Raw genomic sequence first — 57,671 nt, forward strand, 5'->3', positions numbered from 1 at the left:
CTTCCCATCCCGAACAGGACCGTGAAACGACTCCACGCCGATGATAGTGCGGATTGCCCGTGTGAAAGTAGGTCATCGTCAGGCTCCTCATGCTGTAACGACTGAACCCCGGTCTCTCGACACGAGAACCGGGGTTCTGGCGTTTACGCCCTCGTTTCGGGGTGTCGTCAGGCCCGCCTACGCGCCGGCGCCGGATCAGACGTGCCCGCAATAACGCGATCGAGCTGTTCGCTCGCCGCCGTGACAGCCCAAAGCGGCGCGCGATGCAGTTGCCGATCGTAATTCGTCGCGATCGACGCGAAAAGCGCGAATCCCGCTTCGTCCAGCTTCCATTCACCGCTTTCCTTGCCCCTATCGAATACCGCCGCCGCGATGCGATCCGCGGCGCAGAATTCTTCGCGGCTCATCGAACCGAAACCTGCTTCGGCCAGATAGCCGGCTAGCAGCATGATCTGCGTGAGCGTCTGCGCGTCGGTTTTGCTGCCGGCTCCGCGGCGCAACGCGTCGAGCGATAGATGCACCCGCAATGCGAGATCGTCGGCGATTTGACGGGGCATGGGCAACAGCATGGCTTTGGCATGCCGTGCCCGGGCGACGCCCGTGTTGCGGGACAAGGGAATGGGGTGTGCCATGAAGGTCCAATGGGTTTGCCTGAGGGTTTGCCTAAGCACACGCAATAACGGCACGCTCAGAAAAAGGTTGAGCCTTCACGCATGCTCATCAGCTGAGACGCCCGCAGGAAGGCATTTCTGCACCAAATCATCGCTGTCCGGCAGCGTAACCGTCAGATTCCCACCGTGTCATAGCCTTGATGCAACCCCGCGTTTAGAGCGATTCCAGCACCAGGCGGCTTACACGATCGCTTACTCGTCGAAAGGCGACGGCTCTTCCACGTCCCACGGCAACCACTCAACAGCCGGAGTTAAACCTATCTATCATGGTGAAAAGACCACGGCTGGCTTGAGGAAAAAAGCGACCAGCGGATCCATCCACGCTGTCTTCAACACGAGGAAGCATCGATGCAAGCTCATTCATCAACCCTTGTCGCGACGCTCGCCGATTGGCGGATCGGCGCGAGTGGTAAAGACGGCGCATGCCGTGTCGCGTTGACGGAACTGGATGACGAGACGCACGAGCCGTTCATCGCACGGGCGAAGGAGGCCGGCAACGTGCTGTCGCAAGTCACGCTGAACGCCGCGTCGAACGCGAGGAGCGCACGCGCATGAAAATCCTGATCGCGCGGATGAACCACGAGACCAACACGTTCTCGCCAGTGGCGACGCCGCTCGCCGCGTTCGGCCGCAGCGGCCCGAGCTATGGCCGCGATGCGTTCGACGAAAACAAGGGCATGCAGACCGCGATGGCCGCGTTCATCGATGCGGCCGAGCGCGCGCATGCCGAGATCGTGACGCCGGTGTCCGCATCGGCGAATCCGAGCGGGCCGGTCGAGGCTGCCGCTTACGATGCGATCTGCGACGCAATCATCGCGGCCGCACCGGGTTGCGACGCCGTCATGCTCGACCTGCACGGCGCGATGGTTGCCGAGAACTCGAACGACGGCGAAGGCGATCTGCTCGAGCGCGTGCGCGCATTGCTACCGGATGCGCCGATCGCGGTCGCGCTCGATCTGCATGGCAACGTCACGCAGAAAATGATCGACAACGCCAACGTGATCGTGAGCTTCAAGACCTATCCGCACGTCGACATGTACGAGACCGGCGCACACGCGGCGCGGCTGCTGTTCGACATGATCGAGGGCAAGGCGAAGCCGGTGATCGCATGGCGCCAGCCGCCGCTGCTCACGCACACGCTGCGCAGCGCGACCGGCGAAGGCGCGATGAAACGCGCGGTCGATGCCGCGCGCGCCGCTGAAGCCGGCGGCATGCTCGCGGTGTCGGTACTGGCGGGCTTCTCGCTTGCCGATATCGCCGCGCCGTGCATCAGCGTCGTGGTCGTAGCCGACGGCGAACGCGCGCACGCCGAAGCGGTCGCGGAACACATCGCGCGGCAGATCTGGCGCGAGCGTGATGACTTCGTTTATCGCAGCACACCGCTGGCCGAGTCGGTCGCGCAGGCGGCGTCACTCGCGCGCGGCGCCGACAAACCGGTCCTGTTGCTCGATCACGGCGACAACTGCATGTCGGGCGGCACGTGCGACACGATGGATCTGCTTGAAGAAGCATTGGCGCAGAATCTCGAAGGCATCGTCAGCGGACCGTTGTGCGATCCGCAGGCCGTCGCGGCGTTGATGGCAGCGGGCGTCGGCAGCACGGTCACGGTGACGATCGGCAACAAGCTCACGAGCGATGCGCTGCCGTCGCGCCCACCGCTTGCCGTGACCGGCGTCGTGCGTGCGCTGACCGATGGTGAATACGTGATCAGCGGCCCGACTTACACCGGGCAGCGCGCGTTCATGGGACGCGCCGCAGTGCTCGACACGGGCACCGTGAAGCTCGTCGTGACCGAGCATACACATGAACCATGGGATCTCGGCGTGTTCGAAAGCGTCGGTATCGATCCGCGTCGCGCGCGCTTTTTGCTGCTCAAATCGCGCATGTATTGCCGGCCGGTTTTCGTGCCGATTTCCGCGGCGTTGGTGGAATGCGATAGCCGTGGCGTCACGAGTTCTGACTACGGTCTCTTCAGGTTTGAACATGTGAAACGGCCCGTTTATCCGCTCGATACGCAGACCGGGTGGCCGCAACGAACTGACTGAAGCACGCACGTTGCGATAAATTGCGCAGAGGACTTGTGCGGCGCACATGGAGTCTCTATAATTCGCGCCTCTAAAGGCTCGTAGCTCAGTTGGTTAGAGCACCACCTTGACATGGTGGGGGTCGTTGGTTCGAATCCAATCGAGCCTACCAACGCATCTGTGACGTAGACGAAAGCGGCTGCGCTTTCGTCTACGGTCCTGCCAATTCAATTCAATTCAATTCAATTCAAGCGCCAGCAGTCCTGGCAGTTCCCTCGTAGTTTCTCGAATCAGCAGCACGTCCCCCGTTTTCTTTGCCTGTGGCTCGACGCTTGCGCGAGTACTTTGGTGCGCTCACACATACGGCTCACGGCATCGCATCGTCTTGCGCCAATGCGCGGTACAGTTAGGCTATCCGCTTTCGTCACTGACTAAACGGCCGTCGCGCGCTACGCGATACTGGCCGCCGCAAAGGGAGCTGACGCAATGAAGAAGCTCATCAATGATGTGTCCACCGTGGTCCCCGATATGCTCGACGGGCTCGTGGCGCTCAATCCTCATCTCGCGCTCCTGCATGGCGGCACGATCGTCGTGCGCGCCGATGCCGCAGCCGCAGCCGCACGCGGCGAAGTCGCGCTGATCTCGGGCGGCGGTTCGGGCCACGAGCCCGCGCATGGCGGCTACGTGGGCCACGGCATGCTGAGTGCAGCGGTGGCCGGTGAAGTCTTCACGTCACCTTCCACGGATGCCGTGCTCGACGCGATACGCGCGGTTGCCGGTCCCGCGGGCGTGTTGCTGATCGTGAAGAACTACACGGGCGACCGCTTCAATTTCGGCCTTGCCGCCGAGATCGCGCGTGCCGAGGGCATTCCCGTCGACATGGTGATCGTCGCTGACGACGTCGCGCTAAGCGCGAGCGGCGATCACGCTGGCCGTCGCGGACTCGCGGGTACGGTGCTGGTTCACAAGATCGCGGGCGCAGCGGCCGCAAGCGGCATGCCGCTCGCCGAGGTCGCGCGGATCGCACGCGAGACGGCCGCATCGCTCGGTACGATGGGCGTTGCGCTCACGCCGTGCACGGTGCCTGCGGCGGGCAAGCCGGGCTTCGAGCTGGCCGATGGCGAAATCGAATGGGGTCTCGGCATTCATGGCGAACCGGGCGTCGCGCGCGGCGCGCTGGAGCCAGCCGGTGTGATCGTGGGCAAGCTGCTCGCGAAGATCGTCGGCGATCTGGCTTTGCAGGCGGGTGAGCGCGTGGCGCTGCTCGTGAACAACCTTGGCGGCACGCCGTCGAGCGAATTGAACGTGGTGGCCGGGGCCGCGTTGCGCGAACTGGATACGCGTGGCATCGAGGTCGAGCGCGCATGGGCCGGCACGTTTCTGAGCGCGCTGGAGATGGCGGGTGTTTCGCTGACACTGCTGCGCGTGGACGATGAGCGGCTTGCCCTGCTCGATGCCGCCGCGCAAACGAGCGCATGGCCTGGGTTGAGCGGCCGCGTCGCGCAGGTGTCGGTGCGGTCCGCGCCTGCCGCGCCGCAACGCGCGAGCAGCGCGACGCTCGCGCGTGAAGCGACGCTGCGCCGCGTGATTGAAGCCGTTTGCGCGTGTCTGCTGGAAGCGGAGCCGGCGTTGACTGAAATGGACCAGCGTGTCGGCGACGGCGATCTCGGCATCAGCCTCGCGCGCGGCGCACGCGCCGTGCAACACGAACTCGATTCGTATGCGGCCGAGTCGTCCCCGGGGGCGGTGTTGCGCGGCATGTCCGCGACGCTGCGGCGCGTGGTCGGCGGCACCTCGGGCCCGTTGTACGCAGTGATGCTGCTGCGCGCGGCGGCCGCGCTCGAACAGTCGGGCGGGAGCACGGCGCAGCAGTGGGCTGCGGCGTTCAGCGCCGGTGTGGATGGATTGATGGAGTTGGGTGGTGCCAAGCCTGGCGACCGCACGATGGTCGATGCGCTCAAGCCCGCCGCCGACGCGCTGGAGAACGCGCTCGCGCAATCGGCGACACTCGCTGCGGCCTTGACCGCGGCCGTCGCTGCGGCCGTTGAAGGCACCTCACGTACTGCGTCGATGCATCCGCGCCGCGGGCGCTCGAGTTACGTGGGCGATCGCGCGCTCGGTCATGTGGATCCCGGCGCGCATGCAGTGGCGTTGTGGCTCGCGGCGATTCGCGAGGCGCTCGCGGCGGCGTAGGCGTAGGCGCGCCTCACGGCCGCAGCAGATCGAAGCCTGCAAGCGCTACGACGCCGCTCAAGGCGATCAGTGCCACCGAGTGCTGCCCGGCATACAACAACCCGGCTGCCGACCAGCAGGTCACGGCGAATGCGACGATACGTTTCATGTTTCTACAACCCGGAGCTGAATAGCGGCGCGGCTTCAGAAGCCCAGCGCAACCGCGAGCAAACCGCTCACGACACCGCATAGCGCGACCGCCAGCGCGACCACCGTCAGCACGCGCCTGGGAAACGAGCGCCAGAGCATCGCGAGCGACGGCACGCTGACGAGCGGCAGCGTCATCAACAGCGCGCCGGCGGGGCCCGCCGCCATGCCGAACGAGAGCATCGCCTGAATGATCGGCACTTCGCCCGCGGTCGGGATCACGAACAGCGTACCGGCAATCGACAGCGCGATGATCCACAGCAGGCTGTTGTCGATGTCCGGTCCGATGTGCGGAAACAGCCACGCGCGCGCCGCGCCGAGAATCAGCACGAGCGCGATGTATTCGGGCACGAGGCGCAGCGTCATCTGGCCGAGGATTTTTACCCAGCGCGTGAACGCGGTGCCCGGATCGTCGGTGCTGATCAGCTCGGCGACGGCCGCCTGCGACGCTTGCGCTTCCTTCGGCGTGACCATGCGGTTCACGACGTAGCCGAGGCCGAACACCATCACGATGCCGAGCGCGAGGCGCAGGCCCATCCACTGCCAGCCGAGCACGAAGCCCATGAAAATGAGCGTGGCCGGATTGAGCGCGGTGTTGCCGAGCCAGAACGCGACCGCCGCGCCCGGCGCCGCCTCGCGCGCACGCAGACCGGCGACGACCGGCGCCGCGCAGCAGGTGCACATCATGCCCGGCAACGACATCAGGCCGCCCTTCACGACGCTGCTGAAATCGGTGCGGCCGAGCGCCCGTGCGACCCACTGCGGCGGAATCAGCGCCTGCACCGCGGAGCCGAGCAGCAGGCCGAGCACCATCGCTTGCCAGATTGCCTTGCCGTACGCGAGCGCGTAGTCGATGGCGGCTTGCCAGGACGCCGCCGGCGCGTTCGCCGACGTGCCCATCAGGATCGACTTGCCGATCGAATGCTGGCTCGCGGCGACGAACGCGCGGTTGTAGTACGGGAACCACTTCACATAGAAGAGGCCGACGACGGCGATCAGCAAAAAGACGATCCAGCCGAGCGCGACGCGAGGTTGCCGAAGGGTAGATTGCATGTGGGTTTCCAGATTGTTGTTTTGAGTCAGCCGGCGACGAGCGTGCGACTTTCAAGCTGCGCAAGCAGCGCTTTCGCCTGCTCGACGACGTCGGCGTCGTTCGGCCGGAAATCGAGTTGCAGCGCGTTGGGCAACTGGTCGAAATGTTGATCGCTGCTGCGCGCATAAGCGGGGTCGTAATGCCGTTCGATCAGCTCTCCCGCGAGTTCGGCGCGCCGGTTTTCGTCGACCAGACCCAGCCAGCCCGTCACCCGCTCGCGGCTATGCAGCCCGATCAGCTTTTGCAGCTGTTCTTTCAGGTGCTCGGGATGGTCGAACAGGTGCGCGTAATCGTGCAGCAGGAACGTCGCGCGATCCTCGCGGCTCGAGCGCACCTCGACGCATGCGCCGCGATGGAACGTCTCGAGTAGCGCGAGCGGCAGCGTAATCGAGCCGATGCGCCGGCTTTCCGCTTCGACGAACACCGGCTGGCCCGGGTCGAAGCCGCGCAGCGCGCTGACGAGCAGCGTGTCGAAACGCTTCTGCGACGGCTGCGGCACGCCCGCCCACGCGCCGAGCAACGAGCCGCGATGCGATGCGAGCGCTTCGAGGTCGAGCGTCTGCGCGCCCGCCTGGTTCAGCGCCGACAGCAGACGCGTCTTGCCGCTGCCGGTTGGGCCGACGAGCGCGATGTAGGTGAAGGTTTTCGGCAGCGTGTCGAGCGTATCGAGCGTCGCGCGCCGGTAGCTTTTGTAGCCGCCGTCCAGTTGCCGCGCCTGCCAGCCGATCATGTTGAACAGCGTCGTGACCGAGCCCGAGCGCTTGCCGCCGCGCCAGCAGTAGATGAGCGGGCGCCAGTTGCGCGGCCGGTCGGCGAACGTCGTTTCCAGATGATGCGCGATGTTGCGCGCGACCAGCGCCGCGCCGAGCCGCGTACCCTCGAACGGCGACACCTGCTTGTAGGTCGTGCCGACCAGTACGCGCTCTTCGTTGCTCAGCACCGGCGCGTTGATCGCGCCCGGAATATGGTCTTCCGCAAACTCGAGCGGTGTGCGTACGTCGACGATTTCATCGAAATCACCGGCTTTGTCGAGGGTGACGAGAAGGCTTTTCAAGGGAGTAGGGACGAAACGGACCGCGGGAAGTATGAAATTATCGCATGGGCGGCCTGGTTGGGCCGATTGCGGGGCGCTTCAGCCTTCGCGCCGGTGCGCTGCCACAGCCTTTTCATGCCGGTCCGCGGCGCCGGCCTTCCTTTCCGTTCGTCGCCCGCTTTCGCTCGGGCCTTGCCCGCCTTGGCGTCAGACCACTTCGACCCGCGCTTGCCCGCTCACCATCTCGCCGATCACGCGCGCATCGCCAAAGCCATCGGCACGGAACAACGCGAGCACCTCGTCGACCGCGTCCGGCGCGCACGACACCAGCAGCCCGCCCGAAGTCTGCGGATCGGTCAGCAGTGCGCGAGCCGCCGGCGGCAGCGTCGCGGGCAGTACGACGTCGCGGCCATACGCGTCCCAGTTGCGTCCCGACGCGCCGGTGACGATGCCGGCTTCCGCGAGACTCTCGACGTTGGGCAGCCAGGGCAAATCCGCGTAACGCACGCGGGCGGTCAGCTTCGAGCCGCGCGCGAGTTCGAGCGTGTGGCCGAGCAGGCCGAAGCCGGTGATGTCGGTGAGCGCGTGCACGCCGTCGAGCCGCGCGAGTTCCGCGCCCGGACGGTTCAGCCTGGTGGTCGCGCCGATCATCGCCGCGTAGCCCGCCGCGTCGAGCCGGTCTTTCTTGAGCGCGGCCGAGAGAATGCCGACGCCGAGCGGCTTGCCGAGAATCAGCACGTCGCCGGCCTGGCCGCCCGCATTGCGCTTCACGCGCCTGGGATCGACGACGCCGAGTGCGACGAGCCCGTAGATCGGCTCGACCGAATCGATCGAATGGCCGCCCGCGAGCGGAATGCCGGCGTCGGCGCAGACCGATTCGCCGCCCTTGAGCACGGCGGCAATCACGTCGTGCGGCAACACGTTGATCGGCATGCCGACGATCGCGAGCGCCATGATCGGCTTGCCGCCCATCGCGTAGACGTCGGACAGCGCATTGGTCGCGGCGATGCGGCCGAAGTCGAACGGGTCGTCGACGATCGGCATGAAGAAGTCGGTGGTCGCGACGATCGCCTGCTCGTCGTTGAGCTTGTAGACGGCGGCGTCGTCGGCGGTATCGTTGCCGACCAGCAGGTCGGGGAAGAACGGCAGCGGCGCGCTGCGCTTGAGCAGGTCGGCGAGCAGGCCGGGAGCGATCTTGCAGCCGCAGCCGCCGCCGTGCGACAGGCTCGTGAGGCGGGGCGGCTGGCTGGCTTGGGCGTGGGTCATGAGGGCGGGAGGTCCGGTTCTTCGAATGACCGCATTATGAAGGCTGTTGATATCCCGTGCAGCGTTGAAGAACGTTTGCGTCGTGCTGCTGCGTCGCAAAAACTGCGCGCGTGGGAGGTGAGAGAGACGTAAAGAAGCGCGGAAAGAGACCAGAAAAGAGGCACGAGCAAAGCAATACATGGGAGCGAAATAACCCATCGATAAGATTGACTCATTGCCCGCATAGGCGGCAGAAATAATTTCCGGCTTCAGAAATAAACAGCCGTTCGAGTCGCCGCCTTTCATTGAATCGGCAATGGTATTTCATATTTGCCAGTTGAAAGATGCGTTGCGATCTCGCGGCATGTAGCGAAATCCGCACCTATAATTAATTTCGTCCCCAAAAGAGCCGAGGCCATGCAATGACTCAAATGTCCCGGCGACAATTCCTGAAGGTCTCCGCCTCCACGCTCGCCGGATCGAGTCTTGCCCTGATGGGCTTCTCACCGGCACCCGCGTTGGCGGAAGTCCGTCAGTACAAGTTGTCGCGCGCAACCGAAACCCGCAACACCTGCCCGTACTGCTCGGTGGGCTGCGGCGTCCTCATGTATGGGCTTGGCGACGGCGCCAAGAACGCGAAGACGAGCATCATCCACATCGAGGGCGACCCCGATCATCCGGTCAACCGCGGCACGCTGTGCCCGAAGGGCGCGAGCCTGATCGATTTCATTCATAGCGAGAGCCGCCTGAAGTACCCCGAGTACCGCGCGGCCGGGTCGAACGAATGGAAACGCATTTCGTGGGACGACGCGCTCGACCGCATCGCGAAGCTCATGAAGGAAGACCGCGACGCGAACTTCGTCGAGACGACCGAAGACGGCAAGAAGGTCAACCGCTGGCTGACCACCGGCATGCTCGCGGCATCTGCCGGTAGCAACGAAGTCGGTTATCTGACGCATAAGGCTGTCCGCAGCCTTGGGATGCTCGCATTCGACAATCAGGCGCGTGTCTGACATGGCCCGACGGTGGCAGGTCTTGCCCCGACGTTTGGCCGTGGAGCGATGACGAACCATTGGGTCGACATCAGAAACGCGGACGTGATTCTCGTGATGGGCGGCAATGCGGCCGAGGCGCACCCGTGCGGTTTCAAATGGGTCACTGAAGCCAAGGCGCACCGCAAGGCGCGCCTGATCGTGGTCGACCCGCGCTTCACGCGCACGGCCTCGGTCGCCGATTACTACGCGCAGATTCGCACCGGCTCGGACATTGCGTTCCTCGGCGGGGTCATCAATTACCTGCTCACGAACGACAAGATCCAGCACGAGTACGTGAAGAACTACACGGACATGTCGTTCATCGTCCGTGAAGACTTCGCGTTCAACGACGGCCTGTATTCCGGCTACAACGCCGGGAAGCGCAGCTACGACAAGACCTCGTGGGACTACGAGCGCGGCGACGACGGCTTCGCCAAGGTCGACCCGACGCTGCAGAACCCGCGCTGCGTCTATCAACTGCTCAAGCAGCACTACTCGCGCTATACGCCCGAGCAGGTCGAGAAAATCTGCGGCACGCCGAAGGAGAAATTCCTGCACGTGTGCGAGATGCTCGCGTCGACGGCGGTGCCGGGACGGGCGGGCACGATCATGTACGCGCTCGGCTGGACGCATCACTCGATCGGCTCGCAGATCATCCGCACCGGCGCGATGGTGCAATTGCTGCTCGGCAACATCGGCATCGCGGGCGGCGGCATGAACGCGCTGCGCGGTCACTCGAACATCCAGGGGCTGACGGACCTCGGCCTGATGTCGAACCTGCTGCCGGGCTACATGACGCTGCCGATGGAAGCGGAGCAGGACTTCGACGCCTACATCGCGAAGCGCGCCACGCAGCCGCTGCGGCCGAACCAGTTGAGCTACTGGCGCAACTACCGCGCGTTCCACGTGAGCTTCATGAAGTCGTGGTGGGGCGATAACGCGAATGCCGGGAACAACTTCGGTTTCGACTATCTGCCGAAGCTCGACAAGTCCTACGACATGCTGCAGGTCTTCGAGCTGATGAACCAGGGCAAGATGACCGGCTATATCGCGCAGGGCTTCAACCCGCTCGCCGCGGCGCCGTTCAAGGCGAAGATCGGCGCGAGCCTCGCCAAGCTGAAGTGGCTCGTCATCATGGATCCGCTCGCGACCGAAACGTCCGAGTTCTGGAAGAACCACGGCCCGTTCAACGACGTCGACGCGGCTTCGATCCAGACCGAGGTGTTCCGCCTGCCCACCACCTGCTTCGCGGAAGAGCGCGGCTCGCTCGTGAGTTCGAGCCGCGTGCTGCAGTGGCACTGGCAGGGCGCGGACGGCCCGGGCGAAGCGAAGAGCGACCTCGAGATCATGTCGGGGTTGTGGCTGCGCATCCGCGAGGCTTATCGCAAGGACGGCGGCAAGTATCCCGATCCGATCCTCAACATGAGCTGGCCGTATTCGAACCCGGAGAGCCCGACGCCCGAAGAACTCGCGATGGAGTTCAACGGTAAGGCGCTCGCCGACGTCACCGATCCCACCGACAAAACCAAAGTGCTCGCGAAGAAGGGCGAGCAACTCCCGGGCTTCGCGCTGCTACGCGACGACGGCAGCACCGCGAGCGGCTGCTGGATCTTCTGCGGAGCATGGACCCAGGCGGGCAACCAGATGGGCCGCCGCGACAACTCGGACCCGACAGGCATCGGCAACACGCTGAACTGGGCGTGGGCGTGGCCCGCGAACCGGCGGATTCTGTACAACCGCGCATCGTGCGACTTGAGCGGCAAGCCATTCGACCCGACCCGCAAGCTGATCGCGTGGAACGGTGCGACGTGGTCGGGCGCCGACGTGCCGGACTTCAAGATCGACGAGCCGCCGCAAAACGGCATGAATCCGTTCATCATGAATCCGGAAGGCGTCGCGCGTTTCTTCGCGCGCGACGGCCTCGTCGAGGGGCCGTTCCCCGAGCACTACGAGCCGTTCGAAACGCCGCTCGGCTACAACCCGCTGCATCCGGACAACAAGGCTGTCGTCAGCAACCCGGCGGCGCGCGTGTTCCCGGACGACCAGGCCGCGTTCGGCACGCACGAGAACTTCCCGCATACGGCGACCACCTATCGTCTGACCGAGCATTTCCACTACTGGACCAAGCATGCGCGCCTGAACGCGATCATCCAGCCGGAGCAGTTCGTGGAGATCGGCGAGGACCTCGCGAAGGAGATCGGCGTCGTGGCCGGCGAGCGCATCAAGGTGTCGTCGAACCGCGGGCATGTGATTGCCGTGGCGCTCGTGACCAAGCGGATCAAGCCACTGATGATCGAGGGGAAAAAGGTACAGACAGTCGGCCTGCCGCTGCATTGGGGCTTCAAGGGGCTCACGAGGCCGGGCTATCTCGTCAATACGCTGACGCCCTCCGTGGGCGACGGGAATTCGCAGACACCCGAATTCAAGTCGTTTCTCGTCAAGGTCGAAAAGGCATAAGGAAAAGAGATGGCACTGCAATCACTAGACATCAGACGCCTTTCGGCCACGACCGTGCCGCCGCCGCAGGTGCGCGAGCCGGCCACCGGCTCGGTCGCCAAGCTCATCGACGTATCGAAGTGCATCGGCTGCAAGGCGTGTCAGACGGCCTGCATGGAGTGGAACGATCTGCGCGACGAGATCGGCTACAACACCGGCGTCTACGACAATCCCGCCGATCTGACCGAGCATTCGTGGACTGTCATGCGGTTTTCGGAGTACGAGAATTCCGCCGGCGATCTCGAATGGCTGATCCGCAAGGACGGCTGCATGCATTGCGAGGATCCGGGCTGCCTGAAGGCCTGCCCGTCGCCCGGCGCGATCGTGCAGTACACGAACGGCATCGTCGATTTCCACGAGGAAAACTGCATCGGCTGCGGCTATTGCATCACCGGCTGCCCGTTCAACGTGCCGCGTCTGTCGAAGAAAGACCACCGCGTGTACAAGTGCACGCTGTGCTCGGATCGCGTGGCGGTCGGCCAGGAGCCCGCGTGCGTGAAGACCTGCCCGACCGGCGCGATCATGTTCGGCACCAAGGAGGACATGAAGCAGCAGGCCGAGGACCGCATCGTCGATCTGAAAGACCGCGGTTTCCAGAACGCCGGTCTCTACGACCCGGCAGGCGTCGGCGGCACGCACGTGATGTATGTGCTGCATCACGCCGACCGGCCGTCGCTGTATCACGGCCTGCCGGACAATCCACGCATCAGTCCGATGGTCGCGTTGTGGAAGGGCATTGCGAAGCCGCTCGCGCTGGCAGGCATGGCGCTCGCGGCCGTGGCCGGCTTCTTCCACTACACGCGCGTCGGTCCGAACGAGGTGAGCGAGGCAGACGAAGCCGCGGCTCTGCAGGAAGCCGATGAAGCACGCCGTTCGCGGGAGGACACCCAATGAAACACTCTGAGCAAACCGGGCTGACGGACGTGAAGGGCAACCGTCTGATCGTGCGCTACACGCCGAACGAGCGCACGAATCACTGGATCACCGCGATCTCGTTCGTGCTGCTCGCGCTGTCCGGCCTCGCGATGTTTCATCCGGCGATGGCCTTTCTCTACGCGGTTCTCGGCGGCGGGCAATGGACGCGGATTCTGCATCCGTTCATCGGCTGCGTGATGTTCATCTCGTTCCTGATACTTGCGCTGCGCTTCTGGCATCACAACTATCTCGACCGCGCCGACATCCAGTGGATGAAGCAGATCGACGACGTGCTGAACAATCGCGAGGAAAAGCTCCCCGCGATCGGCAAGTACAACGCCGGCCAGAAGCTGCTGTTCTTCACGATGGTGATCTGCCTCGTGCTGCTGCTGTTGAGCGGCATCGTGATCTGGCGGCGCTACTTCTCGTTCTATTTTCCGATCGAGATCATCCGGCTCGCGGTGGTTGTGCATGCGGCGGCGGCGTTCGTGCTGATCGTCGGTATCATCGTGCATATCTATGCGGCGCTGTGGGTCAAGGGCTCGATCGGCGCGATGACGCGCGGCACCGTTACCTACGGCTGGGCGAGGAAGCACCATCCGAACTGGTTCCGGGAGACCATCGGCAAATGAGTCGCAAATAAGCAGCCGATCAACACCCATCGGGGCGCGTTCCACTGCGCCGTTCGCAGCGCACCGGGCCGCCGCTCCTCGTCGATGACGGGCGGCGGCTCTTCAGTTTTCAGAGGTCGATACCTTGGTTCAACGCATTCTCGACGCCGGCGACATCGAATCGCTCGATCACACGGCGATTCCCCGCCTGCGCATGCCCGAGCGGCTCGCGGTATTCGCGCCGCGCGCCGCGCGCCTGCGGCAGCTCGCGTCGCTCAATAATCCGATCGCCGGCTATCTGCGCCTGATGGCGGTGCTCGCCGACGCGCAACAGGCGGTGATTGCGAACTTCAAGGCGCAGCCCCCGAGCGCCGAGCTGATCGCGAGCGCGCAGCAGCATTCGATGCCGCTGATTCCGGCGTTTTCCGGTGTGCGCGATCCCGCGTGGCAGGACGTGCTGCGTCAGTTGCTCGACAAGGTCGAAGCGGCGGGTCCGCTCACACCGCCGCTCGCCGCATTGATCGCGCGGCTGCGCTCGCTCGATGCCGCCGCGCTCGACGTCCAGGCCGACGCGCTCTTCGCGCAGCGTTTCGAGGAAATCGATCCGGCGAGCGCGCCGTTCATCATGGCCGCGCTGCAGGTCGTGTGGACCGACCTCGCCGCCGACATCGACAAGCGCGCGGTACCCTACGTCGACACGCCGGGCCTGTGCCCCGTGTGCGGGTCGCATCCGGTCGCGAGCACGGTGAGGGTGGGCGGCGCGTACGATAACTACCGTTATCTGCAATGCGGCCTGTGCGCGACCGAGTGGCACATGGTGCGCGTCAAATGCTCGAACTGCGATTCGACCAAGGGCATCGCGTATCACGTGGTCGGCTCGCCCGAGGCCGACGTGGCCGCGCGTGAAGCCGAATCGAAAAATGCCGCGCTGAAGGCGGAGTCGTGCGACGAATGCCATACTTACCGCAAGATCGGCTTTCTGGCGAAAGACTTCGACTTCGATCCGTTCGCGGACGATCTCGCAAGCCTCACGCTCGATCTGCTGATGGGCGCGGAAGGCTACCGGCGCGCGTCGCCGCATCCGTGGCTGTGGCCGGAGCAGGCAGCCGGCGCGGCGGAGCCGGACGGCGAATCCACCTAGCGGCGGCGGGATGCAAGGTCGAAGCGCAAAGTCAAAGCGGGTTCAAAACGACACAAGGATTGCCTCGTGAGCGATGTGAGCGGCTCGGAATTGCGTGCGCTGATGGCGCGCGTGCCGTCGGTGGAAAAGGTCATGGCGTCGGCGGAGTTCGCGCCGCTCGTGAGTGGCTATGGACGCACCCAGGTGCTGAACGCGCTGCGCGATGCGCTCGACGCGTGGCGGCTGCGCGCGCAATCGGCAGACGCTGAGGGTAACCCGCCGCTCGGCGCGCTCGATAGCGCGCAATTGCAGGCCACGGTCGAAGCGGCGCTGCGCGGGCGCAACGAATCGCGTCTGCGCAGCGTCTTCAATCTGACCGGCACGGTGCTGCACACGAACCTCGGCCGCGCGCTCTTGCCCGACGAATCGGTGCGGGCCGTGATGACCGCGCTCACGCAACCCGCGAACCTCGAATTCGATCTCGCCACCGGCAAGCGCGGCGACCGCGACGATCTGATCGACGAACTGATCTGCGAGCTGACCGGCGCCGAAGCCGCGACCGTGGTCAACAACAACGCGGCGGCGGTGCTGCTCACACTGTCGGCGCTGGCGGCGAAGAAGGAAGTCGTCGTGTCGCGCGGTGAACTCGTCGAAATTGGCGGCGCGTTTCGCATTCCTGACATCATGAGCCGCGCGGGCGCGAAGCTCCGCGAAGTCGGCACAACGAACCGCACGCATCTTAAGGACTACGACGAAGCGATCAATGCGCGTACCGCGCTGCTCATGAAAGTCCACGCGAGCAACTACGCGATCAGCGGATTCACGAAGGAAGCCGGCCTCGCCGAAATCGCGCCGCTCGCGCATGCGCGCGGCCTCGCGGTGGCCGTCGATCTCGGCAGCGGCACGCTCGTCGACCTGAGCGAATGGGGTTTGCCGCGCGAGCCGACCGTGCGCGAAACCGTCGAGGCCGGCGCCGATATCGTTACGTTCAGCGGCGACAAATTGCTCGGCGGCCCGCAGGCCGGGTTGATCGTCGGGCGGCGCGATCTGATCGCGAAGATCAAGAAGCATCCGTTGAAGCGCGCGCTGCGCGTCGGCAAGCTCACGCTCGCGGCGCTGGAGCCGGTGTTGCAGCTATATCGCGCGCCGGAGAAACTGGCCGAGAGGCTCACTACGCTGCGCCTGCTCACGCGTTCCGCCGACGAGATTCACAGTGCCGCGCAGCGCGTGCAGCTGGTGTTGCAGCAGGCGCTCGGCGCGCGCTACACGGTGGCCGCGGAGCCGATGTTCAGCCAGATCGGCAGCGGCGCGTTGCCGGTCGACGTGCTGCCGAGCCATGGCCTCGTCGTCAGGATGGCCGACGGCAAGCGGGGCGGCCGTCATCTGCTCGCGCTCGAAAAGCAGTTGCGCGAGATGGCGCGGCCCGTGATCGGGCGGATCGCGGACGACGCATTGCGCCTCGATCTGCGCTGCCTCGAAGCCGCCGATGAGGCGCAATTGATCGCGCAATTGACGGCGCAGTATCAGGGCAAATGAGGGGGCAACTGAACGAGTAAAGGAGTGAGTGGGCAGTTGAGCGGCAATCGAAGAGCAACCAATTGAGCAACTGAAGGGCAGGCACGCATGATCGTCGGCACGGCGGGGCATATCGACCACGGTAAAACGAGTCTCGTGAAGGCGTTGACGGGCGTCGATACGGACCGCCTCAAGGAAGAAAAAGCGCGCGGCATCTCGATCGAACTCGGCTACGCGTATGTGCCGCTCGCGAACGGCGACGTGCTCGGCCTGATCGACGTGCCGGGCCACGAAAAGCTCGTGCACACGATGACCGCCGGCGCGAGCGGCATCGACTTCGCACTCCTCGTCATCGCCGCCGACGACGGCGTGATGCCGCAAACGCGCGAGCATCTGGCGATCGTCGAGCTGCTCGGCATCCGACGCGGCGCGATTGCGCTCACGAAGGTGGATCGCGTGGACGCACAGCGTCTGCAGGACGTGCATGCGGAAGTGGCCGCGTTCGTCAACGGCAGCGTGCTGCACGATGCGCCCGTGTTCGACACCTGCGCGACGCGCGCGGATGACGCGGGCGTGGCCGCGCTGAACGCGCATCTGCGCGAGCAGGCTGCGGCATGGCGCATGAAGCGCGACGACGGCCTGTTTCGTCTCGCGGTCGACCGCGTTTTCACGCTCGCGGGGCAGGGCACGATCGTCACCGGGACCGTGGTCGCCGGCAGCGTGAGCACTGGCGACACGATGCTGCTCGCGCCGAAAAATCAGCCGGTGCGTGTGCGCAGCATCCATGCGCAGAATCGTCCCGCCGAAACCGGCCGCGCTGGCGAGCGCTGCGCGCTGAATCTGGCCGGCATCGAGAAGAGCGCGATCGATCGCGGCGACTGGATCGTCGATGCGCGTCTGTCGCAGGCGAGCGAGCGGATCGACGTCATGCTGACGCTGCTTGCCGACGCGCCGCACGCGCTCGAACATGGGGCGCCACTGCACGTGCATCTCGGCACGCAGCATCAGGTCGCGCAGGTCGCGTTGCTCGAAGGCGAAACGCTCGGTGCGGGGCAACGCGCGCGCGTGCAACTGGTGTTCGAGCGGCCGCTGTGCGCGGTGCCGGGTGACCGCTTCGTCGTGCGCAATGCGCAGGCCAACCGCACGGTGGGCGGCGGCCACGTGCTCGATCCGTTTGCGCCCGCGCGCAAGCGGCGCTCGCCCGAACGGCTCGCATGGCTCGAAGCGATAGAGACACTGCTCGACACCGGTTCGCTCGATGCGATGCTCGCGTGCGCGCCGTGCGGTCTGTCGCGTGCGTTGCTGGAGCGCTTGACGGGCAAGCCCGCGGCCGCGCTCGTGTTATCGCCCGACACGCGTACGATCGAACTGCCGGGCCACGATGCGCTGCTCGTTGCGGGCGCAACATGGCAGGCGCTCGCCGAACGGCTGACCGGCGCGCTCGCGCAATATCACGAGCGCTCACCGGATGAGCTCGGCCCGGACGTGTCGCGCTTGCGGCGCATTGCGGCGCCTCTCGTCGACGGCGCGCTGTGGAGTGCATTGGTCGCCGATGCGGCGGCGCGCGGCGAGATCGTCAAGCGCGGGCCGTGGCTGCATCTGCCCGGCCACACGGTGACGCTCGACGACGCCGAGCGTACACTCGCAGCCGCGCTGCTGCCCGCGATCGAGGCGGGGCGTTTCGATCCGCCGTGGGTGCGCGATCTCGCGAACGTCCATGGCGTGCCCGAGGAGCGCGTGCGTCAGTTGCTGCGCAAGCTCGCGCGGCAAGGCGAACTGTTCCAGGTCGTGCACGACCTCTTCTATCATCAGAACGTGATTCGCGAACTCGCTTCGCTCGCAGCGGCCGAAGCGCGGAAGAACGCGGGCACCGTGGCGGCCGCGCCGTTTCGCGACGTCACCGGGCTGGGCAGGAAACGCGCGATCCAGCTTTTGGAGTTCTTCGACCGGGTTGGGTATACTCGCTTCCACCGTGGCCTGCACCTGTTGCGCGCGGATAGCCGTTGGCTCGATGTGGCTTGAGCCGCGGCGTGCAGTTGAGCGGCCCGTCATCAACTCGTCGTTTATCAATCACCGAAGGAAGGCATTCGTATCCGGTGGTGCGGCTGGACTTCAAATCCAGTTGAGGGCGTCAGACGCTCTCAGGTCGGTTCGACTCCGGCTGCCTTCCGCCAGACGTTCCTGGAGTTTCCCGGGGCGTCTCTTCGGTTCCCACAATCCGCCGATTTAACGTGGTTTTGTGCGTATAGTGCGCTCGTTGCCTTCGGTCGTCCCGTGGAGTTTTTTGCGAAATATGGGTGGGAAGGCAAGCAGGCATGCCGGCACGACAACTGCGTCGGTTTTCAACTCGATAGTGAACGCTCGCTGAGGCAATGACAGCGTTGCTCAGTCGGCTGTCTTTGTCTCCGTGCTGCGGAGAGAATTGAGCTGGACTCATCTCAAGACCCTCCTGTATATCGACGATTCGCTCAAGCGGGACTTTTATCTCGAGTTGTGCCGACTCGAGCGCTGGTCGTCACGGCAGCTACAGAAACGAATCAACTCAATGCTGTTCGAGCACAGCGCAATTTCACGAAAACCGGCAGAAGCGGTATAGCACGATCTGGCGCAACTGCGGAACGGGCAGCACGTGTCGCCGGATGTATTGCTCAAGGATCCGTATGTGCTGGATTTCCTTGGGCTTAACGACCGCTACTTGGAGAAAGATCTCGAGGATGCCATCTTGCGCGAGATGGAGCAGTTCCTCCTCGAGCTCGGTGCCGGTTTCACCTTTGTGGCCCCCCAGAAGCGCGTGCAGATCGATCATGACGATTTCTATATCGACTTGCTGTTCTACAACCGCAAGCTCAAACGGCTTGTGGCTATCGAGTTGAAACTAGGCGCCTTCAAGGCCGAGTACAAGAGTCAGATGGAACTGTATCTGCGGTGGCTGGCGAAGTACGAACAAGAGCCCGGTGAGCAGCCGCCGCTTGGGATTATTCTGTGTGCTGGCAAGAAGCAGGAACAGATTGAATTGCTCGAACTCGACAAAAGTGGTATCCACGTTGCCGAATACCTCACCGTGTTACCGCCGCGTGAAGCGTTGCAGGCGAAGCTGCAACAATCGATCGTGTCGGCTAGAGCGCGGCTGCAGGATCAGCAAAAAATTTAAAGCGTTTGGGCGGCAGCATTCTACTTGACGGCGGCTGGCCAGTTTTTGTTATTTGCAGACGAGGTCCGTGAGGCATCCCGTCGTCGCGTTCGTTTTTTAGTAGTGGGTGCTCGCAAGCCAAGCGCGTTCGTCGTGTAATCGGCCATTGCTGACGGTCGCCGATCAACGCCTGTGCGGCGGCTGAAGATCGCTTCACGGACATTCGCAAACTCGTGCCGGCGAATGTCTCCTCTCTCGATTGACGAATGAGTCTTCAGGGTCAACCTTGAGCGATCTCCGATTCGTTCGGCTCGCGCGTTGAACGTCCGCTCTGGATATCGAGGATAGACCGCCTCACGCCCCGAGTCGGTCCGTCAAGCTCTTGGAGAAGGGCACGCGGGAACGGGAGCAGTCTTGGCAGACACGCGGATTGAACACCTTCGGCCTGACGACCCGTCCCCGGCTTTTAACCCTATGTCAGGGCAGCAGCACGGTGTCGACGACATGAATGACACCGTTGGACTGCATGACGTCGCCGATCGTCACGTGCGCAACGTCGCCCTTGTCGTCGGTGATGGCCCACCCTTTGGCATCCCTGGTCACAATGAGCGAGTCGCCCTCGACCGTCTTCAGGCTCGCCTTGCCGCCGCCCTGATCGACCGCCATGGCGAGATCATGCGCGGTGAGGCGGCCGGGGACAACGTGATACGTGAGCACTTTCGTGAGCGTGGCCTTGTTCTCGGGTTTGAGCAGTGTCTGGACCGTACCGGCTGGCAACGCGGCGAATGCCTCGTTCGTCGGCGCGAAAACGGTGAATGGCCCTTTGCCCGACAACGTATCGACGAGACCGCCGGCTTTTACGGCGGCCACCAGGGTCGTGTGGTCGTTCGAGTTCACCGCGTTCTCGATGATATTTTTTGACGGATACATCGCGGCGCCGCCTACTTCCACGGTGCTGTCCGTGGACATCGAACCCGCCGTCGCGGCCGGCATCACCGTTCCCAGCGCGAGCGCAAGGACAAGCATCGCGCCGAACGTTTTCATTTCATTGCAGGATTGCATCTGGATTCTCCCGAAAGATCGATGCTTCCGGACTGGAAGCAATCGAAGATACGGGTTGAACGAGGTCGCGGATGCACGCGTTATCGCGCAGACGTCGAATCGCCATGGGCAAATGCAATGTGGGTGACGCTCATGTGCCGCCAACGACGCCTTTGGCCAGCACCGGCCCGCTCGGCTGCCCAGTGGGCGATCCGCCGCGGGGCTCCAGCGAAACGGCCAGAATCGCTTGCACCTTCAGCAGGGGGAGCTGGGCTTGCGGTAGCGACACGATGGTCGGTTGGTCGGCGGCGATCACGCCCAGAGATACGGGTCGCGCACCCGGCGCAATCAGCCATAGCTCAGTGGAGCGATCAGTTGCAACTGGCGTATCGTTTGCCGGCACGACCACCATGCGGGCGCGCTGAACGTCAACGGTGGCCGTCCATCCGGACGCACCGTCTTCCCGGACGATGCTGGCGACCATGTAGTCATGACCGCCCGGCGCAGTAACGGGAGGGCGCCCGAGAGGCACTATCGAAACGATAGCGAGCGCCGCAGCCACGATGCTCGCGCCGATACCGATCACGCGCCACAAGCGAAGGTTCTCCCATAGGCCGACACGTGGCGGGTGGGGCGCCGAACGAGCGAAACCCAGTTCGGACTGGATGCGCGCCCACACCTGCGGAGACGCCGGGAACTCGGCAATATCTTCGTTCAGTGGCATCAGGCGGTTCTGCCAGCGTGCCACGTTTGCCGCCAGATCAGGATCGTGCCGCATCGCCTCTTCGATCGCCCCACGCTCTGCGGCGTCGAGCAGGCCCAGGGCGTACTCGGCGCACCGCAGGTCGTCAGGGTCGTTTATGGGCGTATTCATTGTTCGAGACAGGCTCTGAGCTGGATCAGGCTGCGACGGATCCAGCTTTTCATCGTGCCCAGCGGCACACCGAGGTGCTTCGCCAGTTCGGCATACGTCGCGCCCGTGAAGAAAGCTTCCCGCACGATCTTCCCATGTCCGGCGGGCAGATTTTCCAGACAATGTTCCAGGCGCCGCCGCTCCTCGCTGTACTCGGCTATCGCAGCCGGTGACGGATGCTCGTCAACGATTTCCTCTTCCGCTGACTCATCCATCGGCTCCTCACGGCGGCGGCGCAGGCGATCGATCGCCCGGTTGCGCGCGATCGTCGCGAGCCAGGTGATGGCGCCAGCCGATGTTGGGTCGAATAGCGTGGCCCGGCGCCATACCGTTACATAGACATCCTGAAGCACATCTTCGGCTTCACTCCGATCGCGCAGCATCCTTAGGCAAATGCCGAACAGCTTTGCACTCGTGCGCTGATAGAGCGTGGCGAATGCCGCCTGGTCGCCCTCGCCGGTCCGCAGCAGAAGCCGGTTCAGTTCGTCGCGACGCCGGGCTTCGAGATCGTCCGCCATAGGTCGACCGCCAGCCTCGGCGTTTCCTTGGATAGGCATTGCGTTCTCTGCAGGTTGGCCACGCACGATTGAGGTAAGCATCAGTGTAGCAGTGCGGCGGCCGTTCGAAACGAGTGCTTCCCGTGCCAGTCGCCATCGCATCGTGACGCTCTCCGTAGTGCCGTTGCATTCGCCGGCTACGCTAGCATCTGCCATACCAGGACAAGATTCAGTACCATCACCAGGCCTGCACCGAGCGACGCGAGCACGATCATCGGCGTGCGATTTCGGTAATGTCCCATCAATCTCCGGTTCGACGAAAACCCCAGCACCATTGCCATCGGCGCCGGAAGCGCGATGCTCAGCACGACCTGGCTGGCGATCAACGCACGGGTTGGATTGACGCCGAGGCCGATCACGACGAATGCCGGCAACACTGTGACGAGACGTCTGAACCAGACAGGTATGCTGAAGCCGAAGAATCCCTGCATGACTATGTTCGAAAACACCAGCAGGGTCTGCCGCTCGCTGTCGTTGCGAGGCTGGGAGCGGTTCTGGGTCAGACCCGAGTGGAGAAATAGCACGTGGGGCATGACCGTTGCGCCGACGATACCGACACTCAGCAGCAGTGCGCCGTTGTCGAGTCGGGACGGGACGAAGACACCGGCGGCCAGGGCGGACCACGCAATCGGTGTCATCAGCATCTCAGCCACGTACGAAAGTCCGATCACACCAATCAGCCCTGCAATCACGAGTTCGAGCGGTCGGAAGCCGGCACGCTCGAACTGTAGCAGCCCGTACGTCAGAACCGCAGTCACCGCCATTGCGGAGATGAGCGATAGATGCAGCAGCAGCGACAGTCCGATCGCCCCGCCGACGAACTCGGCGAGATCGGTGGCCATTGCCGCGACCTCGCTCAGAAGCCACATGGCCATCACTACCACGCGGGGCAGTGTCTCCCGGCAGAGCTCCGCCAGGTTCCGGCCGGTCACAATGCCGAGCTTCGCGGAGAGAATCTGGAACAGCATCGCGACCGCATTGGCAAAGACCACGACCCACAGCAGCGAATAGCCGTACTTCGCGCCAGCCTGGATGTTGGTCGCGAAGTTGCCGGGGTCGACATATGCGATCGAAGCGACCACCGCTGGCCCCGCAAACGACAGAATCGCGGCCGGCCCTCGACGTCTGCCCGCCAATGTCTCAGCGACATTGAAACGGGTCTGGTCGGTGAGTGTCCGGGGGACAACCATCTGAGCTATGGACTCGTTCATGAATTATCCAGTGCATCGTGCCGATGAATGCGATCTTCATTCTGCGACAAGCCCATCGCTCGGCGTGCCGACAACCGGCCACTCCCGCCGTGTGCGTTTATGCGCTCATGTTGATCGTTCCGTTTACGCCGTTGGGGAAAAAGCCTCCTTTCACGGCGGCGGTACTTGTCAGATAGACGATGTTCAGTACCTCGGTTGCGCTTCGGCCGAACGCGATGCCGTTGCTGTCGAGTGGCACGATGTTCGACGAGCCGGGTGTCGCACCAGCGATACCCTGGTCGTCGTTGCCGACCTGATCGAGACTGTCGCGGGCTGCAGAAATGGCGTTCGCTGCGGCGATCAGGCTCGACGTGTCCATGCCCTTTGCGAACAGGGTGGTACGCACGAGGCCTGCGTGATAGGCCTCAGCCGCGAGAATACCGGCTGCCGCATCGAGAAACGTCTTGCTCGAGAGCAGCGGGGCGGCGCCCTTGTAGGCAGTCACACCGACATCCTCAAAGATGAATGCGCCAAGCAGGAAATTGTTGTCGCTTGCGTAGGGGTCGAACGCGGCACCCGCACCAACGAGGCCCGCTGCGCGGGCGGCGACGGAAAAGGCGCCGTTAGGGTTGGTTCCGCTGATGTCGATCGCAGGTTGTGCGACAGCGGCGCTCCCCAGTGCACTGCGCAGAAACGCGACGTGCTCGCGCTCGTCCTTTGCGATTTCGTTTGCATACGCCAGGACCAGCGGATCCTGAAACGGTACCTGCTGTCCCGCGATGACCGCGCCGGGCGTGCCGACTCCGCCGAGCATGCCCGCGGGCAATCCACTGCCCGTGGTCGCGTAGGTATAGAACTGGGCCTCCAGATACTCCAGATTGAGCGCGAAGTTCAGGATCTCGTCGTCAGTAGGGGCAGTGCTCGCGGAAGCGGAAGTGCCCGAGCCTCCGCCGCATGCGCTGATGAGCGTGCCACCGACCAACCCCAGACTCAAACCGCCTGCGTTGCGGAAAAACTGTCTGCGGCGGAGCCGACGTTCTACGCGGCGATCGAATACGTCGGCAATCTTTGCTGATGAATCATCGGACATGACCCTGCTCCTTGATTGACATGCGGAAGCGCCTGTTGGCAGCGCCGATGCGCAAACAACGTGAAGTCATTGGTTGCGCGGCGAAGCAAATCGCGGATACGAAGAAGCACGGCCCGTCCGTTAAAGGAAATGGCAAACGGGATCAGGTGCGCCCTCATGATCACGTACGGATCAAGTGAATGCCTGGATGCACTCACTGGAGAAAAATTTCAGAGCGATAGCGCCGAGCGCAATAGCGAGGACGGCGCGTGCGCAAATGATGCTAAGAACCCGCAGGCCATGGTTGTCTCGATGTTGCCGGCCCCAGATCTCGCTGAGTGGTAAATCTACGATCGCAACGTCGACGCAGGCATGCGCGAGTGTTCGTCAATCGTGACGTTTTTGGACCGCTCGACAACGGGGCATACGGACTGACAAATTCTGGGCAACGTTTCTCTGGCGAGTCGCGATGAAGGAACCGACAGTGCCGTACGCGTCCTTAGCCAATCCCGGGTTCAGCCAGTCCACCTATGAGATAGCGATCGACGACGGCTTTATGATTCTTCGTTGAGCATGGCGTCGCCGTTCAATCTTCACTCGGTTTCGACCGGAGCAAAGCGGGTACAGCACCAGGGTTGAACGTCTCCTTTCAGGGAGACCGAAGGCCCGCCGTAGTGTGCCGTCCTATGGCAGGGCGAAAGGTGTCATTCGAAGTATCAGGTCGTCCAATGACCGCAGAGCAACCTATCGTGACCCATGGCGGGCGATCAGCCCAATGATCGCAATGGCCGATGAGCGGTCGGACATGATTCGAGCGCGAAGATCCTTTATCTGGACGAAACCAATGTTCAAATGTCCGATCATCGGTAGATGACTCGTCTGTCCCTGTTGGCGATAAGTAGCATTCGATCCGTGCCCGTCGGTTGATTGGGGCGGCTGCCCCGCAGGAGCGGTGCCTCCTTACTGGTGAAGGGCTGTCAAGACAGGCACTTTCACAACGTGGGTAGGAGTATGGGTAGCCACCGACCGGGACTGCGGGAGCCAAACCTGGCACGGCTTCACGGGCGATTGTAGGAGTCGGCTGCCTTCCGCCACATGGCCCTTCCGGGCTATTCCGGTCTCTCCCGCTGATGTTCTCTAAGCCAGCAGATAGTGCAGGCGCTTGAGCACCCGCCTGAGCGCTGCATTCATCTCATTGACCATCGTTCCTGTCGCCTCTGCTTTCATGACATCAGCATAACAAACCGCCTTGTTGCGACAGAACCTTCTCCCGGGTGAATCTCGCGCAGATCAGTGCATCTGAAAGTCACAAAGGTCCGCAAAGCCTTGTGACAGCGCTTCGCGGGCCACACGTCGTTTTACAATGCGAGGGTAGAACGTCATCAAAAAAATGTCGGAGCATTTCGAACTTACGGAAACAGCAATTCGTCGATTAGTCTCAAACGAGACGACTGCCCCAGTCTCCAGCGACTGCCCGAGCCGATGACACGTTTTGCCTTTCGAGGTGGAAGCCGCTTAACATTCAAAACTTGCCGCGCTCGTCATTGAGGCGTTGGCTCGATCAAAGCCGATTGCGGGATTGCCTGGCGGTGCGAATCATCGCATGCAGTGCGGTAGGCCTTTCCTGCGAGCAGAGGACCCGAAGCAATATTGACTGACAAAGAAGGAGTTGCATGGTGGAAAATCATCTCGATCCGCTTCGTTCATGGCTGAGCAGCCTCCTCGAAGAGCACGCGGCCCCCGGCCAGTCCAACTTTCTCGAGGATGTCCTGGTCACCTTCGCGATACATCTGTTTGCTGCCGCGCTGATCCTGTGGATCGGGTGGAGGCTGTCGCGCCGCGTGTCACGCGGACTGGACACGCTGCTCACACGGCGCTCGCGCATCGACGCCACACTGCGCCCGATCCTGTGCGACAGCAGCCTGTGGGGCATCCGTGTTGTCGCGATCGTCGCTGCACTCTCGCAACTCGGTATCGAGACCACGAGCATCATTGCCGTGCTTGGCGCGGCCGGCCTCGCACTTGGTCTCGCCCTGCAGGGCACGCTGCAGAATATCGCGGCGGGGATCATGTTGTTGCTGCTGCGGCCGTTCAAGGCCGGCGACTACATCGATGGCGGTGCAGGGAGCGTCGCAGGTACGGTTCAGGAAGTCAGCCTGTTCATGACGCGTCTTACGAAGCCAGACGGCATCTGCGAGTACGTACCGAACAGCGTACTGTGGAGCAACTCGATCCGCAATTACAGTCGCAATCCCAATCGACGTCTGGACCTCGAAGTGGAAATCGCGGCTCGTGACGATGTAAACCGCGCGCTGGAGACACTGCGCGCGCTTGTAGCAGCCAATCCGCACGCGCTTGCGGAACCCGCGCCGCAGGTGATGGTGATGCGCTTCGATGACAGCACGGCAGTGCTGAATATCCGTGTCTGGTCCCCCGTAGACAAGTTCTGGGACATGCGCTGGGATCTCGCCCGCCGCGTGAGGCAAAGGCTGACCGACGAACAGTTTTCTCTTCCGCTGCGCACCCGGGAGCTGCACATCGTGCGCACGCCGGCATCCGTCCGAGGGCGCGGTCAGGACGGTACGGTCGACTCATGAAAATGCATTGATATGCCTGGCCGGATTGTGCGAAACGAATCGCGGCAGGAAGAGCACTCCTTATACCCTTGTCGAAGTCGACGTATTTGATGATGCCGGTGTTCAGCAGGAACATCTAAAGCGACACCCGTTCGGCCGAATCACGGCCCACATCCGGCTGCACGCGCGATTGATGGAAGACAGCGGGAAGACAGCGGCTAGCTGTCGAACGCAAGACGCAGCGAGGCGTCAGCCCTTTTTCCCGCGCCCCGGGCTAGCCTGCCGGGCGAGGTGTTCGGTCAGCACGCCTTGAAGCACGTCAATGAAGCGCCGCGACACATTGGAGAGCGGCTCCGCGTGCGAGTAGAGCACACTCGCGCTCAGCGTCTGCTCGCCATCCAGCGGCACGATATCCAGTTCGCCGCGCGTGCTCCCGTCGATGCAGAACGGGTCGACGATCGCCACCCCCAGGCCTTCCTTGGCAAGCATGCAGGCGCTGCTCGCCGAACGCACGCGGACGATGGGTTCGGGGCGGGGATCGTTGCGGAAAAATCGTCCAACGAGACGGCCGAGCGGCGTGTCGTGGTCGTAGTCGATCCACGGCAGCCCGGCAAGGTCCTTCACCTCGATCACGCGCTTTCGGGGGAGCTTGCCCTTGCGCGCCACGCAATAGAGCGGCGTGGTGACGAGCGGCATTGTCACGATGTTCGGATGCTCGACATTGAACATCGACACGCCGATCTGGGTTTTGCCGAACAGCACGCGCGGCACGAGATGATTGTGCGTGAGCGGCTCGAAGTGCACCGGCAGGTTCGGATAAACCGCGTTGAAGCGGGCGATCGCAAGCGGTACGAGATGCGTGCCGAGGCTCGGGCTGCACACGATCTTCAGCTCGCCGCTGCGCCCCTCGATGAGCGAGCGCACCAGATTGTCGATGCGCTCGATTCCCTCGTATGCCCGTTCCACTTCCTCGAAGATCTGCTTCGCCTCCGGGGAGGGAAACAGGCGGCCGCGCGTGCGCTCGAAAAGCGGGAAGCCGAGCCGGCTTTCCGTGACCTGCAGAACGCGGCTCACCGAAGGCTGTGCAACGTACAGGGTGCGGGCTGCCTCACTCACGGAGCCGGTCATCATGATCGCCCGGAACACCTCGATCTGGCGCAGGCTCATCGTGTGGGAATGGGGGTTCTCTCCGTCGTAGTTCATCGCATGCAACCGGTGATTGGGCTGCGTTCAGTGTAACGCGCGGCTTCCTGGCACACGGCACCCATGCACGGAGGCTATGACTCGCGAAATTTGAACTATTTCACTGCGCGGCAACGGTTTTGTACATTGACGCTGAAGGTTTTCCATTCCGTGAATCGTTCGCCGTCATGTCCGAAACCATTGCTTTTCTGAATCCCAACGGGCTCGCAGAAGTCACGGCGCAGATCGAAAGAAGCGTTCGTGCGCTGCGCCGCGCTGCCGACCCCGAAGTCACGTTCGCAACCCTCGCTGCGGTGGAGGGCGGGATCGTGACGCAACGCGATGCCGACAGGGCCGCCGTCGCCGTCGCGGAGCATGCCGTTCGGCACGAACGCAACGTGAGCGCCTTCGTTATCTGCTGCTACAGCGATCCGGGCCTGCATGCCGCTCGCGAAGCGGTCTCGCGTCCCGTGATCGGCATCGGCTCCACCGGGCTCGCCACGGCGCTTGCGATCGGCGAGCGTCCGGGCGTCATTGCCGTCAGCTCGAAGGGCATGCCGCGGCACTGGCGCGCCTATCACGCTGCACGCCTTGGCGGGGCGGTGGTCGGCGAGCGTGCCGCCGATCTGCCTGTGGACGAGTCAGGGGGGACGCGCGCGCTCGAGCGGCTGGTCTCCACCGGCAAGGCACTGCGGGACGACGATGGCGCCGATGTGATCGTGCTTGGCTGCGCGGGCATGACCCCGCTGCGGGACGAACTCGAACACCGGCTTGGCATTGCGGTGGTGGATCCCTGCAGCGCAGCGGCCGCGCTTGCCTTTTCGCTGTGCCGCGGGCGCGGCGCGCAGGGCGGCCCGGCATGAGCCTGCCTGCCAATGCACCGCGTCTGGGCGTGCTTGGCGGCATGGGGCCGCTCGCGACCGCAGACTTCCTGGTGAAGGTCATTCGCGCCACGCCGGCTGCCTCCGATCAGGAGCACATGCCGATCATCATTCATAACGTGCCACAGATTCCGGATCGCAGCCGCGCCTACCTGAACGGCTCGGACGCGCCCTGGCCGCACCTGCTCGATGGTCTGCGCACGCTGGAAGCCGCAGGGGCTGCGGCGATCGCCATTCCGTGCAATACGGCTCATGTGTGGCATGCGCGGCTGGCGAACGAAACGGATCTACCCGTGCTCCACATTGGCCAGGCCGCGCTCGATGTGCTCGCGCTCGAATGCCCGCAGGCACGCAAGGTCGCCATTTTCGCAACGACCGCGACGCTAAAGGCGCGCATCTATCACGATCCGCTGGTACTGCGCGGCTACGTTCCGCTCGAGCCGGACGACACGATGCAGGCTTCTCACGTGTCAGCCGGGATCGCCGCAGTGAAGGCGGGTCGTGTCGAAGCGGGGCGCCTGCTGCTGGCTGAAGCCGCTCAAGCGCTCGCACGCCAGGGCGCGCAGGCACTGCTGATGGGCTGCACGGAAATACCAGTCGCGCTTGACGGTGCACGGCTCGACATGCCCGCTGTCGATCCTACCAACGCGCTCGCGCGATCCTGTGTCGAGTGGTGGCACGCAGCGAAAGTGAAACTCTCGCTGCGGGACGCGCAGGTCTAACTCTCTTTGCAACGGGCTCAAACACCATGCAGCATTTTGATCTCACGATTCGCGGCGGTGAAGTCGCGACCCACGAACGGGTGTTCCGCGCCGACGTCGGCATTGTCGCCGACAGGATCGTCGAGGTGGCGCCGCACTTGCCGGCGGGAACGCGCGATATCGATGCCACCGGCCGCTACGTCATGCCCGGCGGCATCGACACCCATTGCCACGTCGAGCAACGCTCGGGCCTGGGTTTCATCGGCGCGGACGACTGGTACTCCGCAAGCGTGGCGGCGGCACACGGCGGCACCACGATGATCGTCCCGTTCGCGGCCCAGCATCGCAAGCAGTCGCTCAGGAAAGTGGCCGAAGACTACGCGGCGCTCGCGCGTGCGAAGTCGGTCATCGACTGGAGCTACCACCTGATCGTTTCTGAGACCGACCACCAGACCCTGCATGAGGACCTTGTCGAGCAGATTCGCGGCGGCATCACGTCGTTCAAGGTCTACATGACCTACGACCAGTTGAAGATCGACGACTACCAGATGCTCGACGTCCTCGCCGTTGCCGCGAGGGAGAAGGCGCTGGTCATGGTTCATGCGGAGAACAACGATGTGATTCGATGGGTCTCCCAGAAACTGCTGGCGAGCGGCCGAACCGCACCGAAATATCACGGCACGAGCCATGTCGAGCTCGCGGAAGGCGAGGCCACGCACCGGGTCATTCAGCTCGCAAGGCTTTTCGATGCGCCGGTTCTCATCGTGCACGTTTCCGCTCCCGACGCCATTGCGACGATTGGCGCCGCTCAACGCATGGGCGCGCAGGTGTATGGCGAAACCTGCCCCCACTACCTCGTGCTCACGAAAGACGCGATGGACTTGCCAGGTATGGAAGGCGCAAAGTATTGCTGCAGTCCGCCTCTGCGTGACGAAGCGGCGCAAGCGGCGCTTTGGCGGGCCCTGAAGGACGGCGTACTGCAAACCGTTTCCTCGGATCACGCGCCTTACCGTTTCGACGAAACGGGCAAGCTTCCCTATGGCGAGGCCACGACGTTCAAGCAGATGGCGAACGGAATGCCCGGACTGGAAGCGCGGCTGCCGCTTCTTTTCTCGGAAGGCGTCAGGAGCGGCCGCATGACGATTCCTGAATTCGTGGCGCTGACGTCCACGAATCACGCCCGAATGTATGGCCTTGCCCCGCGCAAGGGTTACGTCCAGCCAGGCGCCGACGCCGACATCGCCATCTGGGACCCGGATCGCGAAGTCGTGCTGCGCGCGGCGACGCTTCACGACCAGACTGGCTACACGCCCTTCGAAGGCATGCGGGTCACGGGCTGGCCAACGACGGTCGTCAGCGCGGGGCGGGTCATCGTCCACGAAGGCGCGTTCGACGCGGCGCCGGGAAGCGGCCGGTTCGTTCCCCGCTCGACGCCGATGCCATTCCAGTCGCCGCCGCCCGTTTCGGCTCGCGGCCAGTTCTTCCGTGCGCTCGCGGACGGCGAAGCCGGCCCCGCACATTCATTTGGTTATCTGGATCGCTGATCTGGCCAGTTCACGCAAAGAGGAAACACATATGAGTCAGTCACGCAAGCTCGGTCTCGCCGTCGCCCAGATGGGTCCGGTTCATCTCGCCGACGAGCGCCGCGCAGTCGTGAAGCGTCTCGTCGAGATGCTCAAGGAGGCGAAGGCGCGCAACGCGAAGTTCGTGGTGTACCCGGAACTGGCGCTGACCACATTCTTCCCGCGCTACTGGATGACCGAAGCCGCCGCTGTCGAGCGCTTTTTCGAAAAGTCGATGCCCAACGCGGACGTCGAGCCGCTTTTCACGGCGGCGCGCGAAGCGGGTATCGGCTTCTATCTGGGTTACGCCGAGTACACGAGGGAAGGACGTTGCTTCAACACGGCGATCATCGTCGACGAAACGGGCAAGATCGTCGCCAAGTATCGTAAGACCCATCTTCCTGGCCACGCCGACCACAAGATCGCGGCGCCGTTCCAGCATCTCGAGAAGAAGTTCTTCGCCGTGGGCGACACCGGTTATCCGGTGATCGAAACCCTCGGTACGAAAATGGGGATGTGCCTGTGCAACGACCGGCGCTGGCCCGAAACGTGGCGCGCGATGTCGCTGCAGGGGGCTGAGCTCGGCGTGCTCGGCTACAACACGCCTTCGCAGAATATCCACTGGCCGGAACCCGTGCATCTGCGCATGCATACCCATCTGATCACGCTGCAGGCCAGCGCTTACCAGAACGCCATGTGGATCGCGGCCGCCGCCAAATGCGGCTACGAGGATGGCTACCACATGATCGGCGGATCGGTGATCGTCGCGCCGTCGGGCGAGATTGCCGCGCAAAGCTCGACGGAAGACGACGAAGTGATCACGGCGAACATCGACCTGTCGCTTGGCGACACCTTCCGCGAGCACGTTTTCAACTTCGCGAAGCACCGCCGCCCGGAGCATTACCAACTGATCGTGGAACGCGTGGGCGCCGGCGACCCGCTGCCGCACGATCCGGACCAGTTCAACTAAACCATCGCGATACGGGAGAGAGGATATGAGCGAAGGCTTTGAAGGTCGCGCGCCTGCCACGGCGCCGAACGTGCATTATGCAGGGCCCGTGCCGGAGCCTGCGCAGGGCAAAGCGTTGCTCGGCCAGCCGCATGTCCGGGCGCTGATCGCCTCGGTCTCGGGTTACGCCATGGACGGCTTCGACCTGCTGATCCTCGGGTTCATGCTGAGCCTCATCTCGGCGGATCTCGGCCTCACGTCCACCCAGGCGGGGGCGCTCGTTACCTGGACGCTGGTGGGCGGCGTGGCCGGCGGCATCATATTCGGTATCCTGAGCGATTATCTCGGGCGTGTGCGTGTCCTCACCTACACGATCTTGCTGTTTGCCCTGTTTACCGGACTGTGCGCGTTCGCGAGAGGCTACTACGATCTGCTCGTCTACCGGTTCGTGGCGGGGCTGGGCCTCGGCGGCGAATTCGGCATTGGCATGGCGCTCGCCATCGAGGCGTGGCCGGCTAACAAGCGCGGTCGCGTGTCGTCCTATGTCGGCATGGGCTGGCAACTCGGCGTGCTCGTGGCCGCGCTCGTGACACCGGTCCTGCTGCCTCACATCGGCTGGCGAGGAATGTTCCTGGTGGGCCTCGCGCCCGCCGTCATGTCCTTTGTCATTCGCAAGGCGATTGGCGAATCGGAAATTTTCGTTCAGAAGGTAGCGCGCCGGAAGTCTCACGAGTTCCCGCTGAAGACGCTGTTTCGCGATCGCGAAACCACGCGGCGCAGTATCGGCATGATCATCATGTGCTCGGTGCAGAACTTCGGCTATTACGGGCTGATCATCTGGATGCCCGGCTATCTGACCAAGGCATTCGGCTTTACGCTCGCGAAGTCCGCAACGTGGACGGCCGCTTCCATTCTCGGCATGCTCGTCGGCATCTGGATCTTTGGCCAGCTCGCCGATCGTGTCGGGCGCAAGCCGACCTTTGTCCTGTACCAGATCGGCGCGCTTGCGATGGTGTTCCTCTATTCGCGCATGACGACGCCCGAAGCGTTGCTGATCGGCGGGATGATCGTCGGCATCTTCGTGAACGGCATGATGGGCGGATACGGCGCCCTGATGAGCGAGCTTTTCCCGACACACGCTCGCGGGACCGCGCAAAACGTCCTCTGGAGCATTGGCCGCGCGGTGGGCGGATTCGGGCCGCTCGTCATTGGAGAACTGGCCAGCCGCTTTTCGTTTGGCACCGCGATCGCGACCATCGCGTCGATCTACCTGATCGACGTGATTGCCACGCTCACCCTGATTCCAGAACTCAAGGGCGCTGAACTGGAATAGGCGCGAGCCAGTTCGAGCGATGCCGCTTTACGAAGCGACGCACTCCGATAACATGCGCCAGTCGGCGACATAGTCCGGCAAGTACGCAATCGAACGAGGGAGTGCGCGCGAACGCGGCGGCTCGTATCCAGCGGGTTGGCACGCCAGAAGATATGCACCGCCAGTGGTTCCCGAGCGGTCCTCGGAAATCCATACCGCCTGGTTGGGCCGCATCGTCGCGAGCAAGGCAGCGAAATGGCGATTGGCGGTCAACGGGCCTTCGATCACGATTTCACCGGTGCTGTTCAGGCGCGCGAGGCAATCGTTCGTGACCAATGCGGTGTAAAGCGTTGCAAGTGCATACGACTCCTGCGGCGAGGACGGTTGCGGCCCGCGGATCTCGCCGCTTCGATCGGGCCACGGGCCGCCTAATGGGGCAAAGCTGGGCAACGCGAGCGTTCTGCGGGCGACGAGCGCGGCAATGTCTTCCCAGCGGCAGTCGTTGGCTTGTCCCGCGTTGAGCAGCGCAAATTCGCGACCGCCCATAAATCGGGCGCACGCAAGCGGCCGGCCCCACGCATCGACGTTGGCCAGCATGTCGCGCCGCGGGTCGAGTACGGAGAGCGGCGCGCCGATACCTGCCACGAGCGTCCACGTACCCGACGAGATCACGTTCAACGGGGCTTGTGGCGACGGTGCGCCATAGAAGTGCTTGACCATTGAAGCGTTGCTGTCGTGGATGCCGCACACGACGCGACAGTTCGCAGGCAGACCCGTTCGCGCCGCCAGGCCGGGCAGCAGCGTGCCGAGCGTGGCGCTGGCTTCGCGCAGCGGTGGAATCAGCGACTGCCAGCCTAGCCTGCTCACCATGGGCGCCAGCCGGCCGCGCGTGACATCCCATAGATCGGTATGGCAACCCCAGGACGTGACCTCTCCGGCCACCACGCCCGATAGCCGCCATGCCCAGTATTGCGGGTAGGGCACGATGGCGCGCGTGCGCGCGAATGCGTCGGGAAACCGCCTCGCCTGCCAGTACAACTGCTTGCCGACGTTCAGCCCGCCCGCGAGCGCCGGCGAATAGGTGCAGCCGAAATCGTCGCGTTGCGACGCGTAGGCAAGGTCGACTTCACCCAGGCCGGTGAACTCGTAGTCGAGCACGGGAAGCGCGAGTGCTTCGTCGCCCAGCAGCGCGACCGTTGCGCCGTGCGTCGTCGTGATGATCGAGCCGATCCGGTGCCGCTGCGGCAAACGCTCCAGCTCGCATAGCAGCCAGTGCCATATGGCATCGACGTCGAAGTGCGGATACGGGCCTGCGTGAACGGCATGGTTGGCGCAGCGTGCCTCCGAAAGCGAGGTTCCGTCCTCGTCGATCAGGCTCAGTTTGAGGTTGGTCTTGCCGATGTCGAACACCACGACCCGGCCGTCATGTGCACGGTTGAGCGCCGGATTCATGGCGCGACCGGGTCGGGGTCGACCACCACGACCTCGATATCCTGACCTTGCAACATCGCAACGGTCTCGGGGCTGACGTTGCTGTCCGTAATCAGCGTCGTGACGCGCGAGAGCGGGCAAACAATGAGGCCGCCGCGCTTGCTGCTGAATTTCGAGCTGTCCACGAGCACGATCAGCTCGTCGGCCTGCTTCATCAGCTGGATTTCCGCACGCACCAGAAGCGGATCGCTCTCCAGCAGTCCTAACGGTGATACGGCCGCGGCGCCGATAAACATCTTGCTCGCGTAGTGATTCTGGATCACGTCGTTTTCGAACGGACTCACGATCACATTCTGCTCCCGATAAATCTTCCCCCCTGGAAGCAGGATTTCATTGCTGCTATGCGTGAGCAACTCGTGCGCCGTGAGGAACGAGTTGGTCAGAATGGTGAGCTGACTTCCGGCGAGGGACTCCGCCATCATGTGCGTCGTGCTGCCGCCGTTGATGATGACTGTCTCGCCGTTCTGGCACATCTGCGCCGCGCGACGGGCAATTGCCCGCTTGCGTTCCGGAAATACCGCACTGTTCTCCACGAAGCTCGACCCCACCAGGCCCGTCGGTTTGTCTGGTGCGAGATGCTGGGCGCCGCCGTGGACCTTGACGAGTTGCCCGCTGGTCGCGAGCACCGTGATGTCGCGCCGGATGGTTGCCGCCGAGGCGCTGAGCGCGCTCTCGAGTTCTGTGACGGTGACGCTGCCTCGCTCAGCGAGGATTTTCAGCAGTTTCTTGCGCCGCGTATGGTTGATCAAAGTCCGCCCTCCAGGTTCACTGGATTATGTCATTTGCGCATCAAACAATCATTAATTGACGAATGGTGGAAAACCCGCAGTCAAAATCAATCACAAAGTTGATTGAATGACGATTGAAAAATGATCGTTTTGTGGACAAACTTCGAGCGGTCAACTCACAAAACCAGCGAGACAACGCTTCCATGAAGACCTTTTCCGCTTTTGCCGCTTCGAAACCGATCGCTTCCCTTTGGGACGACGCACAGGCTGCGTCGATGTCCGAACCGGAGCTTTTGCTTTATCGCTCCAACCTGCTGGGAAGCGACCTGCGCATCACCAACTTTGGCGGCGGGAATACCTCGGGCAAGATCGACATGCCAGACCCGCTGACCGGGCAGACGGCGAAGGTACTGTGGGTCAAGGGCTCGGGCGGCGACCTCGGCAGCATGAAGATCGACGGCTTCGCGACGCTCTACATGGACAAACTGCAGGCGCTCAAGGCGCGTTACCGCGGCCTCGCGTACGAAGACGAGATGGTCGCGATGGCGTCGCATTGCACCTTCAATCTGAATCCGCGCGCCGCCAGCATCGACACCGCGCTGCATGCCTATATTCCGAAGGCGCACGTCGATCACATGCACCCCGACGCAGTGATCGCCATCGCCGCGAGCGAGCACGGCGAGCAACTCACACGCGACATCTTCCAGGGCGAACTGGCCTGGGTGCCGTGGCAGCGCCCCGGCTTCGATCTCGGCGTGAAGCTCGGCGATATCACGCGCGATCATCCCAACCTCAAGGGCCTCGTGCTGCAGAATCACGGCCTTTTCACCTGGGGCAATACATCGAAGGAGTGTTACGAGAACACCGTGCGCGTGATCGCTCAGGCCAATGCCTGGCTCGCGGAACGAAGCGACGTGCCGGCCTTCGGCGGCGCGGTGCGCGCGCCGCTCGACCGGCAGGCGCGGCTGCGGGTCGTCGAGCGGCTCGTGCCTTCGCTGCGCGGCAAGATCAGCGGTGACGGCGCGAGCGGCCAGCGCAAGCAGGGGCATTTCGACGATCGCGCCGAAGTCCTCGAATTCGTGTGCAGCCAGGACCTCGCACCGTTGGCCGCGCTCGGCACTTCGTGCCCCGATCATTTTCTGCGTACCAAGATCTATCCGCTGGTCCTCGCTTTCGACCCGGAGCGGGACAACCTCGACGAAGTGATTGACGGTCTCGATGGCACGCTCGAGCAGTACCGTGAGCAATACCGCGCCTACTACGAACGATGCAAGCGCCCGAACAGTCCGGCCATGCGCGATCCGAACGCGGTGATCTACCTGATTCCCGGCGTCGGCATGCTGAGTTTTGCGCGCGACAAAACCACGGCTCGCATCGCGAGCGAGTTTTACATCAACGCGATCAACGTGATGCGCGAAGCACAGCGCGTGGACCGCTACGTCGGCCTGCCCGAGCAGGAGGCCTTCGACATCGAATACTGGCTGCTGGAAGAAGCCAAGCTCCAGCGCATGCCCAAGCCGAAGAGCCTCGCGGGCCGCATCGCGCTAGTAACCGGCGCGGCCGGCGGCATCGGGCGTGCAACCGCCGAGCGCTTCTTGCAGGAAGGGGCCTGCGTGCTGCTGGCGGATATCGACGCAAACGCGTTGGCGCAAGCCGAGGCAAGCCTGAGCGAGCGCTTCGGCAAGGACGTGGTGGCGAGCGCCGTGACGGACGTCACGAACGAAGTGTCGGTTCAGGCTTCGATGGCCGCGTCGCTCACGCACTTCGGAGGGCTCGATCTGGTGGTGTCGAACGCCGGCATCGCTTCGTCGGCGCCGGTTGGCGACACCAGCCTCGAACTGTGGAACCGCAACATGGACATTCTCGCCACCGGCTACTTCCTCGTGGCGCGCGCCGCGTACCGGTTGCTGCAGGAGCAGGGCGTTGGTGGAAGCATCGTGTTCGTGGCGAGCAAGAACGGGCTGGTCGCGTCGGCGGGCGCGGCTGCGTATTGCACGGCAAAGGCGGCGGAAATTCATCTGGCGCGCTGCCTCGCGCTGGAAGGCGCCGAGCACGGCATTCGCGTCAACGTGGTAAATCCCGATGCCGTGATTCGCGGTTCGAAAATCTGGGACGGCAAGTGGAAGGAAGAGCGCGCCGCCACCAACAAGATCGCGACCGACGACATCGAAGACTTCTACCGCAAGCGCAGCATGCTCAAGCTCAGCGTGTTGCCTGAGGACATCGCCGAAGGCGTGTACTTCTTCGCGAGCGATCTGTCTGCCAAATCGACCGGCAACATTCTCAACGTCGATGCCGGCAACGCCGGCGCCTTTACCCGGTGAGCCACCGGCTGCCGCGCGCGAGCCCTGGCGCGCGGCATGCGATGGACGACGCCCCGCGTGGCGCTGAATAAAAAACACAATGTGGTGGAGACATGGACAACGATCACTACCTGCTTCACGCAGCGGGTGTGCAAAAGTCGTTCAACGGCGTGCCCGCGCTGCTCGACGGCCGGCTTGAACTGCGGCCGGGCACGGTGCACGCGCTATGCGGCGGCAACGGCGCCGGCAAGTCGACCTTCCTGAATATCCTGACCGGCATGCTGCGGCGCGACCGCGGCACGATCCGTTGCAAGGGCCAGCCGGTCAATTTCGAATCGCCGGCCGACTCCCTCGCGGCGGGCGTTGCGATGATTAGCCAGGAACTGAATCCATTACTCGACATGACCGTGGCCGAGAATCTCTATCTCGGCCGTGAACCGATGCGGCTCGGCGGGCTCGTGATCGACTACGCGCGGCTGTTCGAACGCGCCGCCGCACTCATGGAGTCGCTCGGCTTCGAGATCGACGTGCGCGCGCCGCTGCGGCGCCTGAGCCTCGCCAAGCGCCAGCTCGTCGAAATCGCCAAGGCGATCAGCTACGACAGCGAGATTCTGATCATGGACGAGCCGACCTCCGCGATCGGGGAGGCCGAAGCCGCCATTCTGTTCGAAGCGATCCGCAGACTGACGGCGCGCGGCGTCGGCGTGATCTATGTCTCGCATCGAATGAGCGAGATATTTTCGATCGCAACCGAATACACCATTTTCCGCAACGGCGGCTTTATCGAATCGGGACGGCTCGCGGACATCGACGCGGCCCATCTGGTGCATGGCATCGTCGGCGAGCGCGTGACGCGAAGCCAGCGCCCCGCCACGCTGCGCGACGAGCCGGTGATGCTCGAAGCGCGCGGCTATACCCAGCGAAAGCGCTTCACCGGCATCGATCTGCAGGTCAAGCGTGGCGAAATCCTCGGCATTTATGGGTTGATGGGCGCGGGCCGCAGCGAATTTCTCAACGCCGTTTTCGGCCTGACACGGCCCGACGAGGGCACGCTGCTGATCGACGGAAAGCCCGTGCGCATCGACAAACCCGCTGACGCGCTGAGCAACGGACTCGCGCTCATTACCGAGGACCGCAAGGACACGGGTCTGATCGGCTGCCGCTCCGTGCGCGAAAACATTTCGCTTTCCGCCTTGCGCAGCTACTCGAAAGCCGGCTGGATTCGCGCCGAACGTGAGCGCGACGCCCTCGCGAAAATGGTTCGCCAGTTCTCGATCCGGGCCAGCTCCGGCGAAATCCCGGTGCAGCAGCTTTCGGGAGGCAATCAGCAAAAGGTCATTCTCGCGCGCTTTCTGCTCACGAAACCGCGCGTGCTGCTGTGCGACGAACCCACTCGCGGCATTGACGAAGGCACCAAGCAGCAGATTTACGAATTTCTCAATAGCTTCGTGGCGCAAGGCCGCTGCGCGATCGTCGTGTCGTCGGAACTCGACGAAGTCATGCAGGTGAGCGACCGGATCGCCGTGTTCGCGCGCGGCCGGATCAGCGGGACGCTCACGCGCGCCGAGGCGTCACATCACGCTTTGACGCATCTGGCGTCGTGAGCGCTGCCTGTTCCCGCATTTTCCTGGACAAAACATCATGATGCTTGCTCAAAGCTCCCTCTCGATGAAGCACCTGTCGCGATATGGCATCGTCGCGGCGTTTGTCGCGATCTGCATCGCCCTGTCGTCGCTGAACCCGTATTTTCTGACCGTCAATAACCTGCTGAATATCCTGCAGCAGGTGTCGATCAACGGCTTGCTCGCAATCGGCATGACGTTCGTGATTCTCGCTGGCGGTATCGACCTCTCGGTTGGCTCGGTCGTCGCATTCGCCGGCATGGTCGCTGCTAGCGTCGTTGCGGGCGACACGCCCCATTCTCCGGTTGTGGCGGTTGCCGCGGGCGTCGCAGTCGGTGCGGCGTGCGGCGCGCTCAACGGCGTCGTGATCGCGCGCTTTCGCGTGCCCGCGTTCGTCGTCACGCTCGGCATGCTCAGCGTCGCGCGCGGTGCAACGCAGATTTACAACGACGGCATGCCGATCTCCGGCTTGTCCGACGCGTTCCTGTTTCTCGGCCAGGGGAAAGTGGCCGGCGTGCCCATTCCGGTTCTGATCTTTCTCGGCTTGTTTGCCGCGTCGTTCGTCGTGCTGCGCTATTCCCGCTTTGGCCGCTACGTCTACGCGGTTGGCGGCAACGAGAAGAGTGCGCGTGCGAGCGGCGTGCCCACCCGCCTGATTCTGCTGTCCGTCTACGCGATATGCGGCGCGTGTGCGGGGCTGGCCGGGATCGTGCTCAATGCGCGGACCACGTCGGCGCTCACGCAGGCGGGCGTCGGTTATGAACTCGACGCGATCGCCGCGGTGGTGATAGGCGGCACGAGTCTTTCGGGCGGCATAGGCGGCGTCGCCGGAACCCTGTTCGGTGTGCTGATCATTGGCGTGATCAACAACGGGCTGGATCTGATGGGCGTGTCTTCGTATTACCAGCAAGTCATCAAAGGCGCCGTCATCGTGTGTGCGGTTCTACTCGATATCGCCGCGCGCCGGGAAAGCAACTGAGGCCGAGCCTCGCACAATCTGATAACCAGGAGACGATATGAAATTCACTAAATGGTTTACATCGGCCGCGCTTGGCGCAACTTGCGTGGCCGCGTTCGCGCAGTCGGCGCCAGTCAAAACGTGGAAGATCGGCGCGGCTGTGTACGGCCAAAGAAACGAGTATGCCCAACTGTGGGTGAACGCGATCAAGGATCATCCGGCAGTCAAGAGCGGCCTCGTCAGTCTGACGGTCTTCGACGGCCGCTACGACCACATGACGCAGGACGGTCAGTTCGACACGATGATCACGCAGAAATACGATGGCGCGCTCTACATTCCGATTGACTCCATTGCGGGCGGCAATGTGGTGCGCAAGGCGACCGCAGCGGGTCTGCCCGTGGTCGGATCGAACGGGCCGGTGAAGAGCGACCAGCTGGTCTCGTACATCGGCTCGAACGACGTGCTTGGCGGCCAGCTTGAAGCGACGGCGGTCGTCAAGCGGCTTGGGGGCAAGGGCAATGTCGTGATTCTCGAGGGACCGGTCGGGCAGATGGGCGCGACCCAGCGCGGCCAGGGCATCGACATGGTGCTCAAGCAGAACCCCGGCATCAAGGTGCTGGAACGCAAGACTGCCAACTGGTCGCGCGCCGAAGCACTGACGTTGATGCAGAACTGGATTACGGCGCACCCCGGCCAGATCAACGGGGTGATTGCCGAAAACGACGAGATGGCGCTTGGCGCGATTGCCGCGTTGAAGGCCGCAGGCATCGACCCGAAGACGGTCCCGATTGCGGGCATCGACGGCGTGACCGACGCGATCAAGGCCATTGCGCGCGGTGAGATGGTGTTGACCGAGCGGCAGGACGCCAAGGCACAGGCGCAGGGTGCGCTCGACATTCTGCTGCGTCACGAGATTGGCCCGAGCTACAAGCCGCAATCGGCGATCTGGCAGCAGTACGCGTCGAGCATGCCGTGGGGCGACGGCGCCGCGAAGCTGTACGCGGTGCCATGGACCGAAGTGACGCAAGCGAACGCCGCGCAGTTCGTGGCCGAGCGTTGAGAGGCCATCCTGCTAGCAAGCACCAATCCGTTTTCCATCTCCTATAGAGAGGTTTTGCTTCCATGCCTGGCTCTTTTCAGCAAGCGTTCGACTTTAGCCACAAGGTTGTCATGGTGACCGGTGGCGCTTCAGGTATCGGATTCGCCATTGCCACCCAGTTCGTCGCTCAGGGCGCGAAGGTGGCGTTGATCGATACCAGCGACGACGTGGAGCGCGTTGCGGCGTCGTTTGCAAACGGCAGCGCGGGTTGGCACGGCGACGTCAGCGACGAGGCGCGCACCGAGACCATCGTGGCGGAGGCGATTGCCCGCTTTGGACACATCGACGTACTGATCAATAACGCGGGCGTCGGGCTCATAGAAAAGGCCGAAGCCATGAGCACGGCGCTATGGGACAAGACGATGTCGGTCAATCTCAAGGGCCCGTTCCTTTACAGCCGCGCGGTCGGTCGCCACATGCTAGGGCGCGGTGCGGGACGTATCGTCAACATGGCGTCGCAGGCGGCGCTCGTGGGGCTCGACAAGCATCTGGCGTATAGCGCGAGCAAGGCGGCGCTGCTCGGCATGACGCGCGTGCTCGCAGGCGAATGGGGCCCGCACGGCATTACCGTCAACGCCATTTCGCCCACGGTGGTCGAGACGGAGCTTGGGCGCCGAGCCTGGGCAGGCGAGGTGGGCGCACAGTTCAAGCGCAAGATTCCCTCGGGGCGCTTTGCCCAGCCTGACGAAATCGCCTATGCCGCGCTCTACCTCGCCAGTGACGCCGCCGGCATGATCAACGGCGAAAACCTGGTGATCGACGGCGGCTATACCTCGCAATAGGGCCACGCAAATCCGGCCTTCCACGTTGCGCCTCCGTGCGCGATTCAGAACCAGACAAAACTGGAGACAAACATGAACAAGCTCGTTCGCACTACGCTCGTTGCCGCGGCGCTGGGTTGCGCCGCAACGGTCCACGCCGAAACGCAAAAGCCGCCCATCAGGATCGGCGTGTCGTTCCAGGAGATGAACAACCCGTACTTCGTCCTGATGAAGCAGACCGTCGAGGAAATGGCGGGCACGATCGGCGCCACGGTCGTCGTGACCGACGCGCGGCACGACGTGTCGAAGCAGATGAACGACGTCGAAGACATGCTGCAGAAAAAGATCGACATTCTGCTGCTGAACCCGACGGACTCGACAGGCGTGCAGTCCGCCGTGCGTGCAGCGAAGAAGGCGGGCGTGATGGTCGTCACCGTGGACGCGAACGCCGAGGGCCCGGTCGACTCCTATGTCGGCTCGAAGAATACCGACGCGGGGCGCGTATCCTGCGACTATCTGGCGAAAAGCATTGGCGGCAAGGGCGACGTGGCGATTCTCGACGGCATTCCCGTCATTCCCATTCTGCAGCGCGTGAAGGGCTGCAAGGAGGCGCTCGCCAAATACCCCGGCATCAAGATCGTCGCCACGCAAAACGGCAAGCAGGAACGCGCCACCGCTTTGACCGTGACGGAAAACATGCTGGCGGCCAATCCCAACCTCAAGGGCATCTTCAGCGTGAACGACGGCGGGGCGATGGGCGCGCTTGCCGCCATCGAGAGCAGCGGCAAGGACGTCAAGCTCACGAGCGTCGACGGCGCGCCGGAAGTAATCAAGGCCATGCAGAAGCCCGGCTCGAAACTGGTGGCCACGGCCGCGCAATTCCCGCGTGACGAGATTCGCATTGCAATGGGAATCGCATTGGCGAAGTACTGGGGCGCCAACGTCCCTTCGAGCGTGCCGGTGGACGTGAAACTCATCGACGCCGCAGGGGCGAAGACCTTCTCCTGGTAAGGCGAAGGCCGCACCCGGCAACTTCAGGCAAGACCCGCGAAGTCGTGCTCGCGGCGATATTCTCGCCGCGAGCGACAATCACGAGAACAGCGCGATGAACGACACGAACGAAGTACTGAGGCTCGAAAAGGTCTCGAAGCGCTTTCCCGGCGTGCAGGCGCTCTCGGGAATCGATCTGTCGATTCGCAGAGGCGAAGTGCATGCGTTGCTTGGCGAGAACGGCGCAGGCAAATCGACATTGATGAAGATCCTTTGCGGCATCCATCAGGCCGACGAAGGGCGCATCTATATCGAAGGCAGCGAGCGAAAATTCAGCGGTTACAAGGACGCGATCGAGGCCGGCGTCGGCATCATCTTCCAGGAGTTCAGCCTCATTCCGTATCTGAGCGCCGTGGAGAACATCTTTCTCGGGCGTTATCGGACCAACGGCATCGGCTTGATGAGCAAGCGCGCGATGAAGCACGCTGCGCACGAGCTGTTCCAGTCGCTGGGCGTCCAGATCGATCTCGACGTGCCGGTGTGCGAGCTTTCGGTGGCACAGCAGCAGTTCGTGGAAATCGGCAAGGCGCTCTCGCTCGATGCCCGCATTCTGGTGCTCGACGAGCCCACGGCGACGCTCACCCCGAACGAGGCGGAGCATCTGTTCAGGGTGATGCGCGAGCTGCGCGCCAAGGGGGTGGCGATGATCTTCATCTCCCACCATCTTGAAGAGATCTTCGAAATCTGCGATCGCATTAGCGTGCTGCGTGACGGCGCGAATGCGGGTTTCGCCGACGTAGCCAGCATAGACGTGGCGGCACTGGTCGAGATGATGGTGGGGCGCAAGATCGAAAACAACTTTCCGCCCAAAGCCGTGCGCGGGCCGCATGCGCGCAAGGTGCTCGACGTGTCCGGGATACAGCTCGTGAAGGACGGCCCAGTCAACCGTTTCGATTTATACGAGGGCGAAATTCTTGGCTTTGCGGGGCTGGTGGGTTCCGGACGCACCGAACTCGCGCTCGGAATGATGGGGGCCGATCCGGTTCACAGGAAGAACGTGCTTCTGAACGGCAGGGAAGCTTCATTGAAAGACCCGACGCAGGCTCTCGCGAACGGCATTGGCTTGTTGCCGGAGAGTCGCAAGGTTGAAGGGCTGATTACCGATTTCACGATTCGCTTCAATATTTCGATCAACAACCTCAGGAAGTACGGGAAGCGGGCGTTGATCAGCCGCGCGGCCGAAAAGAACTCGGCCCGCGATTTGTGCCAGCGGGTGGGCGTGAAGGCGCCCAGCATCGAGTCGCGCGTCGCAACGCTCTCGGGCGGCAACCAGCAAAAGGTGGTGATCGCGCGCTGGCTCAATCATCAATGCGACGTGCTGATCTTCGACGAGCCCACACGCGGAATCGACGTCGGCGCCAAAGCGGAGATCTATGAGCTGATGCGCGAACTCACGCAGCAGGGCAAGTCGATCATCATGATTTCCAGCGAGCTTCCCGAGATCGTCGGTATGTGCGACCGAGTCTGTGTTTTCTCGCGCGGGTCCATCGTGACGACCCTTGAAGGCCACTTCATCAATGCTGGCGACATCATGCGCCACGCAACAGCAGGGAACTCCCTATCATGAACAGAACAGCCAGCCATCCAGTCATGCCGGCGCCGGCCGGCGGCTTTTTCACCCAGCTGCGCAGATCGACGGCCTTCCTGCCGCTGGTGGGCTTGATCGTGATATCCGTGTTCATGGTTGTCATGACGGACAATTTTCTATCCGTCGGCAATCTGCAGAATATCGCGCTGCAGTCGTCGATCAACGGCATCATCGCGGTCGGCATGACGGCGGCCATTCTCACCGGCGGCGTCGATCTCTCGGTGGGGGCGGTCGTCGCGCTGTCGGGTACGCTATGCGCGGGAATGATGGTGCGCTTCGGCATGCCGGTCTTCGTGGCCGTGCTGCTGGGCATTGCGGTCGGCGCGGTGTTCGGCATGTTCAACGGCTATTGCGTCGCCTACCTGCGCATGCCGTCGATCATCGTGACGTTGGCCACCATGGGCGTTGCGCGGGGCCTCGCGCTGATCTATACCGGCGGCTATCCGATCGACGGCTTGCCCGACTCGTTTTCGTTTCTCGGCGATGGCGTGGTGGCCGGCATCAAGGTGCCCATTCTCGTCATGCTCCTCACCTACGCCATTGCCTTCGTCCTGCTCAACCTGGCGCCGTTCGGCCGCTATGTCTATGCGATCGGCGGCAACGAGGAGGCGACCCGGCTGTCGGGCGTGCGCGTGGCGCGCTACAAGCTGCTCGTGTACGCGCTCAGCGGCTTGACCGCGGCGATCGCCGGCATTGTGCTGGCTTCGCGTATTACCAGCGGCCAGCCTGGCGCGGGCGTAGGCTTCGAGCTCGACGCCATCGCGGCGGTCGTGATGGGCGGCACGTCGATTGCCGGCGGCCGGGGCGCGATTCTGGGCACGCTGGTTGGCGCGCTCCTGCTGGGCGTGCTCAACAACGGCTTGAACATCATGGGCGTCTCGCCGTATCTGCAATTGATCGTGAAGGGCGGCATTGTGCTGCTGGCTATTTTCATCAGTCGTGAAACCAGGCGCTGAAGCGTTTCGCTCAATCGAAAGAGGATTTTGAAAATGACTTATCACGGATTCGAAAAGGGACTGGCGGGCAGCGCCATCGGGCAGCTCGCCGCCATGCAGGCGGTCGTCTGTCACGGTCCCAGGGACTACCGGCTCGAAACGGTCGAGCGTCCGACGGCGGGCCCCGGCGAGCTGGTCATCAGCATTGCGGCTTGCGGCATTTGCGCGTCGGACTGCAAGTGCTATTCGGGCGCCAAGATGTTCTGGGGCGGCGAAGGGCAGCCCGCGTACGTCAAGCCCCCCGTGATTCCCGGACATGAGTTCTTCGGCTATGTCGAAGAACTTGGCGAAGGCGCGGCCGAGCATTTCGGCGTGCAGAAAGGCGATCGCGTGATTGCCGAGCAGATCGTGCCGTGCGACAAATGCCTGTTTTGCAAAAGCGGCAAATACTGGATGTGCGAAGTGCACAACATCTTTGGATTCCAGCGCGTGGTGGCCGACGGCGGTATGGCCGATTACATGCGTTTGCCGTCAACCTCGCGCGTGCACAAGATTCCGGAAGCGATCTCGCTGGAGGACGCTGCGATCATCGAGCCATTCGCATGTGCCATTCACACGGTGAATCGGGGCGACATCCAGTTCGACGATGTGGTCGTGATCGCGGGAGCGGGTCCGCTGGGTCTGATGATGGTGCAGGCGGCGCATCTCAGGACGCCGAAGAAACTCGTGGTGATCGATCTCGTGCCCGAGCGGCTGGCGCTCGCCAAAACGTTTGGCGCCGACGTGGTGATCAATCCGAAGACCGAGAACGCCGAGGCAATCGTGCGGGAGCTAACCGGGGGCTACGGCTGCGACGTTTATCTGGAAACCACCGGTGTGCCCGCGGGCGTGACCCAGGGCCTGAGCATGATCCGCAAGCTGGGCCGCTTCGTGGAGTTCAGCGTCTTCGGCGCGGATACCACTGCGGACTGGTCGATTATCGGCGATCGCAAGGAACTCGATGTGCGTGGCGCGCATCTGGGTCCGTATTGCTACCCGGTGGTGATCGACCTGATGGCGCGGGGGCTCATCACTTCCAAAGGCATCGTCACCCACAATTTCCCGCTTTCCGACTGGGAGCAGGCCATTGTCGTTGCCAACTCGCTCGACTCGATCAAGGTGCTGCTCAGGCCCGAGCGACTGGAACGCTGACGCGTTCGTGAGCGGCTCAGGTGGCTTTCGGGGCCACCCGGGCCGTTGACGTTCACACGAGTTCTGTCGCGATAAGTCGTTTCGGGGAGAGGCGCTTCCGGGCAGAATGCGGGCGCATCGAAAATCCTTGAAGCCCGTCATGGGGCGCGTTCGGCGTTTGATCGGCAGAGCCGCTCCGGCTCTGCCGACCACGTCACACGGTTACGGCGTGCGCGGAAACTCGAACGCTTCGAACAGGTCGTCGATTGCGGGTGCGTTAACCGGCACATACGGATGCGTCTGCAACTGGATCGGGTTCGGCAGATTGTCGCGGCTTCTTTGCGTGATTGGCTTCAGATGCCAGTTGCGGTCGATGAACTTCACGATCGACGCATGATCCCCGTACTGGTGCACGACACGTCCACCGCGCGAGTAGGGCGATACGACGATCATCGGAATGCGCGGGCCGTCGCCGAAGAAGTCGAGCGGCTGGATGTAGCCTGAGTCGTAGTAGCCGCCGCCTTCGTCGGTCGTGATCAGGATCGCCGTCGAGGCCCACAGGCTCGGGTCGCGCTGCACCGTGTCGACCAGCTTGTGCACGAACGATTCAAAGAGCCCGAACTTCGACGACTCCGGGTGCCCGTCGAGCAGACCGCCCGGTTTCACGAACGAAACCGCGGGCAGCGTGCCATTCGTAATGTCCGCGTACAGATCGGTCGTGTCCTGCAGGTGCGCTTTGACGAGCGCGGGGTTCGTCATGATCGCGGTTTCATACAGGAATGGGTTGCAGATATTGCAGTAGACACTCGTGGCGGGCGTTTTCACAAACGTATTCCAGCCCTCACCGTAGTACTTCCACGAAATGTTCTTCTCGATCAGCGTATCGGCGATCGTCCGCACCGGCGACGGCGGGATCGTGAATGCACTCGTATTGACCGTGCCGTCCCCGTTGTAGCCCGGGTTGTAGTTGTTCAGCAGGTAATACGTGTTCGGCGCGCATTTCGCGTCCGGCTTGTACGGTAGACGGTTCAGGTACTGGCGCAGTGCGCCGGCGCCGGGCTGATGACCATCCGAGCAGTTGCTGTACGAACCGCCTGAATAGCCGTCCTGCGTGTACCAGTTGTTGGTGTGTGCCAGCGGCAGCGGATTTTCGATCTGATCCGCCGGCGGCTTCGTGGCATTACCGTTGCCGTCCGTGTAGTAGAGCGCGTCGGCGGTACCTATCATGATGCTGTTTGCGCCTGTGCCGCCCATCACCGGCTGGTGGTAGTTGTCGCTGATCGTAAATTCGCGCGCGAGATGCGTGAAATACGGCATGTCGCCGGTATTCACGTTGTAGTAGCCGAGCGCGGTCGCTCCTTCACCGGTTGTCTCGTCGTTGAAGTTCGCGGGCCGGGGCTGGCCGTTCGAACCGGCGCCCACTGACGTCTCTACCCACGCGAACAGATCCATCTGACAACCACTCGGATTATCGAGTGTGGCGTGATCGAGACTGCAATCGGCCTCTTGCCAGTTCTGATAGAAGCGGTGCACCGGACTGTTGATGTACTGGTCATAGTCGGGACCGACGCGCGAGATCTGATACGGTCCGTTCGGCAGGTTATATGTGTTCGAGCCGAAGCGCGTATCGACGCTATGCATCGGCAAGCCGCTCGCACCGGTGGTCAAATGCACGACGTCCCAAGGCTCCATCATCGCGCCCTCAGCGGCCTGCGCCGCTGCGAGCGTAGCGAACGGCGGCGGACTGGTATCGCTCGGTGTGCTTGCCGTGGAGCCGGTATTCGGCGCCGGCAGCACCGTATATAGCTGCTTGCCGCCAGGCGCCATATCGAAGCGCTTCGGGTCCGTGGCACTGGCCGTGTATTGCGCGGCCAGCGCGAAGTTCGGGCCTGGGCGGCCGTCGGCCGTGATGATGCCCTTCGACAACAGGTTCGCCACCGTCTGCCCCTGGCGGGGCGTGTAAGCACCGAATACGTGATCAAACGTGCGGTTCTCGCCGACCACGACGATGACGTGCTTGATTGGCGATGCGGTGTTCACTGTCGCGGCCGCTACCGCGGCCTGCTGCTCGCTTTGCGCGACAGCTGGGCAGATAGCGGCAGCAAACGCAACGGAAACGGCGCCACAAAGCAAGCCGCTTCTAAATATTGGTGTACTAATTACATTGGCAATTTTTTTCACGAACGCCTCCATGACGTTACTCAGACGAGCAAGCGGTGATGTGGCGTGTGGAAACGACGGGCAGCCCCCTGCGTGGGGATGCTGCCTCTATTACAAAGCGTTACGACGGAAAGAAATTATCGGGGGGGAATGACAAAACAGGGACGAAAAGAAGTCGATGGCATGTGAATTTGCCAACGGATTACTTTCACTGCGATCCGCATTGCTCGATTCGCCCGTGGCAAAGGCCGCGAGCACATCATCGTTCATTGCGGTTATCTCGTCGCTTCAGCATGAATCGGCATCATATTTTCATATCATCGGCGAGACGAAAACGAAGGAACCTCGCTTCAGAGCGAGCCTGGTTCTGTCCGCAGATGATTGACGAACAGCTTGGCGGCAGTCGGCAGTGATTCAAAGGAGCGAACGCATATTTGGATTTTGCGCCGTGTCCATGCTTCGGAAAGCTGAATTATCCGGAAGTTGAACATGACCGAGTAGCGTCGAGCCAACTCGAGCGGCAGTATCCCAATGCCAAGCCCCGAGTTGACCATGAAGCACAACGCGTCGAAACCAGTGCATTGGACTTTCAGTTTCAGATTGCGTTTTTCCTCGTTCGCAGCGGCGGCCAACACGCGATTGATCGAGCTGCCCCGATGCAAGCCGATGAAGTCATAGTCCAACGCTTCCGCGAATCGGAGACCGTCGCGTGCTTTCAAGGGATGATCGGCCGGAACCACAAGAGCCAGCACATCTTCGCGATAAGGAAAAATCTCCACGTCCTGATCGGACATGTCACCTGAAAATATACCGACGTCCGCCGCGTTTTCAGCCACCGACTTGATCACGGCCGACGTGATCTTCTCCTCGAGATCGACCTGAATGTTTGGATATTCACTCAAGAATTTCTTGATGTCGTCCGGCAAGAATTGAGTGATGGCCGAGATGTTGGCGTGCACGCGGATAAAGCCACGAATGCCGACTTCATATTCGCGCATGTGCACGGCGATTTCATCGAGTTCGTGCAGCGCCCGTCGTGCCATCGTGGAAAGTTCGGTGCCCGCGGGCGTGGGCCTGATCCCTTTGTTGGTCCGAATCAGCAGCCGTATTCCCAGCGTTTCCTCGAGTTCGCTTAGACGCTTGCTGACTGCTGCCGCGGCGATGTGCTCGTTTTCCGCGGCAGCCGCGATCGTACCGCGCTCTACCACACTGACGAAGAGCTTGAGGGAAACAGGATCGAGACGCATAACACGAGTGATTGATGCAGCTGATGGATGCGCCGTGCTACGACGCGGCGGCGCAATTCTACCCGTGCGCCAAAGTCTTGTCATCGCGATACGTGATGGCAGCATCATGAAAAGCTGCTTTAGGCCGCCATGCCGCTGTTGCTAGACTGCCAGCAAAAGTGGAATACAACGATGCCGCGAGACGCAGCGTCAGCTCAACAGAAAAAAGGCGGAGACAGGCATGGCATTGCGAGCAGCAGAATTATTGCGTCAACACGCCTACGTGGGCGGTGTCTGGTGTGCAGCCGACAACGGCGCCACCATCGACGTGCGCAATCCCTTCGACAATAGCCTGCTGGGCACGATCCCTAACCTGGGTGCAACGGAGACCGCGCGTGCCATCGCGGCAGCCGATGACGCGCTGCCCGCGTGGCGCGCGAAGACCGGCAAGGAGCGCGGCGCCATTCTGCGCAGGTGGCATCAACTGATCGAACGGCACAGCGACGATCTCGCGCTGCTGCTCACGCTCGAACAAGGCAAGCCGCTCGCAGAAGCGAAAGGCGAACTGAACTACGCGCTGTCCTTCGTCGAGTGGTTCGCGGAAGAGGCCAAACGCGTCTATGGCGACGTGCTCCCGACGCCGCGAAGCGACCAGCGCATGATGGCGATCCGTCAGCCGGTCGGCGTCGTGGCGGCCATCATCGCGTGGAATTTCCCATCGGCGCTCGTCACGCGCAAGGTCAGTCCGGCACTCGCCGCGGGCTGCACCGTCGTGTTGAAACCGTCCGAACTGACGCCGTTCACCGCGCTCGCGTTGGCGTGGCTGGGCGAGCAGGCGGGCATTCCGCCGGGCGTGTTCAATGTCGTGACGGGCGATCCGGCTCCCATCGGCTGCGAGCTCGCCGGGAGCTCCGTCGTCCGCAAACTGACGTTCACCGGATCGACCGCGACGGGCCGGTTGTTGATGCAGCAAAGCGCATCCAACATCAAGAAGCTGTCGCTCGAGCTGGGCGGCAATGCGCCCTTCATCGTGTTCGAGGACGCCGATCTGGACGACGCGGTGCAAGGCCTGATGGCCTCCAAATTCCGCAATGCGGGCCAGACGTGCGTGTGTGCCAATCGGGTGTTCGTGCATGCGAGCGTCGCCGGGACGTTTGCCGCGAAGCTGCGCGCCGAGATCGAACGGATGAAGCTCGGCAACGGTTTGGACAAGGATGTGACGATCGGGCCGCTGATCGATCAACGGGCCGTTCAGAAGGTCAGCCGCCTCGTCGACGATGCAGTCGCGAAGGGCGCGCGTCTCCTGAGTGGCGGCCGCCTGAGCGAGCCCGGCTCGTTGCTGTTCCAGCCGACCCTGCTGGACGGCATCTCCAATGATATGGACATCGCGCACGCAGAGATCTTCGGGCCGGTGGTCGCGCTGAGCGTGTTCGAATCGGAAGAAAGCGTGCTGGCGCGTGCGAACGATAGTGAATCGGGTCTCGCTGCCTACTTCTACACCGCCAGTCTCGAGCGTACCTGGCGTGTCATGGAAGCACTCGAATACGGGATCGTCGGCATCAATACGGGCGCAGTCTCCAATGAGGTCGGTCCGTTCGGTGGCGTCAAGGAATCCGGCGTCGGACGCGAAGGATCCAAATACGGCATCGAAGAGTTTCTCGAACTCAAGTACGCATGCCTCGCCGGCAAGTCGTTCAACAGCGCGCGTTAGTTGTCGACTGAGCGCCTGATCTGCACGCGGGCGTGCGTCGCCTGCAAGTTTTCCCCGTGAGTGTTGTCAGCCAGGACAGGCGGGTGCCGCCTGCGTATTGCTTATGAATTCATCGTCAGAGGCTTCTTTTACGGATGCCGGTAGCTTCGATTACGTCATCGTCGGTTCCGGCGCCGCGGGCGCCATTCTGGCCGAGCGCCTGAGTGCCGATGGCGCATCGGTTTGCGTGCTCGAAGCCGGGCCGCCCGATCACAGTCCGTATCTGCACATTCCGGCTGGCTTCATCAAGGCCGTGTTCAATAACAAGTACGCGTGGCAGTTTTCGAGCGAGCCGACGGAGCTGACCAATGGCCGGCGCATTCCGATTCCACAGGGCCGCACGCTCGGCGGATCCACTTCGATCAACGGGCTGGTCTACAACCGTGGCCAGGCTGCCGACTTCGATCACTGGGCGAGTCTCGGCAATCCCGGCTGGTCTTTCGCCGATGTGCTGCCGTACTTCAAGTCGATGGAGCGGCGCGTCGGCGGTGACGATGCCTATCGCGGGCGGCAGGGCAAGCTGCCGGTGAGCGACATCGACTGGATTCATCCGTTGTGCGAAGCCTTCATCGCCGGCGCGCAGGAATTCGGCATGCCGCGCAATCCGGACTACAACGGCGCGAGTCAGGCAGGCGTCGGGTACTTCCAGCGCACGATCGACAACGGCTGGCGCATGAGCACGGCGCGATGTTTTCTCAAGCCGTCGAGGTCGCGCGCCAATCTGACGGTGCGAACCTATGCGCAGGCGACCCGGGTGCTGTTCGAAAGCACGCGCGCGATCGGCGTGAGTTATCGCGATCCACGGCAGCCGTCGGTCGCGCACGCGGTCAAGGCGCGTCGTGAAGTGATCGTATCGAGTGGCGCGATCAACACGCCGAAGCTGCTGCAACTGTCGGGACTCGGTCCCGCCGGTTTCCTGCGCGAGAAAGGCATCGCCGTGGTGCGCGATTTGCCCGGCGTCGGCGAGAACCTGAGCGACCACTATTCAGTCCGCGTCGTGGCGCGCGTGAAAAACATGCAGACGATGAATCAGCTCGTGCGAGGGCTAAACCTCGTCGGCCAGATCAGTCGATGGATGATGAAGAGGCCCAGCATCATGGCGCTGAGCCCGTCGCTGGTGCACTACTTCTGGCAGTCGCGCGCGGGCCTCGATGCGCCCGACCTGCAAGGCGTCTTTACGCCCGCCAGCTACAAGGAAGGCTATGTCGGCGTGCTCGATGACTTTCCTGGCATGACCACGGGCGTCTGGCAGCATCGTCCGGATAGCCGCGGCCAGGTGCGCGTGCGCTCCGCGGATCCCTTCGAGGATCCGGTCATCAATGCGAATTACCTCGGTCACGCCGACGATCAGATGACGCTGATTCGCGGCATCCGCCTCGCGCGAAGCCTGTTGCAGTCGAAAGCGCTGGCGTCGTGTTTCGACGGCGAATCGCTGCCGGGCGCGCTGTGCCAATCCGATGACGAACTGCTCGACTTCGCACGTCGCTACGGCGTGTCGTCGTATCACGTGAACGGCACCGCGCGCATGGGCCCGGACGGCGATCCGCTCGCCGTCGTCGATCCGCAACTGCGCGTGCATGGCGTGCAGTCGCTGCGCGTCGTCGATTCGTCCGTGATGCCGTCGATGCCGTCGGCCAACATCTGCGCCGCCACGATGATGATCGGCAACAAGGCCGCCGATCTGATCCGGCAGGGCTGAAATGCCCGCCGGCAGCGTCGTTTGAATCGCTTTTTTCCGTCGTTCCCAGCACACATAACAGATCGCGGCCGCCGTCATGCGACGGCACCGACAAGGAGATAGACGCAATGCGCAAGACCATCCTCAAGCAACTGCACGCCGCCGTTCTGGCCGCTACGTTGGCCGGCGTCGCTGGCGCCGCGATGGCCGACGACATCAAGATCGGCTTCAATAGCGACATGTCCGCGACCGGCTCGGCCGACTTCGGCATCTCCGCGCTGGCGGGTGCGCGCGAGGCCGCGGACGAACTGAACGCGGCGGGGGGCGTGCTGGGGCGCAAGGTCGTGATCGTGGCGCGCGACGATGTCGGCGCGCCGCCGAAGGCCATCCAGAACACGAACGAACTCGTGAACAACGAGAAAGTAGCGGCGATGCTGGGCGGCGTGAACTCCGGCAACATGCTGGCGTGGCTGCACATCGTCGAACAGAAAAAGATTCCGACGATCTCGCCGGTTGCGACAGCGACTGACATCACCGCGCGCTACGCGAAGCAGCCGCCGAACTACATCTATCGTGTGTCGATGCGCGACCGCGACCAGATCGCGCTGCTCGCCGCTTATGCCGCGCGCGCCAGCAAGAACGGCAAGATCGCGATCATCGCGGATACGACAGGCTACGGCCAGCAAGGCGCAAAGGACGCACAGGAAATTCTCGCGTTGCACAAGATCACGCCGGTCGCGAACGAAAAATTCGGTCCGAAGGACACGGACATGACGTCGCAGTTGAACAAGATCAAGGCATCCGGCGCGGATACGCTGATCGTCTACGCGCTCGCCGATTCGAACGCGCATGTCATGCGCAGCCTCGAGAAGATCAGTTACTTCCCGGTGACGCTCGCGTCGTGGGCCAATCTGAGCTCGCCGTTCCTGCGCATCGCGGGTCCGGATCTCGCCCAGAAGATGATCTTCACGGCTTCCATCACCGAAGATTCGTCGCCGCAATCGAAGGCGTTGTACGACACGCTCGTCAAGCGTGAAGGCCGTCTGCCGACGTACGTGATGGCCGCTCAGGCCTACGACTCGGTCAAGCTCCTCGCTGCCGCGATGACGCAAGCCAAGTCCACCGACGGCGACAAGGTGCAGGCCGCGCTCGAAAATCTCGGACCGGTCAAGGGCGTAATCAAGACGTACAACAAGCCGTTCTCGGCCGACAACCACGAAGCGCTGAGCGTCAAGGACTTCCGTCTGGTGCGCTGGGTGAACGGCAAGGTCGTCTCCGTCGACGACGCGACGGTGAAGGCCATCACGCCGGCCGACCTCAAGTTCTGATCGTCATATTGATCGTTAGCGCGTCTGTCTTCCGGTGCCTCGCGGGCCGGAGGATCGCACGCGGGAGTCCAGCATGCAGATCCTTCAAGCCTTGCTAAGCGGCCTCGCGATGGGCAGCGTTTATGCCCTCGTCGCGTTCGGCTTCAGCATTACTTACACGACCACCCGGACCTTCAATTTCGGTCAGGGCGCTTTTCTCGCGTTGGCGGGCCTGATCGCCGTCAGCGCAACCATGCTGTTCAGCCAGGGACATCTGTCGGGTTTTCCGAGCCCTGCCGACGTGACCTGGGGCGCGTTCCTGTTCGCGCTGGTCGCCGCGATTCTGGTGCTGACGCTGCTCGGCTATCTGCTCTACGTCACGGCGATCCGGCATTTCGTCGGCGAAGCGGGGCTGGCGTGGGTGATGAGCACGATCGGCTTCGGCATCATCGTGCAGAACCTCGCGCTGCTGATCTGGGGGCCGGCGCCGATCGCGCTGTCGTCTCCGCTCGGCGATGGCGTCGTGAGTGTCTTCGGTGCGGGCGTGCGGCCGCAGGAAATCCTCGTGTTCGTCACGACGCTCGTGCTGATGATCGTGCTCGACTGGATGCTGCATCGGACGAAGATGGGCAACGCGGTGCGCGCGGTCGCGTTCAGCAAGAACGCGGCGAGCCTGATGGGCATCAACGCGAACGCGGTGGCAGTCGGCGTATTCGGCATCAGCTCGGCGCTCGCCGCGATTGCCGGCGTGATGGTCGCACCGATCGCGACGGCCTCCGTGTTCGTCGGCACGCTGCTGGCGCTGAAGGCTTTTTCCGCCGCGATCCTCGGCGGGCTGGAGAATCCGCGCGGCTGCATCTTCGGCGGATTTCTGATCGGCCTGCTCGAATCGCTGATTGGCCTGTGGTATGCCAACCTGCGTGAGATCGCGGTGTTCGGGCTGATCATCGTGGTGCTGTATTTCCGGCCGGCCGGTCTGCTGGGCCGTGTACACGCGGAGAAAGTATGAAACTCGCCAAACTCTTCGCGCCGCTCGTCATCGCCGCGCTGGTCTTGATGATCGCGTATTCGGGCATTAACGATTTCTATCTGCTGATCCTGTTCAACATCGGGACGTATTTCATTGCCGCGACCGGCTTCAATATCCTCGTGGGTCAGACGGGGCAGAAGTCGCTCGGTCATGCGGGCCTGTTCGGTGTCGGCGCTTATACGGTCGCGCTGCTCAGCGTGAACTATCAGATTAATCCGTGGCTCGCGCTTCTCGCGGCGATCGTCGTTTCCGCCCTGTTCGGCGTACTGATCGCCATTCCGGCGCTGCGCGTCAAAGGCCCGAGTCTCGCGATGGTGACGATCGCGTTCGGTCTTCTCATCGAAAAGATCGTGTCCGAGTGGACCGATGTATTCAAAGGACAGGAAGGCTTTTCGGGCATCGCCGGTCCGACGTTCAATGGCGCGCCGCTCGATGGCAGGCAATGGGTGGTCGTGGTCGTGGCGATCGGGCTGGTGCTGCATGCAATGACGTCGCTGTTGCTCAATGGGCGCTTCGGCCGCGGATTCGCGGCGGTGCGCACGTCGGAGATCGCGGCCGAGAGCGTCGGCATCAGCGTCTATCGCTTCAAGATTCTCGCGTTCGCGATCAGCGCAATCACATGCGGTATCGCGGGCGGTCTCGTCGCGCAGCAGAACCAGTACATCAACTCGGATTTCGTCACGTTCAACCTATCGGTGTTCCTGCTCGTGCTCGTGCTGTTCGGCGGACGCACGCCGGGCGGATCGTTTTTGGGCGCGGTCGTGCTGACGGTGATCGATGCGGCGCTCGCACGCTGGCCTGAAGTGCAGCACTTTGCATACGGACTGATTCTGCTGTTCGCGCTGTATGCGATGCCGCAAGGGCTGGCCGGCCTGTTTGCGAAGCTGCTGCCGCGTCGGAGCAAGCTGTCCGAAACCGACCGCGAAAAGGCCGGCATCTGGTCGCCCGTCAAGCCGCAAACTGCGACGCACGATACGCTGCTCGACGTGCAGGACCTGTACAAGGCGTTCGGAGGCGTGGTGCCGACCAACAAGGTGTCGTTCAGCCTGAAGCGCGGCGACATCGTCTCGCTGATCGGCCCGAACGGCGCCGGCAAGACGACGACGTTGAATCTGCTTTCCGGTCTCGTGCGGCCCGACGCGGGATCGATCCAGTTCAAGGGCAAGGCGATGCTCGGGCTCACCGCGAATCAGATCGCGGCGGCGGGCATCGGCCGCACGTTCCAGAACCTCAAGCTGTTCGACGGGCTCAGTGCGCTCGAAAACGTGATGGTCGGTTTCTATCGCGTGCAGAAATCGGGCTTCGTCGCGAATCTGCTCGGCTTTCCGGGCGCGCTCGAGGAAGAACGCGAGATGCGCCGGCAAGCCTACGCGATTCTCAGATTCTTCGATCTGCATCGCTATGCGGATGCGTCCGCCACGAGCTTGCCGTATGGATTGCAGCGCCGTCTCGAGATCGCGCGAGCGGTCGCCGCGATGCCGGACCTTCTGTTGCTCGACGAACCCGCGGCCGGTCTGAATCCCGCCGAGACGGACGAGCTGACGGAACTGATCGTCAAGCTGCGCGACAAGGAGCTGACCGTTCTGCTGATCGAGCATCACATGGATCTCGTGATG

At 63.0% G+C, this 57,671-nt stretch carries 44 protein-coding genes, 2 tRNA genes, 1 rRNA gene and 1 pseudogene (1 of these 48 running past the window's edge); 33 read left to right on the top strand and 15 right to left on the bottom strand.

The window, feature by feature from the left end; translation table 11 throughout:
- Positions 1-84 (top strand): 5S ribosomal RNA (gene rrf / locus B9Z01_RS37080); the annotation flags it as partial.
- 83 nt (positions 85-167) lie between these two features.
- Here rrf and B9Z01_RS30405 read toward each other — a convergent pair.
- Positions 168-632, bottom strand: a complete 465-nt coding sequence (locus B9Z01_RS30405; protein ID WP_085489253.1) for a hypothetical protein — start codon at positions 630-632, stop codon at positions 168-170.
- A gap of 387 nt (positions 633-1,019) precedes the next feature.
- On the opposite strand from B9Z01_RS30405, the gene B9Z01_RS30410 reads away from it, so the two are divergent.
- The 4 genes from B9Z01_RS30410 to dhaK all read left to right on the top strand — a co-directional run bounded on the left by B9Z01_RS30410 (position 1,020) and on the right by dhaK (position 4,888).
- Complete coding sequence (locus B9Z01_RS30410) at positions 1,020-1,226, top strand: hypothetical protein (protein WP_085489254.1); 207 nt, start codon at positions 1,020-1,022, stop codon at positions 1,224-1,226.
- A complete protein-coding gene (locus B9Z01_RS30415) occupies positions 1,223-2,716 on the top strand; it encodes a M81 family metallopeptidase (RefSeq protein WP_085489255.1) in 1,494 nt (497 codons plus the stop codon). The genes B9Z01_RS30410 and B9Z01_RS30415 overlap by 4 nt, the downstream gene beginning before the upstream one ends.
- A 74-nt stretch (positions 2,717-2,790) precedes the next feature.
- A tRNA-Val gene (locus tag B9Z01_RS30420) sits at positions 2,791-2,867 on the top strand.
- A gap of 314 nt (positions 2,868-3,181) precedes the next feature.
- A complete protein-coding gene (dhaK, locus tag B9Z01_RS30425; RefSeq protein ID WP_085489256.1) occupies positions 3,182-4,888 on the top strand; it encodes a dihydroxyacetone kinase subunit DhaK in 1,707 nt (568 codons plus the stop codon).
- Between the two features lie 13 nt (positions 4,889-4,901).
- Here dhaK and B9Z01_RS36720 read toward each other — a convergent pair whose 3' ends face one another.
- The 4 genes from B9Z01_RS36720 to selD all read right to left on the bottom strand — a co-directional run bounded on the left by B9Z01_RS36720 (position 4,902) and on the right by selD (position 8,466).
- The gene (locus tag B9Z01_RS36720; RefSeq protein ID WP_275937532.1) at positions 4,902-5,036 is read right to left on the bottom strand and encodes a hypothetical protein; all 135 of its coding nucleotides are present in this window, start codon (positions 5,034-5,036) and stop codon (positions 4,902-4,904) included.
- 35 nt (positions 5,037-5,071) lie between these two features.
- Positions 5,072-6,127 carry a permease gene (locus B9Z01_RS30430; RefSeq protein WP_085489257.1) on the bottom strand — a complete coding sequence of 352 codons (1,056 nt, stop codon included), beginning with the start codon at positions 6,125-6,127 and terminating at the stop codon, positions 5,072-5,074.
- 26 nt (positions 6,128-6,153) lie between these two features.
- Positions 6,154-7,221, bottom strand: coding sequence for a tRNA 2-selenouridine(34) synthase MnmH (mnmH, locus tag B9Z01_RS30435; protein WP_085489258.1), 1,068 nt, complete (start codon positions 7,219-7,221; stop codon positions 6,154-6,156).
- A 186-nt stretch (positions 7,222-7,407) separates the two neighbouring features.
- The gene (selD, locus tag B9Z01_RS30440; RefSeq protein ID WP_085489259.1) at positions 7,408-8,466 is read right to left on the bottom strand and encodes a selenide, water dikinase SelD; all 1,059 of its coding nucleotides are present in this window, start codon (positions 8,464-8,466) and stop codon (positions 7,408-7,410) included.
- 401 nt (positions 8,467-8,867) lie between these two features.
- Between selD and fdnG the strand changes: the two genes are divergently transcribed.
- The 8 genes and pseudogenes from fdnG to B9Z01_RS30485 form a co-directional block, all read left to right on the top strand.
- On the top strand, positions 8,868-11,936 hold the full coding sequence (fdnG, locus tag B9Z01_RS30450) for a formate dehydrogenase-N subunit alpha (protein ID WP_143809113.1): 3,069 nt from the start codon (positions 8,868-8,870) through the stop codon (positions 11,934-11,936).
- Between the two features lie 9 nt (positions 11,937-11,945).
- The gene (fdxH, locus tag B9Z01_RS30455) at positions 11,946-12,869 is read left to right on the top strand and encodes a formate dehydrogenase subunit beta (RefSeq protein WP_085489262.1); all 924 of its coding nucleotides are present in this window, start codon (positions 11,946-11,948) and stop codon (positions 12,867-12,869) included.
- Complete coding sequence (locus B9Z01_RS30460) at positions 12,866-13,522, top strand: formate dehydrogenase subunit gamma (protein WP_085489263.1); 657 nt, start codon at positions 12,866-12,868, stop codon at positions 13,520-13,522. The genes fdxH and B9Z01_RS30460 overlap by 4 nt, the downstream gene beginning before the upstream one ends.
- A 124-nt stretch (positions 13,523-13,646) precedes the next feature.
- The gene (fdhE, locus tag B9Z01_RS30465) at positions 13,647-14,642 is read left to right on the top strand and encodes a formate dehydrogenase accessory protein FdhE (RefSeq protein WP_085489264.1); all 996 of its coding nucleotides are present in this window, start codon (positions 13,647-13,649) and stop codon (positions 14,640-14,642) included.
- 66 nt (positions 14,643-14,708) lie between these two features.
- The gene (gene selA, locus B9Z01_RS30470; RefSeq protein ID WP_085489265.1) at positions 14,709-16,157 is read left to right on the top strand and encodes an L-seryl-tRNA(Sec) selenium transferase; all 1,449 of its coding nucleotides are present in this window, start codon (positions 14,709-14,711) and stop codon (positions 16,155-16,157) included.
- A gap of 87 nt (positions 16,158-16,244) precedes the next feature.
- A complete protein-coding gene (gene selB / locus B9Z01_RS30475; RefSeq protein WP_085489266.1) occupies positions 16,245-18,158 on the top strand; it encodes a selenocysteine-specific translation elongation factor in 1,914 nt (637 codons plus the stop codon).
- 56 nt (positions 18,159-18,214) lie between these two features.
- Positions 18,215-18,310, top strand: a tRNA-Sec gene (locus tag B9Z01_RS30480).
- 227 nt (positions 18,311-18,537) lie between these two features.
- A pseudogene (locus tag B9Z01_RS30485) lies at positions 18,538-19,287 on the top strand (PDDEXK nuclease domain-containing protein); the annotation flags it as partial.
- 456 nt (positions 19,288-19,743) lie between these two features.
- On the opposite strand, the gene B9Z01_RS30490 reads toward B9Z01_RS30485, so the two are convergent.
- The 5 genes from B9Z01_RS30490 to B9Z01_RS30510 form a co-directional block, all read right to left on the bottom strand.
- Positions 19,744-20,259, bottom strand: coding sequence for a fasciclin domain-containing protein (locus B9Z01_RS30490; protein ID WP_244196198.1), 516 nt, complete (start codon positions 20,257-20,259; stop codon positions 19,744-19,746).
- 199 nt (positions 20,260-20,458) lie between these two features.
- Positions 20,459-21,181, bottom strand: a complete 723-nt coding sequence (locus B9Z01_RS30495; protein ID WP_085489268.1) for an anti-sigma factor — start codon at positions 21,179-21,181, stop codon at positions 20,459-20,461.
- Positions 21,178-21,738, bottom strand: coding sequence for a sigma-70 family RNA polymerase sigma factor (locus B9Z01_RS30500; protein WP_244196194.1), 561 nt, complete (start codon positions 21,736-21,738; stop codon positions 21,178-21,180). Before B9Z01_RS30500 ends, B9Z01_RS30495 begins: the two co-directional genes overlap by 4 nt.
- Before the next feature lie 176 nt (positions 21,739-21,914).
- Positions 21,915-22,988, bottom strand: coding sequence for an Nramp family divalent metal transporter (locus B9Z01_RS30505; RefSeq protein ID WP_085489270.1), 1,074 nt, complete (start codon positions 22,986-22,988; stop codon positions 21,915-21,917).
- Between the two features lie 97 nt (positions 22,989-23,085).
- A complete protein-coding gene (locus tag B9Z01_RS30510; RefSeq protein WP_085489271.1) occupies positions 23,086-24,057 on the bottom strand; it encodes a ferritin-like domain-containing protein in 972 nt (323 codons plus the stop codon).
- A 1,688-nt stretch (positions 24,058-25,745) separates the two neighbouring features.
- Between B9Z01_RS30510 and B9Z01_RS30520 the strand changes: the two genes are divergently transcribed.
- Positions 25,746-26,633 (top strand): mechanosensitive ion channel family protein, encoded by an 888-nt coding sequence (locus B9Z01_RS30520; RefSeq protein WP_420814741.1) that lies wholly within the window; start codon positions 25,746-25,748, stop codon positions 26,631-26,633.
- 228 nt (positions 26,634-26,861) lie between these two features.
- Here the strand turns inward: B9Z01_RS30520 and B9Z01_RS30530 are convergent, their stop codons facing one another.
- A complete protein-coding gene (locus B9Z01_RS30530) occupies positions 26,862-27,815 on the bottom strand; it encodes a LysR family transcriptional regulator (RefSeq protein ID WP_085489275.1) in 954 nt (317 codons plus the stop codon).
- A 167-nt stretch (positions 27,816-27,982) separates the two neighbouring features.
- Between B9Z01_RS30530 and B9Z01_RS30535 the strand changes: the two genes are divergently transcribed.
- The 5 genes from B9Z01_RS30535 to B9Z01_RS30555 are packed head-to-tail and all read left to right on the top strand — an operon-like array spanning position 27,983 to position 33,220.
- A complete protein-coding gene (locus tag B9Z01_RS30535) occupies positions 27,983-28,657 on the top strand; it encodes an aspartate/glutamate racemase family protein (RefSeq protein WP_143809114.1) in 675 nt (224 codons plus the stop codon).
- The gene (gene cuyB / locus B9Z01_RS30540) at positions 28,654-29,397 is read left to right on the top strand and encodes a cysteate racemase (protein WP_085489277.1); all 744 of its coding nucleotides are present in this window, start codon (positions 28,654-28,656) and stop codon (positions 29,395-29,397) included. Before B9Z01_RS30535 ends, cuyB begins: the two co-directional genes overlap by 4 nt.
- A gap of 26 nt (positions 29,398-29,423) precedes the next feature.
- Positions 29,424-30,920 carry a dihydropyrimidinase gene (hydA, locus tag B9Z01_RS30545; RefSeq protein WP_085489278.1) on the top strand — a complete coding sequence of 499 codons (1,497 nt, stop codon included), beginning with the start codon at positions 29,424-29,426 and terminating at the stop codon, positions 30,918-30,920.
- 31 nt (positions 30,921-30,951) lie between these two features.
- Positions 30,952-31,908 (top strand): N-carbamoyl-D-amino-acid hydrolase, encoded by a 957-nt coding sequence (locus tag B9Z01_RS30550; protein ID WP_085489279.1) that lies wholly within the window; start codon positions 30,952-30,954, stop codon positions 31,906-31,908.
- Positions 31,909-31,933: 25 nt separating this feature from the next.
- Positions 31,934-33,220 carry an MFS transporter gene (locus B9Z01_RS30555; RefSeq protein WP_085489280.1) on the top strand — a complete coding sequence of 429 codons (1,287 nt, stop codon included), beginning with the start codon at positions 31,934-31,936 and terminating at the stop codon, positions 33,218-33,220.
- Between the two features lie 27 nt (positions 33,221-33,247).
- Here B9Z01_RS30555 and B9Z01_RS30560 read toward each other — a convergent pair whose 3' ends face one another.
- Positions 33,248-34,651: an FGGY-family carbohydrate kinase gene (locus B9Z01_RS30560; RefSeq protein WP_085489281.1), complete on the bottom strand. Its 1,404-nt coding sequence runs from the start codon at positions 34,649-34,651 to the stop codon at positions 33,248-33,250.
- Entirely contained in the window at positions 34,648-35,439 is a 792-nt protein-coding gene (locus tag B9Z01_RS30565; protein WP_085489282.1) for a DeoR/GlpR family DNA-binding transcription regulator, read from the bottom strand. The genes B9Z01_RS30560 and B9Z01_RS30565 overlap by 4 nt, the downstream gene beginning before the upstream one ends.
- A gap of 182 nt (positions 35,440-35,621) precedes the next feature.
- Here B9Z01_RS30565 and B9Z01_RS30570 point away from each other — a divergent pair, with 182 nt between their 5' ends.
- From B9Z01_RS30570 to B9Z01_RS30610, 9 genes are all read left to right on the top strand, one after another.
- A complete protein-coding gene (locus B9Z01_RS30570; protein ID WP_085489283.1) occupies positions 35,622-37,742 on the top strand; it encodes a bifunctional rhamnulose-1-phosphate aldolase/short-chain dehydrogenase in 2,121 nt (706 codons plus the stop codon).
- A gap of 92 nt (positions 37,743-37,834) precedes the next feature.
- Positions 37,835-39,325, top strand: a complete 1,491-nt coding sequence (locus B9Z01_RS30575; RefSeq protein ID WP_085489284.1) for a sugar ABC transporter ATP-binding protein — start codon at positions 37,835-37,837, stop codon at positions 39,323-39,325.
- Between the two features lie 37 nt (positions 39,326-39,362).
- Positions 39,363-40,322 (top strand): ABC transporter permease, encoded by a 960-nt coding sequence (locus tag B9Z01_RS30580; RefSeq protein ID WP_085489285.1) that lies wholly within the window; start codon positions 39,363-39,365, stop codon positions 40,320-40,322.
- A gap of 37 nt (positions 40,323-40,359) precedes the next feature.
- Positions 40,360-41,361 carry a substrate-binding domain-containing protein gene (locus tag B9Z01_RS30585; protein ID WP_085489286.1) on the top strand — a complete coding sequence of 334 codons (1,002 nt, stop codon included), beginning with the start codon at positions 40,360-40,362 and terminating at the stop codon, positions 41,359-41,361.
- A gap of 62 nt (positions 41,362-41,423) precedes the next feature.
- Positions 41,424-42,182, top strand: a complete 759-nt coding sequence (locus B9Z01_RS30590) for an SDR family oxidoreductase (RefSeq protein ID WP_085489287.1) — start codon at positions 41,424-41,426, stop codon at positions 42,180-42,182.
- A 72-nt stretch (positions 42,183-42,254) separates the two neighbouring features.
- On the top strand, positions 42,255-43,172 hold the full coding sequence (locus B9Z01_RS30595; RefSeq protein ID WP_085489288.1) for an ABC transporter substrate-binding protein: 918 nt from the start codon (positions 42,255-42,257) through the stop codon (positions 43,170-43,172).
- 94 nt (positions 43,173-43,266) lie between these two features.
- Positions 43,267-44,778, top strand: coding sequence for a sugar ABC transporter ATP-binding protein (locus B9Z01_RS30600; RefSeq protein WP_085489289.1), 1,512 nt, complete (start codon positions 43,267-43,269; stop codon positions 44,776-44,778).
- The gene (locus B9Z01_RS30605; RefSeq protein ID WP_085489290.1) at positions 44,775-45,755 is read left to right on the top strand and encodes an ABC transporter permease; all 981 of its coding nucleotides are present in this window, start codon (positions 44,775-44,777) and stop codon (positions 45,753-45,755) included. The genes B9Z01_RS30600 and B9Z01_RS30605 overlap by 4 nt, the downstream gene beginning before the upstream one ends.
- 33 nt (positions 45,756-45,788) lie before the next feature.
- Positions 45,789-46,925, top strand: coding sequence for an alcohol dehydrogenase catalytic domain-containing protein (locus tag B9Z01_RS30610; RefSeq protein ID WP_085489291.1), 1,137 nt, complete (start codon positions 45,789-45,791; stop codon positions 46,923-46,925).
- A 201-nt stretch (positions 46,926-47,126) separates the two neighbouring features.
- Here the strand turns inward: B9Z01_RS30610 and B9Z01_RS30615 are convergent, their stop codons facing one another.
- Positions 47,127-49,097: an alkaline phosphatase family protein gene (locus tag B9Z01_RS30615; RefSeq protein WP_085489292.1), complete on the bottom strand. Its 1,971-nt coding sequence runs from the start codon at positions 49,095-49,097 to the stop codon at positions 47,127-47,129.
- A gap of 317 nt (positions 49,098-49,414) precedes the next feature.
- Positions 49,415-50,311, bottom strand: coding sequence for a LysR family transcriptional regulator (locus tag B9Z01_RS30620; RefSeq protein ID WP_085489293.1), 897 nt, complete (start codon positions 50,309-50,311; stop codon positions 49,415-49,417).
- A gap of 220 nt (positions 50,312-50,531) precedes the next feature.
- Between B9Z01_RS30620 and B9Z01_RS30625 the strand changes: the two genes are divergently transcribed.
- The 5 genes from B9Z01_RS30625 to B9Z01_RS30645 form a co-directional block, all read left to right on the top strand.
- Positions 50,532-52,001, top strand: coding sequence for an NAD-dependent succinate-semialdehyde dehydrogenase (locus tag B9Z01_RS30625; RefSeq protein WP_085489294.1), 1,470 nt, complete (start codon positions 50,532-50,534; stop codon positions 51,999-52,001).
- A gap of 103 nt (positions 52,002-52,104) precedes the next feature.
- A complete protein-coding gene (locus B9Z01_RS30630) occupies positions 52,105-53,739 on the top strand; it encodes a GMC family oxidoreductase (RefSeq protein WP_085489295.1) in 1,635 nt (544 codons plus the stop codon).
- A gap of 107 nt (positions 53,740-53,846) precedes the next feature.
- A complete protein-coding gene (locus tag B9Z01_RS30635) occupies positions 53,847-55,046 on the top strand; it encodes an ABC transporter substrate-binding protein (RefSeq protein WP_085489296.1) in 1,200 nt (399 codons plus the stop codon).
- Between the two features lie 73 nt (positions 55,047-55,119).
- Entirely contained in the window at positions 55,120-56,034 is a 915-nt protein-coding gene (locus B9Z01_RS30640) for a branched-chain amino acid ABC transporter permease (protein WP_085489297.1), read from the top strand.
- Positions 56,031-57,671: the 5' portion of a branched-chain amino acid ABC transporter ATP-binding protein/permease gene (locus tag B9Z01_RS30645; protein WP_085489298.1), read on the top strand. 117 nt of this gene lie beyond the right edge of the window; 1,641 of the gene's 1,758 nt are visible here — the first part of the coding sequence; it begins with the start codon at positions 56,031-56,033; the stop codon falls past the right edge of the window. Before B9Z01_RS30640 ends, B9Z01_RS30645 begins: the two co-directional genes overlap by 4 nt.

This window comes from Paraburkholderia susongensis (genome assembly GCF_900177725.1).
Taxonomy (GTDB): domain Bacteria; phylum Pseudomonadota; class Gammaproteobacteria; order Burkholderiales; family Burkholderiaceae; genus Paraburkholderia; species Paraburkholderia susongensis.

Bases quoted from the DNA above. Each gene is read 5' to 3' on its own strand.
- B9Z01_RS30405 (WP_085489253.1), bottom strand. From the start codon at position 632: ATGGCACACCCCATTCCCTTGTCCCGCAACACGGGCGTCGCCCGGGCA.
- B9Z01_RS30410 (WP_085489254.1), top strand. From the start codon at position 1,020: ATGCAAGCTCATTCATCAACCCTTGTCGCGACGCTCGCCGATTGGCGG.
- B9Z01_RS30415 (WP_085489255.1), top strand. From the start codon at position 1,223: ATGAAAATCCTGATCGCGCGGATGAACCACGAGACCAACACGTTCTCG.
- dhaK (WP_085489256.1), top strand. From the start codon at position 3,182: ATGAAGAAGCTCATCAATGATGTGTCCACCGTGGTCCCCGATATGCTC.
- B9Z01_RS36720 (WP_275937532.1), bottom strand. From the start codon at position 5,036: ATGAAACGTATCGTCGCATTCGCCGTGACCTGCTGGTCGGCAGCCGGG.
- B9Z01_RS30430 (WP_085489257.1), bottom strand. From the start codon at position 6,127: ATGCAATCTACCCTTCGGCAACCTCGCGTCGCGCTCGGCTGGATCGTC.
- selD (WP_085489259.1), bottom strand. From the start codon at position 8,466: ATGACCCACGCCCAAGCCAGCCAGCCGCCCCGCCTCACGAGCCTGTCG.
- fdxH (WP_085489262.1), top strand. From the start codon at position 11,946: ATGGCACTGCAATCACTAGACATCAGACGCCTTTCGGCCACGACCGTG.
- B9Z01_RS30460 (WP_085489263.1), top strand. From the start codon at position 12,866: ATGAAACACTCTGAGCAAACCGGGCTGACGGACGTGAAGGGCAACCGT.
- selB (WP_085489266.1), top strand. From the start codon at position 16,245: ATGATCGTCGGCACGGCGGGGCATATCGACCACGGTAAAACGAGTCTC.
- B9Z01_RS30490 (WP_244196198.1), bottom strand. From the start codon at position 20,259: ATGCCGGCCGCGACGGCGGGTTCGATGTCCACGGACAGCACCGTGGAA.
- B9Z01_RS30495 (WP_085489268.1), bottom strand. From the start codon at position 21,181: ATGAATACGCCCATAAACGACCCTGACGACCTGCGGTGCGCCGAGTAC.
- B9Z01_RS30500 (WP_244196194.1), bottom strand. From the start codon at position 21,738: ATGGCGGACGATCTCGAAGCCCGGCGTCGCGACGAACTGAACCGGCTT.
- B9Z01_RS30505 (WP_085489270.1), bottom strand. From the start codon at position 22,988: ATGAACGAGTCCATAGCTCAGATGGTTGTCCCCCGGACACTCACCGAC.
- B9Z01_RS30510 (WP_085489271.1), bottom strand. From the start codon at position 24,057: ATGTCCGATGATTCATCAGCAAAGATTGCCGACGTATTCGATCGCCGC.
- B9Z01_RS30530 (WP_085489275.1), bottom strand. From the start codon at position 27,815: ATGAACTACGACGGAGAGAACCCCCATTCCCACACGATGAGCCTGCGC.
- B9Z01_RS30535 (WP_143809114.1), top strand. From the start codon at position 27,983: ATGTCCGAAACCATTGCTTTTCTGAATCCCAACGGGCTCGCAGAAGTC.
- cuyB (WP_085489277.1), top strand. From the start codon at position 28,654: ATGAGCCTGCCTGCCAATGCACCGCGTCTGGGCGTGCTTGGCGGCATG.
- hydA (WP_085489278.1), top strand. From the start codon at position 29,424: ATGCAGCATTTTGATCTCACGATTCGCGGCGGTGAAGTCGCGACCCAC.
- B9Z01_RS30550 (WP_085489279.1), top strand. From the start codon at position 30,952: ATGAGTCAGTCACGCAAGCTCGGTCTCGCCGTCGCCCAGATGGGTCCG.
- B9Z01_RS30555 (WP_085489280.1), top strand. From the start codon at position 31,934: ATGAGCGAAGGCTTTGAAGGTCGCGCGCCTGCCACGGCGCCGAACGTG.
- B9Z01_RS30560 (WP_085489281.1), bottom strand. From the start codon at position 34,651: ATGAATCCGGCGCTCAACCGTGCACATGACGGCCGGGTCGTGGTGTTC.
- B9Z01_RS30570 (WP_085489283.1), top strand. From the start codon at position 35,622: ATGAAGACCTTTTCCGCTTTTGCCGCTTCGAAACCGATCGCTTCCCTT.
- B9Z01_RS30575 (WP_085489284.1), top strand. From the start codon at position 37,835: ATGGACAACGATCACTACCTGCTTCACGCAGCGGGTGTGCAAAAGTCG.
- B9Z01_RS30580 (WP_085489285.1), top strand. From the start codon at position 39,363: ATGATGCTTGCTCAAAGCTCCCTCTCGATGAAGCACCTGTCGCGATAT.
- B9Z01_RS30585 (WP_085489286.1), top strand. From the start codon at position 40,360: ATGAAATTCACTAAATGGTTTACATCGGCCGCGCTTGGCGCAACTTGC.
- B9Z01_RS30590 (WP_085489287.1), top strand. From the start codon at position 41,424: ATGCCTGGCTCTTTTCAGCAAGCGTTCGACTTTAGCCACAAGGTTGTC.
- B9Z01_RS30595 (WP_085489288.1), top strand. From the start codon at position 42,255: ATGAACAAGCTCGTTCGCACTACGCTCGTTGCCGCGGCGCTGGGTTGC.
- B9Z01_RS30600 (WP_085489289.1), top strand. From the start codon at position 43,267: ATGAACGACACGAACGAAGTACTGAGGCTCGAAAAGGTCTCGAAGCGC.
- B9Z01_RS30605 (WP_085489290.1), top strand. From the start codon at position 44,775: ATGAACAGAACAGCCAGCCATCCAGTCATGCCGGCGCCGGCCGGCGGC.
- B9Z01_RS30610 (WP_085489291.1), top strand. From the start codon at position 45,789: ATGACTTATCACGGATTCGAAAAGGGACTGGCGGGCAGCGCCATCGGG.
- B9Z01_RS30615 (WP_085489292.1), bottom strand. From the start codon at position 49,097: ATGGAGGCGTTCGTGAAAAAAATTGCCAATGTAATTAGTACACCAATA.
- B9Z01_RS30620 (WP_085489293.1), bottom strand. From the start codon at position 50,311: ATGCGTCTCGATCCTGTTTCCCTCAAGCTCTTCGTCAGTGTGGTAGAG.
- B9Z01_RS30625 (WP_085489294.1), top strand. From the start codon at position 50,532: ATGGCATTGCGAGCAGCAGAATTATTGCGTCAACACGCCTACGTGGGC.
- B9Z01_RS30630 (WP_085489295.1), top strand. From the start codon at position 52,105: ATGAATTCATCGTCAGAGGCTTCTTTTACGGATGCCGGTAGCTTCGAT.
- B9Z01_RS30635 (WP_085489296.1), top strand. From the start codon at position 53,847: ATGCGCAAGACCATCCTCAAGCAACTGCACGCCGCCGTTCTGGCCGCT.
- B9Z01_RS30640 (WP_085489297.1), top strand. From the start codon at position 55,120: ATGCAGATCCTTCAAGCCTTGCTAAGCGGCCTCGCGATGGGCAGCGTT.